At 71.3% G+C, this 55,314-nt stretch carries 51 protein-coding genes (2 of these 51 cut by a window edge); 27 read left to right on the forward strand and 24 right to left on the reverse strand.

From position 1 onward, the window contains the following. Positions 1-30, forward strand: the 3' end of a protein-coding gene (locus A4W93_RS05310) for a LacI family DNA-binding transcriptional regulator (RefSeq protein WP_085749623.1). Its footprint begins 969 nt before the window's first position; 30 of the gene's 999 nt are visible here — the last part of the coding sequence; its start codon lies off the left edge, out of view; it ends in the stop codon at positions 28-30. Positions 31-33: 3 nt separating this feature from the next. On the opposite strand, the gene A4W93_RS05315 is transcribed toward A4W93_RS05310, so the two are convergent. Further along, complete coding sequence (locus A4W93_RS05315; protein WP_085754042.1) at positions 34-540, reverse strand: YgjV family protein; 507 nt, start codon at positions 538-540, stop codon at positions 34-36. A 121-nt stretch (positions 541-661) separates the two neighbouring features. Here A4W93_RS05315 and A4W93_RS05320 point away from each other — a divergent pair, with 121 nt between their 5' ends. Continuing rightward, positions 662-1,048 carry a VOC family protein gene (locus A4W93_RS05320; protein ID WP_085749624.1) on the forward strand — a complete coding sequence of 129 codons (387 nt, stop codon included), beginning with the start codon at positions 662-664 and terminating at the stop codon, positions 1,046-1,048. Continuing rightward, positions 1,045-1,575, forward strand: coding sequence for an HAD family hydrolase (locus A4W93_RS05325; protein WP_085749625.1), 531 nt, complete (start codon positions 1,045-1,047; stop codon positions 1,573-1,575). The genes A4W93_RS05320 and A4W93_RS05325 overlap by 4 nt, the downstream gene beginning before the upstream one ends. Before the next feature lie 2 nt (positions 1,576-1,577). On the opposite strand, the gene A4W93_RS05330 is transcribed toward A4W93_RS05325, so the two are convergent. Next, a complete protein-coding gene (locus tag A4W93_RS05330; protein WP_085749626.1) occupies positions 1,578-2,447 on the reverse strand; it encodes a hypothetical protein in 870 nt (289 codons plus the stop codon). A gap of 266 nt (positions 2,448-2,713) precedes the next feature. Here A4W93_RS05330 and A4W93_RS05335 point away from each other — a divergent pair, with 266 nt between their 5' ends. From A4W93_RS05335 to A4W93_RS05345, 3 genes are all read left to right on the forward strand, one after another. Further along, a complete protein-coding gene (locus A4W93_RS05335) occupies positions 2,714-5,653 on the forward strand; it encodes a YncE family protein (protein WP_218919185.1) in 2,940 nt (979 codons plus the stop codon). 250 nt (positions 5,654-5,903) lie between these two features. Continuing rightward, positions 5,904-6,650: a response regulator gene (locus A4W93_RS05340; protein ID WP_085749628.1), complete on the forward strand. Its 747-nt coding sequence runs from the start codon at positions 5,904-5,906 to the stop codon at positions 6,648-6,650. Between the two features lie 43 nt (positions 6,651-6,693). Next, a complete protein-coding gene (locus tag A4W93_RS05345) occupies positions 6,694-8,442 on the forward strand; it encodes a hybrid sensor histidine kinase/response regulator (RefSeq protein ID WP_085749629.1) in 1,749 nt (582 codons plus the stop codon). Here A4W93_RS05345 and A4W93_RS05350 read toward each other — a convergent pair. After that, positions 8,439-9,377: a GlxA family transcriptional regulator gene (locus A4W93_RS05350; RefSeq protein ID WP_085749630.1), complete on the reverse strand. Its 939-nt coding sequence runs from the start codon at positions 9,375-9,377 to the stop codon at positions 8,439-8,441. The genes A4W93_RS05345 and A4W93_RS05350 overlap by 4 nt on opposite strands. A gap of 121 nt (positions 9,378-9,498) precedes the next feature. Here A4W93_RS05350 and A4W93_RS05355 point away from each other — a divergent pair, with 121 nt between their 5' ends. Further along, complete coding sequence (locus A4W93_RS05355) at positions 9,499-10,299, forward strand: SDR family NAD(P)-dependent oxidoreductase (protein WP_085749631.1); 801 nt, start codon at positions 9,499-9,501, stop codon at positions 10,297-10,299. A 1-nt stretch (position 10,300) separates the two neighbouring features. On the opposite strand, the gene A4W93_RS05360 is transcribed toward A4W93_RS05355, so the two are convergent. The 3 genes from A4W93_RS05360 to A4W93_RS05370 all read right to left on the reverse strand — a co-directional run bounded on the left by A4W93_RS05360 (position 10,301) and on the right by A4W93_RS05370 (position 15,216). Continuing rightward, a complete protein-coding gene (locus A4W93_RS05360) occupies positions 10,301-13,072 on the reverse strand; it encodes a winged helix-turn-helix domain-containing protein (protein ID WP_085749632.1) in 2,772 nt (923 codons plus the stop codon). Positions 13,073-13,348: 276 nt separating this feature from the next. Next, complete coding sequence (locus A4W93_RS05365; protein ID WP_085749633.1) at positions 13,349-14,116, reverse strand: TetR/AcrR family transcriptional regulator; 768 nt, start codon at positions 14,114-14,116, stop codon at positions 13,349-13,351. Next, the gene (locus A4W93_RS05370; RefSeq protein WP_085749634.1) at positions 14,113-15,216 is read right to left on the reverse strand and encodes an ornithine cyclodeaminase; all 1,104 of its coding nucleotides are present in this window, start codon (positions 15,214-15,216) and stop codon (positions 14,113-14,115) included. Before A4W93_RS05370 ends, A4W93_RS05365 begins: the two co-directional genes overlap by 4 nt. A gap of 135 nt (positions 15,217-15,351) precedes the next feature. Here A4W93_RS05370 and A4W93_RS05375 point away from each other — a divergent pair, with 135 nt between their 5' ends. From A4W93_RS05375 to A4W93_RS05385, 3 genes are all read left to right on the forward strand, one after another. Further along, positions 15,352-15,774 (forward strand): Lrp/AsnC family transcriptional regulator, encoded by a 423-nt coding sequence (locus tag A4W93_RS05375; protein WP_085749635.1) that lies wholly within the window; start codon positions 15,352-15,354, stop codon positions 15,772-15,774. Between the two features lie 93 nt (positions 15,775-15,867). Next, complete coding sequence (locus A4W93_RS05380; protein WP_085749636.1) at positions 15,868-18,615, forward strand: ATP-binding protein; 2,748 nt, start codon at positions 15,868-15,870, stop codon at positions 18,613-18,615. 32 nt (positions 18,616-18,647) lie between these two features. Next, positions 18,648-19,130 carry a MarR family winged helix-turn-helix transcriptional regulator gene (locus A4W93_RS05385; RefSeq protein ID WP_085749637.1) on the forward strand — a complete coding sequence of 161 codons (483 nt, stop codon included), beginning with the start codon at positions 18,648-18,650 and terminating at the stop codon, positions 19,128-19,130. A 9-nt stretch (positions 19,131-19,139) separates the two neighbouring features. On the opposite strand, the gene A4W93_RS05390 is transcribed toward A4W93_RS05385, so the two are convergent. Beyond that, the gene (locus tag A4W93_RS05390; RefSeq protein WP_085749638.1) at positions 19,140-19,916 is read right to left on the reverse strand and encodes a response regulator; all 777 of its coding nucleotides are present in this window, start codon (positions 19,914-19,916) and stop codon (positions 19,140-19,142) included. A gap of 159 nt (positions 19,917-20,075) precedes the next feature. Here A4W93_RS05390 and A4W93_RS05395 point away from each other — a divergent pair, with 159 nt between their 5' ends. Then, a complete protein-coding gene (locus tag A4W93_RS05395; protein ID WP_085749639.1) occupies positions 20,076-20,435 on the forward strand; it encodes a response regulator in 360 nt (119 codons plus the stop codon). A 13-nt stretch (positions 20,436-20,448) separates the two neighbouring features. On the opposite strand, the gene A4W93_RS05400 is transcribed toward A4W93_RS05395, so the two are convergent. Further along, positions 20,449-22,470, reverse strand: coding sequence for a PAS domain-containing protein (locus A4W93_RS05400; RefSeq protein WP_085749640.1), 2,022 nt, complete (start codon positions 22,468-22,470; stop codon positions 20,449-20,451). Between the two features lie 281 nt (positions 22,471-22,751). Here A4W93_RS05400 and A4W93_RS05405 point away from each other — a divergent pair, with 281 nt between their 5' ends. From A4W93_RS05405 to A4W93_RS05420, 4 genes are all read left to right on the forward strand, one after another. Further along, the gene (locus A4W93_RS05405) at positions 22,752-25,574 is read left to right on the forward strand and encodes an ATP-binding protein (RefSeq protein WP_085749641.1); all 2,823 of its coding nucleotides are present in this window, start codon (positions 22,752-22,754) and stop codon (positions 25,572-25,574) included. Continuing rightward, entirely contained in the window at positions 25,571-26,995 is a 1,425-nt protein-coding gene (locus A4W93_RS05410) for an ATP-binding protein (protein ID WP_085749642.1), read from the forward strand. Before A4W93_RS05405 ends, A4W93_RS05410 begins: the two co-directional genes overlap by 4 nt. 57 nt (positions 26,996-27,052) lie before the next feature. Continuing rightward, positions 27,053-27,742 (forward strand): LuxR C-terminal-related transcriptional regulator, encoded by a 690-nt coding sequence (locus A4W93_RS30235; RefSeq protein WP_085749643.1) that lies wholly within the window; start codon positions 27,053-27,055, stop codon positions 27,740-27,742. A gap of 73 nt (positions 27,743-27,815) precedes the next feature. After that, on the forward strand, positions 27,816-28,826 hold the full coding sequence (locus A4W93_RS05420) for a TRAP transporter substrate-binding protein (RefSeq protein WP_085749644.1): 1,011 nt from the start codon (positions 27,816-27,818) through the stop codon (positions 28,824-28,826). Here the strand turns inward: A4W93_RS05420 and A4W93_RS05425 are convergent, their stop codons facing one another. Continuing rightward, the gene (locus A4W93_RS05425; RefSeq protein WP_085749645.1) at positions 28,827-29,597 is read right to left on the reverse strand and encodes a Crp/Fnr family transcriptional regulator; all 771 of its coding nucleotides are present in this window, start codon (positions 29,595-29,597) and stop codon (positions 28,827-28,829) included. A gap of 113 nt (positions 29,598-29,710) precedes the next feature. On the opposite strand from A4W93_RS05425, the gene A4W93_RS05430 reads away from it, so the two are divergent. After that, entirely contained in the window at positions 29,711-30,415 is a 705-nt protein-coding gene (locus tag A4W93_RS05430) for a TetR/AcrR family transcriptional regulator (protein WP_085749646.1), read from the forward strand. A 10-nt stretch (positions 30,416-30,425) separates the two neighbouring features. Here the strand turns inward: A4W93_RS05430 and A4W93_RS05435 are convergent, their stop codons facing one another. The 8 genes from A4W93_RS05435 to A4W93_RS05470 all read right to left on the reverse strand — a co-directional run bounded on the left by A4W93_RS05435 (position 30,426) and on the right by A4W93_RS05470 (position 37,224). Continuing rightward, a complete protein-coding gene (locus tag A4W93_RS05435; protein ID WP_085749647.1) occupies positions 30,426-32,009 on the reverse strand; it encodes an MFS transporter in 1,584 nt (527 codons plus the stop codon). Next, on the reverse strand, positions 32,006-32,401 hold the full coding sequence (locus A4W93_RS05440) for a DoxX family protein (RefSeq protein ID WP_085749648.1): 396 nt from the start codon (positions 32,399-32,401) through the stop codon (positions 32,006-32,008). Before A4W93_RS05440 ends, A4W93_RS05435 begins: the two co-directional genes overlap by 4 nt. A gap of 10 nt (positions 32,402-32,411) precedes the next feature. Beyond that, on the reverse strand, positions 32,412-34,292 hold the full coding sequence (locus tag A4W93_RS05445) for an amidohydrolase (protein WP_085749649.1): 1,881 nt from the start codon (positions 34,290-34,292) through the stop codon (positions 32,412-32,414). Beyond that, positions 34,285-34,542, reverse strand: coding sequence for a XapX domain-containing protein (locus A4W93_RS05450; RefSeq protein ID WP_085754043.1), 258 nt, complete (start codon positions 34,540-34,542; stop codon positions 34,285-34,287). Before A4W93_RS05450 ends, A4W93_RS05445 begins: the two co-directional genes overlap by 8 nt. A 58-nt stretch (positions 34,543-34,600) precedes the next feature. Continuing rightward, positions 34,601-35,254 carry a hydrolase gene (locus A4W93_RS05455; protein WP_085749650.1) on the reverse strand — a complete coding sequence of 218 codons (654 nt, stop codon included), beginning with the start codon at positions 35,252-35,254 and terminating at the stop codon, positions 34,601-34,603. A gap of 150 nt (positions 35,255-35,404) precedes the next feature. Further along, positions 35,405-36,250: an alpha/beta fold hydrolase gene (locus tag A4W93_RS05460; protein ID WP_237357698.1), complete on the reverse strand. Its 846-nt coding sequence runs from the start codon at positions 36,248-36,250 to the stop codon at positions 35,405-35,407. Between the two features lie 22 nt (positions 36,251-36,272). Then, positions 36,273-36,899 carry a cysteine hydrolase family protein gene (locus tag A4W93_RS05465; RefSeq protein ID WP_085749652.1) on the reverse strand — a complete coding sequence of 209 codons (627 nt, stop codon included), beginning with the start codon at positions 36,897-36,899 and terminating at the stop codon, positions 36,273-36,275. 106 nt (positions 36,900-37,005) lie between these two features. Then, entirely contained in the window at positions 37,006-37,224 is a 219-nt protein-coding gene (locus A4W93_RS05470) for an oxidoreductase-like domain-containing protein (protein WP_085749653.1), read from the reverse strand. A 95-nt stretch (positions 37,225-37,319) separates the two neighbouring features. Between A4W93_RS05470 and A4W93_RS05475 the strand changes: the two genes are divergently transcribed. Together A4W93_RS05475 and A4W93_RS05480 are read left to right on the forward strand one after the other, a co-directional pair. Beyond that, complete coding sequence (locus A4W93_RS05475) at positions 37,320-38,249, forward strand: hypothetical protein (RefSeq protein ID WP_157131591.1); 930 nt, start codon at positions 37,320-37,322, stop codon at positions 38,247-38,249. Positions 38,250-38,376: 127 nt separating this feature from the next. Next, positions 38,377-40,170, forward strand: coding sequence for an ABC transporter ATP-binding protein (locus A4W93_RS05480; protein WP_085749655.1), 1,794 nt, complete (start codon positions 38,377-38,379; stop codon positions 40,168-40,170). A 13-nt stretch (positions 40,171-40,183) separates the two neighbouring features. On the opposite strand, the gene A4W93_RS05485 is transcribed toward A4W93_RS05480, so the two are convergent. Genes A4W93_RS05485 through A4W93_RS05500 form a run of 4 tightly spaced genes read right to left on the reverse strand, consistent with a single transcriptional unit; the run spans position 40,184 to position 44,093 of the window. Beyond that, a complete protein-coding gene (locus tag A4W93_RS05485; RefSeq protein WP_085749656.1) occupies positions 40,184-40,696 on the reverse strand; it encodes a hypothetical protein in 513 nt (170 codons plus the stop codon). Between the two features lie 14 nt (positions 40,697-40,710). Further along, on the reverse strand, positions 40,711-42,036 hold the full coding sequence (gene hisS / locus A4W93_RS05490; RefSeq protein ID WP_085749657.1) for a histidine--tRNA ligase: 1,326 nt from the start codon (positions 42,034-42,036) through the stop codon (positions 40,711-40,713). 54 nt (positions 42,037-42,090) lie between these two features. Beyond that, positions 42,091-43,284 carry a 4-hydroxybenzoate 3-monooxygenase gene (pobA, locus tag A4W93_RS05495; protein WP_085749658.1) on the reverse strand — a complete coding sequence of 398 codons (1,194 nt, stop codon included), beginning with the start codon at positions 43,282-43,284 and terminating at the stop codon, positions 42,091-42,093. Between the two features lie 2 nt (positions 43,285-43,286). Further along, positions 43,287-44,093, reverse strand: coding sequence for an IclR family transcriptional regulator domain-containing protein (locus A4W93_RS05500; protein WP_085754044.1), 807 nt, complete (start codon positions 44,091-44,093; stop codon positions 43,287-43,289). Between the two features lie 172 nt (positions 44,094-44,265). On the opposite strand from A4W93_RS05500, the gene pcaH reads away from it, so the two are divergent. The 6 genes from pcaH to A4W93_RS05530 are packed head-to-tail and all read left to right on the forward strand — an operon-like array spanning position 44,266 to position 49,444. Further along, complete coding sequence (pcaH, locus tag A4W93_RS05505; RefSeq protein ID WP_085749659.1) at positions 44,266-44,958, forward strand: protocatechuate 3,4-dioxygenase subunit beta; 693 nt, start codon at positions 44,266-44,268, stop codon at positions 44,956-44,958. A gap of 18 nt (positions 44,959-44,976) precedes the next feature. Continuing rightward, positions 44,977-45,483 (forward strand): peptidase associated/transthyretin-like domain-containing protein, encoded by a 507-nt coding sequence (locus tag A4W93_RS05510; protein ID WP_085749660.1) that lies wholly within the window; start codon positions 44,977-44,979, stop codon positions 45,481-45,483. Next, positions 45,483-46,841, forward strand: coding sequence for a lyase family protein (locus A4W93_RS05515; protein ID WP_085749661.1), 1,359 nt, complete (start codon positions 45,483-45,485; stop codon positions 46,839-46,841). The genes A4W93_RS05510 and A4W93_RS05515 overlap by 1 nt, the downstream gene beginning before the upstream one ends. 4 nt (positions 46,842-46,845) lie before the next feature. Next, on the forward strand, positions 46,846-48,096 hold the full coding sequence (gene pcaCD, locus A4W93_RS05520) for a bifunctional 4-carboxymuconolactone decarboxylase/3-oxoadipate enol-lactonase PcaCD (RefSeq protein ID WP_085749662.1): 1,251 nt from the start codon (positions 46,846-46,848) through the stop codon (positions 48,094-48,096). After that, positions 48,093-48,788: a 3-oxoacid CoA-transferase subunit A gene (locus A4W93_RS05525; RefSeq protein WP_085749663.1), complete on the forward strand. Its 696-nt coding sequence runs from the start codon at positions 48,093-48,095 to the stop codon at positions 48,786-48,788. Before pcaCD ends, A4W93_RS05525 begins: the two co-directional genes overlap by 4 nt. A 14-nt stretch (positions 48,789-48,802) precedes the next feature. Beyond that, complete coding sequence (locus A4W93_RS05530) at positions 48,803-49,444, forward strand: 3-oxoacid CoA-transferase subunit B (protein ID WP_085749664.1); 642 nt, start codon at positions 48,803-48,805, stop codon at positions 49,442-49,444. Positions 49,445-49,466: 22 nt separating this feature from the next. Here the strand turns inward: A4W93_RS05530 and A4W93_RS05535 are convergent, their stop codons facing one another. Continuing rightward, positions 49,467-49,979, reverse strand: coding sequence for a hypothetical protein (locus tag A4W93_RS05535; RefSeq protein ID WP_085749665.1), 513 nt, complete (start codon positions 49,977-49,979; stop codon positions 49,467-49,469). Positions 49,980-50,260: 281 nt separating this feature from the next. On the opposite strand from A4W93_RS05535, the gene A4W93_RS05540 reads away from it, so the two are divergent. The 3 genes from A4W93_RS05540 to A4W93_RS05550 all read left to right on the forward strand — a co-directional run bounded on the left by A4W93_RS05540 (position 50,261) and on the right by A4W93_RS05550 (position 52,118). Further along, on the forward strand, positions 50,261-50,500 hold the full coding sequence (locus tag A4W93_RS05540) for a hypothetical protein (protein WP_085749666.1): 240 nt from the start codon (positions 50,261-50,263) through the stop codon (positions 50,498-50,500). A gap of 58 nt (positions 50,501-50,558) precedes the next feature. Then, the gene (locus tag A4W93_RS05545; protein WP_099959862.1) at positions 50,559-51,317 is read left to right on the forward strand and encodes a hypothetical protein; all 759 of its coding nucleotides are present in this window, start codon (positions 50,559-50,561) and stop codon (positions 51,315-51,317) included. A gap of 207 nt (positions 51,318-51,524) precedes the next feature. Continuing rightward, positions 51,525-52,118 carry a L,D-transpeptidase gene (locus tag A4W93_RS05550; protein WP_237357699.1) on the forward strand — a complete coding sequence of 198 codons (594 nt, stop codon included), beginning with the start codon at positions 51,525-51,527 and terminating at the stop codon, positions 52,116-52,118. Here the strand turns inward: A4W93_RS05550 and A4W93_RS05555 are convergent. Together A4W93_RS05555 and A4W93_RS05560 are read right to left on the reverse strand one after the other, a co-directional pair. Next, a complete protein-coding gene (locus tag A4W93_RS05555) occupies positions 52,105-54,426 on the reverse strand; it encodes a putative bifunctional diguanylate cyclase/phosphodiesterase (protein ID WP_237357700.1) in 2,322 nt (773 codons plus the stop codon). The genes A4W93_RS05550 and A4W93_RS05555 overlap by 14 nt on opposite strands. A gap of 132 nt (positions 54,427-54,558) precedes the next feature. Next, on the reverse strand, positions 54,559-55,314 hold the 3' portion of the coding sequence (locus tag A4W93_RS05560; RefSeq protein WP_085749668.1) for an alpha/beta hydrolase family protein. Its footprint extends 240 nt past the window's final position; only the last 756 of its 996 coding nucleotides appear in the window; its start codon lies beyond the right edge, outside the window — the gene reads right to left on this strand; the stop codon is at positions 54,559-54,561.

Genomic DNA, 55,314 nt, shown 5'->3' on the forward strand with positions numbered 1-55,314 from the left:
CGGATCGTCGAGCGGGCCTCGACGGGCTGACGGTCAGGCCGGCTGTGCCCGCCGCCACATCCGCCAGATCGTCACGAGGTTCACCCCCGCCACCACCACCTCCAGCGCCGTCCCGCCGATCGACCCGGCGAGCACGTTGTTGACGATCCAGAGGCCCGTGCCACACAGCATCACGAGCCGCATCGCGATGCCCTGAAGCAGGAACAGCGCGAGCGTGCCGAGGCACGAGGCCATCAGCGGCAGCCAGTCGGCGGGGGCCTTCGCGAGCGCGAGGCCCAGTGCGATGTTCACGGCCACCACCACGGCGGCCACCCACGGTGAGCGGGTGCGCAGTGCCAGCACCGAGCGGGTCAGCGAGACGAGCGAACTCGCGACGGCGGTCGGGTTGCCGAGCAGGTGGAAGTGCAGCACGTAGGCGAGGCATTCGCCGGCCATGAAGAGCTTGAAGCGGCGGTCGTCGGTCTGCAGGAACGAGCTGACGCCGAGGGCGAAGGCGGCGTAGCCGAAGAGCTGCGCCGCGGAGTACCAACTGGGATCCATCGGGAACACGGAGAAACGGGGGACGGGCGCCATTGTCTCCGGCCGGGTCGGGTACTCGCCGCCGTCATCAACCCCTCGGCATGACGGCCTAGACTCGAAGACTTTCCACGGGAGTCTCCAGATGATCGACCACACCGGCGTCGCCGTCAGCGACATGACCCGCAGCAAGGCCTTCTACACGTCGGCCCTCGCGCCCATCGGCTACACGCTGATCGCGGAGTTCCCGGCGGCCGTCACGGGCAGCGCGGACGTGGCCGGCTTCGGCGAGGCGCCGAAGCCGGACTTCTGGATCCACGGGGGCACGCCCAACAACCCGCCGATCCACGTGGCGTTCCGCGCGGCGTCGCGTGCGGCCGTGGATGCGTTCCACCGGGCCGCGCTCGACGCGGGCGGCACCGACAACGGCGCACCGGGATTGCGTGCGCATTACCACCCGAACTACTACGGCGCCTTCGTGCTCGACCCCGACGGGCACAACATCGAGGCCGTGTGCCACGACCCGGCATGAACGCGCCGCTGCAACTCGTCGCCCCGGTGCGGGCCGTGTGTTTCGACTGGGGCGGCACGCTGATGTCGGAGGCCGGCCCCGAGGACACGCCGATGGGCCGCTGGCCGCAGGTTCACGCGGTGCCCGGCGCCGCGGCGTGCCTGGCCGAACTCGCGGGCCTCGTGCCGCTGTGCGTGGCCACGAACGCGAGCGTGTCGGGGCGTGCGTCGATCGAACGGGCGCTCGACCGCGTGGGCTTCCTGGGCCACTTCGCCGACATCTTCTGCTACACCGAGCTGGGCGTGCGCAAGGACGACCCGGCCTTCTGGCGCTCCGTGTCCGAACGGCTCGGCGTGCCGCTGACCGCGCTCGCGATGGTGGGCGACTCGCTGGAGCAGGACTGCCTCGCGCCCCGCCGCTTCGGCGTGCAGGGGGTGTGGTTCGATCCGTCCGGCAAGGGGCTGCCACGCGGGTCCGACGTGCCGCGCGTGCAGCACCTCGTCGATTTCGCCCACGCCGTGACGTCGGTGGTGGCGCGGTCGGGCTGACGTCAGAACCGCCACGTGGCGCCGAACGCGGGACCGCTGAACCGCAGGTTCTGCACGAAGCGGCCGTCGGGCTGGTCGAACTCGAGGTGGCGCCAGCTCGCCTGCAGCTCGCCCCACGGGAAGCGGTAGCCCGCGCCGACCGCGGCCTGCCACGTGGTGACGTGGCTGCCGCCGCCCACGTCGAGGTAGTACGGCACGAACCAGCGGCCTTCGTCGCCGAAGGCCATGCGCCCGCGCACGCCCACGATGGCGGCGGTGAGGGTGGTGTCCTGCGAGACGCGTCCCGAGCGGTCGAACGAGAAGCCTGCGCCGGGAATGCTGGCGTCGAGCGCCCAGTCGAGGCGGGATTCGATGTGGAGCAGCCGCAGCCCGCCCAGCACGTCCACGTGGTGGCGCGCGCCGCGGTTCACGGTGTAGCTGCCGGCGAGCGCCCAGCTCCAGCCCTTCAGGTCGGTGCTGGTGGCGGTGTTGCGTTCGCGCGGGATGGGGATGGCCGCGCCAGGGCCGCCCACCGAGGTCACGCTGCTGCCGGTGTTCCCGAAGTCGAGGTAGACGAGGTCGCTGAACACCGCCCAGTCGCCCCGGCGCGCCTCGCCGTTCAGCATCAGCAGGAACTGCAGGCTCTCGAGGTAGTCGACGGGGCCGATCTCGCTTTCGGCCGAATTGCCCTGGCCGGGCGGGAACTCGTAGCGCAGCTTGCCGTTGACGTTGGGCAGCCACAGGTAGGGGGTCAGCGTGAACTGCCACGGCGCGTCGGCCTCGGGCGGTGCCGAGCGGGCGTCCGGGGCGGCCGCGACGGCGGCACACGCGAGCAGGCCGGCCAGCAGGCGCGACGGGCGAAGGACGGGGGGGACGAGGGGACCGGCGGGCATCCGTGACTCCTGGGGTGGACGCCCGCTAACGTAACAAGATCGGGCGACGCCCGCCATAGCACCAAGGGGCAGTTGCCACCGGGTCGCCGCCCACCCACCCATCCTTTTGGACGTTGCCCGCGCCGAGATCGCCACGCTACTGTGCCGCTCCCTTCCCCGTGTCCGGCGCACCCCCTCGGGAGTGCGAATGGGCACGACCCAACGCACTACCGGAGGCACGACCCATGGCTGGAGAGAGACGGTTCAACACATGGCGGGGGCGGTTGATGGCCCTCGTCGCGGCGCCCGCGATGCTGTTCTGTGCGGCATCGACACACGCCGCGATCACGTTCGACAGCGGGCCGGTCCGGCCCGTCGCGATGTCCCCCGACGGGACGAAGCTGTTCGTCGTGAACACGCCGAACGGCACGCTCGAGATCTTCAACATCACCGCGTCGGGTGTCACGCCCGCCGGCCGCGTGCCGGTCGGGCTGGACCCGGTCGCGGTGGCGGTGCGCAACGACAGCGAGGTCTGGGTGGTCAACCACCTGTCCGACAGCGTGAGCGTGGTCTCGCTCACCGGCGTGCCGCGGGTGACCCGCACGCTGCTGGTGGGCGACGAGCCGCGCGACATCGTGTTCGCCGGCACGTCCGGCCAGCGCGCCTTCATCACCACCGCGCACCGCGGGCAGCAGCTGCTCGACCCGTCGCTGGCCAACGTGCCGGGCGCCGGGGACCCGAAGCTCACGACGGCCAGCGTGGGCCGCGCCGACGTCTGGGTGTTCGACCCGAACGCGCTCGGCTCGTCGGTGGGCGGCACGCCGGTACGGATCATGAACTTCTTCGCCGACACGCCGCGCGCGCTGGCGGTGAGCCCGGACAAGTCGACGGTCTACGTGGCCGCGTTCAAGTCCGGCAACCAGACCACCATCGTCCCGCCGGACTACCTGTGCCCCGACTTCTCGCGCAACCCGTGCGTGCGCAAGGGCATCACCGTGCCGGGCGGCCTGCCCGGCCCGGCCACCAACTACGAAGGCAAGCGCGCGCCCGACGTGGGCCTGATCGTCAAGTACGACAACGTGCAGCGCAAGTGGCTCGACACGCTCGGCCGCGACTGGAGCAAGGCGGTCAACTTCAACCTGCCCGACCTCGACGTCTTCTCGGTCGACGCCAACCAGCTCAGCCAGAAGACCGCCGTGCCGCACGTGGGCACCACGCTCTTCAACATGGTCGTGAACCCCGTCAACGGCAAGCTGTACGTGTCGAACACCGAAGCCATGAACCAGCTGCACTTCGAGGGTTCGGGCGAGTACGGCGGCAGCACCGTGCAGGGCCAGATTGCCAAGACCCGCATCACGGTCGTGTCGGGCACCACCGCCCAGCCGCGCCATCTCAACAAGCACCTGGACTACAGCAAGCTCTCGAGCCACGCCGGCTTCGACGCCACGGCGAAGAACCACAGCCTGTCGACGCCGCTCGAGATGGTGGTGTCGCGTGACGGCAAGACGCTGTACGTGGCCGCGTTCGGCTCCAGCAAGGTCGGTGTGTTCGACACCGCCACGCTCGAGAACGACGCGTTCAACCCGCGCACGCAGAGCGCCCGGTACATCACGGTGGGTGGCGGCGGTCCGAGCGGCCTCGTGCTCGACGAGGCGCGCAACCGCCTGTACGTCACCACCCGCTTCGACAACGCGGTGAAGGTGATCGACCTCGCGACCCGCGGCCAGCTGGCCTCGTCCGCGATGCCCAGCCCCGAACCGGCCGACATCGTGGCCGGCCGCCCGATGCTGTACGACGCGAACCTCACCTCCGCCAACGGCGAGTCGTCCTGCTCGAGCTGCCACACCTTCGGCGACAAGGACGAACTGGCGTGGGACCTCGGCGACCCGAACGGCAAGGTCGAGAAGAGCCCGATCCCTCAGAACCTGATCGGCCCGTTCAACATGAAGCAGTTCGGCATCAGCAACCTCAACGGCACGGGTGCCACGGACGACTTCCACCCGATGAAGGGGCCGATGACGACGCAGACGCTCGCCGGCATGACGAACTCGGGCGCGATGCACTGGCGCGGCGACCGGTCGAACGGGTTCTTCGGTGTCGACGGCTACATCGGCGACGACGACACGATGAAGCGCAAGGCCTACGGCGACAACGAGGCGATGAACTTCAAGAACTTCATCGTCGCGCTGGGCGGCCTGCTGGGCAAGGCGACGCCGCCCACCGGCCCCACGGTGGAGGACGTGGAGATCATGAACAAGTTCGCCGCGTTCCAGCTGCAGGTGCAGCTGCCGCCGAACCCGGTTCGCGCGCTGAACAACTCGCTCAACGCCTCGCAGGAGCGCGGCCGCGTGATCTTCATGGGACCGAAGAACCTCGACGGCAGCATCCGCCCGTTCGACGGCCTGCCGGGCCTGCAGCCGCTGCGTGACCTGCAGGGGGGCGGCAAGACCTCGTTCACGTGCAATGACTGCCACCGCATCGACGCCGCCAACGGCCGCTTCGGCACGCAGGGCGAATCCAACTTCGAGGGCGAGACGCAGATCCTGAAGGTGCCGCAGCTGCGCAACATGTACTCGAAGGTGGGCATGTTCGGCACGAAGGACCTGACCATCGTGCGCATCGCCGGCGCGCCGTTCCAGGGCGACCAGATCCGCGGCTTCGGCTTCATCCACGACGGGGTGATCGACACCCTGTTCCGCTTCCTGAACCTGTTCCAGTTCAACGACCCGCTGGTGCAGTTCGAGAAGATGCACAAGGGCAAGCCGACGGAGCTGGAGGCGCTGTTCTACATGGGCAGCAGCTTCGGTCGCATGGGCTTCCCGTACTTCGAGTGGGCGGCCGCGCCGATGCAGCGCGACGTGGAGCAGTTCCTGCTGGCGGTGGACACCGACCTCGCGCCGATCGTCGGCCAGCAGGTGACCTACGGGCCCACCACGGCGAACGCCGCGGGCGCGCGCGTCGACCTGCTCAAGGCGCGTGCCGGCGCTGTCTTCACGTCGAAGATCCTCGGCGGCGCGACGAAGGAGTGCGACCTGGTGGCGAGGGCCGCCACGCCGACGGGCCTCGTGGGCTACCTGTACTCGCCGACGGCCGGCAACTTCCGGACCGCGGCCGGTGCGACGGTGACCGACGCGCAGCTGCGCACCAGCGCGCTGACGGCCGGGCGTGAGGTGACCTACACCTGCGCGGTGCCGGGCACGGGGGCGCAACTGGCCTTCGGCCTCTGACAGGCCGGGGCACTGGCGCCGGGATGGCGTCGGTGCCCCGTGGTGACCGCGAGGCATCGCGGGAGGCGGCGCAGTGCAACGCTGCGCCGCGCCGCACAGCCTGGCCACATCGGTCGTCTCCGGCCGAGGGCTGAAGCGATAACGATACATTTCGCCACCCTCGCTGGTGGGGGAGGGCTCCTCGCCAGTTCATAATGCGAACGTTTTTCGGCCCGAGTCGGCTGGTCTTGCGTTTCGAACTGATCCTTCCATGAGCGACTGCGGCCAGCTCGCCCCTCTGCCTCACGTGCTTGCCGTCGATGACGACGCGATGGTGCGAGACCTCGTCTCGGCCTACCTCGAGGAACACGACTTCCGGGTCACGGCGGTCGCCAGCGGACGGGACATGCTGAAGGTCGTGGCACGGCAGGCCATCGACGTCGTCCTGCTCGACATCAAGATGCCGGGAGAGGACGGCCTGAGCCTCGCACGGGAGCTTCGGGCCACCTCGAAAGTGCCGATCATCCTGCTCACCGGGCGCAAGGACGAAGCCGACCGGGTGATGGGGCTCGAGCTCGGGGCGGACGACTACGTCACCAAACCCTTTTCGCCGCGGGAACTGCTGGCACGGATCCGCGCGGTGGTCCGCCGGCAGCAGATGAACGGCACCGTGCCGGACGCGATCGCCGGGGTTCGGGCGTATCGGTTCGCCGGTTGGGAATTGAATGTGCCGTTGAGGCGCCTCGCATCGCCGCAGGGCGAGCATGTGCCGTTGCGGAACGGCGAATGCAACCTGCTCCTCGCCTTCCTGGCGTCGCCTCAGCGCGTGCTCGCACGCGATCACCTGATCTCGCTGTCCCGGCTGCATTCGGACGAGGTCTTCGACCGCACCGTCGACGTCCAGGTGGGCCGGCTGCGCAAGAAGATCGAAGCCGACCCGAGGACCCCTCGGCTCATCCTCACCCAGCGAGGGCAGGGCTACGTCTTCGACTGCCCCGTGTCCGCCGTGCTCGCCTGAGTGAGCCGCCCGGCCGCGATCCCTCGACCGCCGTACAGCAGCGATGACCACGTCTCCTTCACTCGACCAGGCCCTGGCCGACGCCCTTCGGCGGAACGAGGCGCTCGCGCACCGGAACGAATCCCTGTCGCGGGAGAACGTCCGGCTGGCCGCGGAACTCGCGCGTCTGGGCGAGAGCGAACGGCACTTCCGCACGATCGTCTCCACGGACATCGCCGACCGGAAGAAGGTCGAAGAGGAGCTTCGCGCCGCGGAGGAGCGTTTCGCGCTGGCGGTCGCGGGTTCGAACGACGGCATCTGGGAATGGGACATCGAGACCAACCGGATGTTCATGTCCGAGCGGGCCCAGGCGCTGTTCGGCGTGGAGATCGGACCCACGATCCGTCCGCGTGCCGAATGGCGCTCGGCCATTCCGCTGCATCCTGACGATGTGGAATCGCAGATCGACATGGTCGATGCCTACCTCCTCGGGGATGGCCAGTCCTATGAAGGCGAGTGGCGCATCCGCCAGCCGGACGGCAGCTACCGCTGGGTGCGGATCCTCGGGCTCTGCGTGCGGAACGCGAGCGGACGGGGCACCCGGCTCGCGGGTTCGGTGAGCGACATCGACGCCCGCAAGCGGGCCGAGGGGGCCCTGCGCCAGTCCCAGCGGATGGAGGCCATCGGCACGCTGGCCGGAGGCATCGCGCACGACTTCAACAACATCCTCGGCGTGATTCTCGGCTTCGGAGAAATGCTCGCCCAGAAGACGAAGCGGAACCCGGGGGCGACCCGGGACCTGAGCTACATCATGGCGGCCGGCGAGCGAGGGCGGTCACTGGTCGAGCGGATCCTCGCGTTCAGCGGTGCGGCGTGTGTCGAGAAATCTCCCGTGAACGTGGAGCGCATCTGCCAGGAGACGATGGCCCTGCTCTCGTCGACCCTGCCGGGCAGCGTGCGGGTCGCGGAGCACTTCGATGCGGGCAGCGCCTCGACGCTCGGTGACGCCACGCAGGTGCACCAGGTCGTCATGAACCTCGTGACCAACGCCATTCACGCGATGCCGGCGGGCGGGGTCCTGACCGTCGGCTGCGACCTGCACCAGCTGCACGGTGAGCACGACGTCGCCACCGGCACGTTGCCCGCGGGGCGGTACATCCAGCTGAAGGTCGGTGACTCCGGGACCGGCATCCCGGCGCACATCGTCTCGCGCATCTTCGATCCGTTCTTCACGACCAAGGAGCAGGGCGTGGGCACGGGCCTCGGCCTGTCCCTGGTGCACGGCATCGTGCGCGAAATGGGCGGCGGGGTGGAGGTCGAGACCACGCACGGCAAGGGCAGCACGTTCACCGTGTGGCTGCCGGACGTGGGTGTCGAGGCGACCCGGCTGCCCGAGGTCCGAACGGCATTGCCGCGCGGGCAGCAGCAACGCATCCTCGTCGTGGACGACGAGCCCGCCCTGGTCCATCTCGCCACCGGCACGCTCGCGACCCTGGGGTACCGGCCGCTCGGTTTTTCATCGAGCCTGGAAGCCGTGGCCCGTTTCGAAGCCACCCCCACCGAGTTCGATGCGGTGCTGACCGACGAGCGGATGCCGCTGATGGCGGGCGCGGACGTCATCGCCGCCGTGCGGGCGCTGCGGCCGGACATTCCCATCGTGCTGGTGACGGGGGATCCGAGCGGACCCGGCGTGCGCCGGGCGATGGACGCCGGAGCGAACGCCATCGTGGGCAAGCCGGTCGCCGCGCGTGACCTGGCCCGGGCGATGGCGGACGCGCTCGCCGCGCAGGCTCGTCCGGACGGGCCTGCCTAGCGCACGGCGCGCCGCACGGCCTGGGGCGGTGTGCCGAACCCGCGCATGAAGGCCTCGCGCAGATGGCGGCGGTCGCGGAAGCCCGTCTCCTTCGCGATCACCTCCATCGGGTGGCGGCTCTGCTCGATCATCAGCCGCGCGGCTTCGAGGCGCAGCGCCTCGATCGCCTTGGCCGGCGACTGCCCGGTCTCGGCCGTGAACACGCGGCTGAACTGGCGGGGGCTCAGGTGGGCGTGGGCCGCCAGGTCCTCGACGCCCAGCGGTCGACCCAGGTTCGCCCGCGCGAACGCCAGGGCGGCCTGGATGCGGTCCGACTTCGGGGCCAGGGCCAGCATCTCCGAATGCTGCGACTGGCCGCCCGAGCGGTGCTGGGGCATCACCAGCTTGCGTGCCACCGACCGCGCCACCTCGTTCCCCAGGTCCTGCTCGACCATGGCCAGCGCCAGGTCGAGACCGGCCGTCATGCCGGCGGAGGTCCAGACGGGCCCGTCGATGACGAAGATGCGGTCGTCCTCCACGCGGATGTCCTCGAAGCGGTCCCGCAGGTCGCGGGCGAAGGCCCAGTGGGTCGTGGCCCGGCGGCCGGACAGCAGGCCGGCCTCGGCGAGCACGAATCCCCCGGTGCAGATGCCGGCCACGCGGCGCGCCTGCAGGCCGCGCCGGCGCAGGAAGTGCAGCACGCCGGGTTCGGCCGGAGACTCGACGGGGTCGTTGACGCCGGCGACGATCCAGGTGTCGGCGCGGCTGCCGCGGCCGAGCGCGCGGGTGTCCACGGCGAGGCCCAGCGACGAGCGCACGTCGCCGCCCGCTTCCGAGAAGTTCTCGAGGGTGTAGAACGCCGGCCCCGCGGCGAGGTTGGCGTACTCGAACACCGTCTGCGTGGCCAGGGCCATCATCTGGAAGCCCTGGCTCAGCACGTAGCCGATCCGGTGCATGGGATTCTCCTGTCGCGGTGGATGACTCGAATCATGACCCTAAACGTCATTTGAGTCATATGACGGTCATCCTACCATTCGTGCCACGGACTTCCCGTCACCCACGAATCGGAGCAGAACCATGACACAAGCACCCCTCGGCACCGCCCTCGTCACCGGGGCTTCTTCCGGCATCGGCGCGATCTACGCGGAGCGCCTGGCCCGCCGCGGGCACGACCTGATCCTCGTCGCGCGCCAGGGCGACCGGCTGCGCGCGCTGGCCGACCGGCTGGCCACGGAGACCGGGCGCCGGGTCGACGTGCTCGTCGCCGACCTCGGCGACCGCGACGCCCTCGCCACGGTCGAGGCGCGGTTGCGCGAGGACAGCAGCATCTCGCTGCTGGTGAACAACGCCGGCGTCGGCACCCATGCGCCGTTGCTGGAGAGCGACGTGGACCGCATGACGGCCATGATCGCGCTGAACGTCACGGCGCCCACGCGGCTCGCCTACGCGGCCGCGCCGGGCTTCGTGGCACGCGGCCGCGGCGCCATCGTCAACATCTCGTCCATCGTCGCCATCGCGCCGGAGATCCTGAACGGCGTGTACGGCGGCAGCAAGGCCTTCGTGCTGGCCTTCAGCCAGTCGCTGCACCACGAGCTCGCGGCCAAGGGCGTGCGCATCCAGGCCGTGCTGCCCGGCGCCACCGCCACCGAGTTCTGGGCCACCGGCGGCATCCCGGTGGAGCAGCTCCCCGCGGACATCGTGATGCGCGCCGAGGACCTGGTGGACGCCGCGCTCGTGGGCTTCGACCGCGGCGAGCTGGTGACCATCCCGTCGCTGCACGCGGCGGAAGCGTGGGGCGCCTACGAGGCCGCGCGCCAGACGATGTCCCCGCAGCTCTCCAGCAACGTGCCGGCGGCGCGCTACCTGAACGCGGCCTGAGTCAGTCGATCAGGTGCAGCTCGCGGGCCCGCGCCACGGCGCCGGTGCGGCTGTGGACATCGAGCTTCGTGAAGGCGTTGCGCAGGTGCCACTTGATCGTGTTCAGCGCGATGCGGGACGTCGCGCTGATCGTCTTGTTGCACAGGCCCTTCGACACGAGGCCGAGGATCTGCAGCTCGCGGTCGGTGAGCGGTTCGGTGGGCGGGGCCGGGGTGGGGGACGACGGGGCGGCCGCCGCCGGCTGCGCCCCCTGCGTGTACGGCTTGAAGTAGCTCGACGGCGGGATGAACCGCAGCCGGCCAGCGCCGATGGCCGCGGCGAGCAGCGTCGACACGGCCGGCGTCTCGTCGAAGGCCGTGCGGGCGAACACGAACTGGCGGGTGGGCACCACGCAGCGGTTCAGCGCGGAGAAGGCCGCCTCGGGCCGGCCCTCGGACCAATGGCACATCGCGATCGTGACCTCGGCCGAGACCTGCCGGCTGACCCGCCCGGCCTTCTCGGCGCTGTCGCGCAGCACCTGCAGCAGCGCGCGGGCTTCGGCGTGGCGCTGCTCGTGCAGCCAGAGCAGCGCGAGTGCCGCACCGCTGCGTGCCCATTCCTCCTCGTACTCGCGCATGCGGGCCCATTCGCCCCGCTGCGCGCGTTCGGGCAGCGAAAACGCCATCGCGGTGGCCAGTGCGCCCGCGCCGTCGCCACACTCGATGTGCAGGCGGATCTTCTCGAAGCAGATCTGGGCCTTGAAGCGCGGGTGGCCGTCACGTTCGATCACGCTGTGGGCGTAGTCGAGCAGCCGGAAGGCCTCGCCGTGGCGCTGCTGCAGGCCCTTGAGCCGCGCGAGCAGCGCGTAGGCCAGCACGAAGTTGCGCAGGATGGACGCGGCCGACACGAAGGGCAGTACCTCGGTCAGCAGCGCCTGCGCGTCGTCGAGCTTGTTCTTCTCGTACAGCGTGCAGGCGTAGCCGAGCGCGGCGTTCACCCACGCGGGGCTGCGGTGGAACCGGCGGTGCGCCTCGTGGTTGCGTTCGCAGATGGTGGCCGCGTCGGCGAGGCGCCCTTGCATGAAGTCGGCGATGCCGATCAGCGTCTCGCAGTGGCTCGTGAGGTACGGGCTGCCGCAGGCGCGGCCGACCGCGCTCGCGCGGATGGCCACGCGGCGCATCGCGTCGAACTCGTTCACGCACAGCAGGTGCGCGGTCTGCGCGGCCATCAGCAGCCCGGCGAAGAAGTCGGCGTCGCCGTCGGGCATCAGTTCGCCCTCGTCGAGGCGCGGCCCGCCCACGGTCTCGGCATGCAGCATCAGGTCGAGCACCTGGAGGCGCGCCGCGAGGGTCGCGCGCGGCGTGCCGGTGGCCAGCAGGCGCACGCGGGCCATGCGCTGCTGCGCCTGCTCGAGCGCCGCCGCCGCGTCGCCGAACCGGCGCGCGAGGATCAGGCTCATGATCCAGGCGCAGGTCAGGTCGCCGTGGGTCAGGATCTCGGCGAGCGAGAGCATGCCGGCCCAGCGCAGGATCTCGGGGGTCTCGCCCTGCTTGAGCCAGTGCAGCGCACAGCGGCCCGCCACGTCGACGCACCAGGCGCGGTCGCCCGACGCGAAGGCGTGGGTGAGGGCCTCGTGCGGCAGGTCGTTCTGCACGTACCAGGCGCTGGCGGCGCGGTGCAGCGACGGGATGCGGTCGGCGTGGTCGCGCTGCAGCACGCCGCGCAGGAATTCCTGGAACAGCAGGTGGTAGCGGTAGTGGCGGCGGTGCGGATCCAGCGAGTGCAGGAACAGCTGCGACCGCTCGAGGTGCTCCAGCACGGCCTGGCCGTTCGACGTGCCGAGCAGCGCGTTGCACAGTCCGGAGCACATCTTGTCGACGACCGAGCTCACGACGAGGAACTCGCGCAGGTCGTCGGGCTGGCCCTGCAGCACCGTTTCGGCGAGGTAGCGGGCCACGGCCTCGTGGGAGCCGTCGAAGCGGCGCACCGCGTCGCCGATGCGGGGGCGGTCGTCCGCCGTCAGCAGCGCCAGCTTGACGCCGGCCACCCAGCCTTCGGTGCAGTGCCGGATCTCCTCGGCATCGTCCGGCGCGAGCGCGCGGTCGTGGAGCCGCTCGCTGAGGTCGGCGATCTGGTCGGCCTGGAAGTTCAGGTCGCGCGTGCCGAGCTGCGTGAGCTGGTCGCGCAGCTTGAACTCGCTCAGCGGCAGTTCGGGCACGCAGCGGCTCGCGACGATCCAGCGCACGTTCGGCGGGGCGTGCCGCAGCAGCGCGTGCAGGGCCCGCACGACCTCGGGGTCGGTGATCCACTGGAAGTCGTCGAGCACCACCACCAGGTCCTGCCCGATGCGGCCGAGGCTTTCCAGAAAGACCGCCGCCATGTGGTGGGTCTGGAAGTCGACGGCATCCTGCAGCGCGCCGGTGACGTAGCCCTCGAAGCCGGGAATGGCCTCGCGCACCGCGGCCACCAGGTACGAGAAGAAGCGGCGTGGGTGGTTGTCGTGTTCGTCGATCGTGAACCAGGCGACCGGGCGCTGCGCGACGTGCCGTCGCCACTGGCTCAGCAGCGTGGTCTTGCCCGAGCCGATCTGGGCCGTGACGACCAGCAGCTGCTTCGCGGTGGCGTCGTCGATGGCCTGCAGCAGCGCGGGGCGGTCGACCAGCGCGGCGGCCGTCTGCGGTGGTTTCAGCTTCGCGCCGACGAGGTGGCCGCGCGGCAGCAGCAAGGCCGGGTTCGAAGTCGGCGAGGTGGGCCGGAGCTGCAGCGGCAGCGGCTTCTTCAGTGGCGCGTTCATGTCGATCGTCCTGTCCCGGACCGCGCGTTGGAGCCCCGCGCGGTCGTGTGACCCTCCCCGGTCCGCCCGTTGTCCTGGCCCCGCCTGGCGCGGGGACGGCTCCACGTCGAGGTGGAGGAGGGCGGCGCGTTCGCCATCGACGCCCGACCGAGGGATGGCAGGTGACCCATCACCGGAAGGCGCGCCGGCGGAACCCTGTGGATGCACCGCCGGCCCGCGAAATGTACGCCGGGGTTTATTTCGGAACCTCAGTAGGTTCCCTGAGACAGAACCGTGTCAGGCGAGGGGCGTGCCGAAGCCGCCTTCGGCCCGGGCGACGTGCGCGGCCCAGCCGTGCAGGCCCAGCGCGTCGAACACGAAGCGGGTCATCGCCGCGGACATCGGCGAGAGCGGCCGCCCGTGCCGGATGCACGAGACGACGTGGCCGGAGACGGCCTCCTGCACGAGCGTGAAGTCGAGGTCGTGCCGCGCGGGCACCGTGGGGTACTGCGCGCGCACCTCGGCGAACCAGGCCTCGAGCCAGCGGGTCAGGGTCTCGCGGGCCCGCTCCGATCCTGCCTGCGAGGCGGGTGTGGCGACCTGCGCCTCGACGATGAAGGTGCGGGCGAACCAGGGGTTGGTGTCGGCGATGTTCAGGTGCGTGGCGAGCAGGTCCCACAGCCGCTGCGGCAGCGTGGTCGCCTCCTCGGCCGCCTGCAGCATGGCGGCGAGGTGGGCACGCGAGCACTGGTCGAAGCAGTACAGGAAGCAGTCTTCCTTGTCCTTGTGCATCTGGTAGAACGTGGTGCGCGAGATGCCGGCGTGCGAGGTGAGGTCGGACACCGACGTGGCGGCGTACCCCTTCTCGGCGACCACGTATGCCACCGCGTTCATCAGGCGCGCACGCTGCGAGGCCTCGGCCACGTCGGGCGGCAGGCGCCCGTTGCCGCGGGGCAGGCGGGTGGGCACGGCGGTGGTGCCGAAGTCGGGGCGCAGCAGCGCGTGAACGGCGCTCGGCTGGCGTTCCGGAACGATGTCGTCGGACTCCCCCCGCCGTCTGCTCATGTGTTCAAGGCCCCGATGCGTGTGCGTCCGCGGAGCTTAACAGCGGCACGGTCCTGAGCATCGGGAAGATCGACCGCGGCACCGAAGAGGTCCTTCGGATCGTCGAGGTCGGGCACGAGGTCGATGCGGCTGGCATAGCTGGGCCGCTCGCGCACCAGGCGGTGCAGCACGCGCAGCGCGGCGTAGTCCTCCAGCGCGAAGCCGACCGAGTCGAAGATGGTGACGTCGCGGTCGCCGCGGCGCCCCGGCACGAGGCCGCGTGCGATCTGCTCGAACTCGGTGACGGCGAAGTCCGCGGGCATCTGCTGCAGTTCACCCTCGATGCGCGACTGCGCCTCGAGTTCCACCACCACGTGCGCATCGGCGCGGCGCAGGATGTCGGGGTGCAGCTCGGTCTTGCCGGGGCAGTCGCCGCCCACGGCGTTCAGGTGCATGCCCGGTTCGATCATCGAAGGCAGCAGGATCAGCGCGTTGCGCTTGTCGGCGGTGATCGTGGTGACGATGTCGGCTCCCCCGACGGCCTCGGCCACGTTCGCCATGCGGCGCACCACGAGCCCGGCCGTGGCCGGGTGGCGGCGCAGGTTGCGTTCGAGCTTGTCGGTGGCGCGCGGGTCGACGTCGAACAGGCGGATCTCCCGCAGCGGGAAGCGGTCGGCGAACGCGATGGCCTGGAACTCGCTCTGCGCGCCGTTGCCGATGAGCGCGAGGGTGTGCGACCCGGGCCGGGCCATGCGCAGGGCCGCCAGCACCGACATCGCCGCGGTGCGCAGCGCGGTCACGATGGTGAGTTCGGACAGCAGCACCGGGTAGCCGGTGGCCACGTCGGCGAGCACGCCGAACGCGGTGACGGTGAGGAGCCCGGCGGCGGTGTTCGCGGGGTGCCCGTTCACGTACTTGAACGCATAGTGCTTCCCGTCGGAGATGGGCATCAGCTCGATCACGCCCACCGCGGAGTGGCTGGCGATGCGGGCGTCCTTCTCGAACGCGTGCCACCGGCGGTAGTCGTCCTCGATCTGGTCGGTGATGGCGGCGATCAGGGGTGCGACGCCCCGGTCGCGAAGGATGTTGCGGATGTCGGAAACGCCGATGTAGTCGACCACGTGAAGCTCCTGCGGTTGACCTCATTCTGTACAGGGGTGCTGTCACTTTCCAGCCCGCAAGCTGTACGAATGGCTAGACTTCCTGAACACATCGACCTGACCCATCGAACGTTCTGCTCAAGCGAGGGGGTGACCATGGACGACATCGACCGCGAACTCGTCGCGCTGCTGCGAGGCAACGCCCGCATGCCGCTGGTGGAGATCGCGCGCCGGCTGAAGGTGGCGCGGGGCACGGCGCTCAACCGCATCGCGAAGCTGGAACGCAACGGCACCATCGTGGGCTACACGGTGCGCTTGAGGCCGCAGACCGAAGAGCACCGCATGCGCGCGCTGATGACCATCGCGGTGGAGGGCAACGTGGCCGACGAGGTGATCCGGGCGCTGCGGGGCGATCCGTCGGTGGAGGCGCTGCACACCACCAACGGGCGTTGGGACATCATCGCGGAACTGCGGGCCGATTCGCTGGAGGAGTTCGACCGCATCCTGAGCCGGCTGCGGCGGGTCGATGGCATCTCCAGCACCGAGACGAGCCTGCTGCTCTCCACGCACAAGCTGTGACTCGTCGGCCATTGCGCCACCGCAAGGCGGCGGACCCGGGAACCCGTCACAATGCCCCGCGTGCGCCCGCGGGCGCGGAAAGGAACGGACCGCTTGCCTGCACGGGAAGACGCTGCTGACACCACGGCCCCGGCGAACGACCGGGCGGCCGCGCGTGCGCGCTGCCTCGCGTTCGGGCCCTTCCGGCTGTTCCCCGCGCAGCGGCTGCTGCTCGATGGCGACGTGCCGGTGCGGCTCGGCCGCCGCACCTTCGACCTGCTCGTGCTGTTCGCCGAGTCGCCCGACACCCTGTTCACCGAAGCGGACCTGATCGCGCGCCTGTGGCCCGGCGTGCCGCCCGCGCAGGCCCACCTCGCCGACCACGTGGAGGTGCTCAACCGCATTTTCCGCCGTGCGCGTCCGCTGTTCGAGCCGGCCGGGGCGGGCTACCGCTTCGTGATGGAACCGGCCGTGCCTGACATGAAGCGGGTGGCGCGCCTGATCGGCCGCGAGGCGCTGGTGGGCGATGCCTGTGCCCGCCTCGCCGAACGGCGTTTCGTCACGCTCCTGGGGCCGGGTGGCATCGGCAAGACCTCCGTCGCGCTGGCGGTGGCCGACCGCGTGGGGCCGGGCTTCGCCGGCGGCGTGTGTGTGGTCGACCTCGCCCCTGTCGCCGAGGAGCGCCTCGTGCCCGGCGCCCTTGCCGCGGCGCTCGGCGTGCCCACGCCGTCGGGCGACCCGGTGCGCGGCCTCGTCGCACTGCTGGAGGGGCGCGACCTGCTGGTCGTGCTCGACAACTGCGAACACGTGATCGACGCCGCGGCGGCGCTCGCCGAGGCGCTGCTGACCGGGCTCTCCCGCGTGCGGGTGCTGGCGACGAGCCGCGAGCCGCTGCATGCGCAGGGCGAATGGCAGCTGCGGGTCATGCCGATGGACCTGCCGTCCGCCACCGGTGGGCTGACGGCCCGCGAGGCGCTCCAGTCTCCCGCGGTGCAGCTGTTCGTCGAACGGGCGGGCGGGGCCCTCGGCGGGCGCGGGCTCACCGACGACGATGCGCCGCGGGTCGCCGACCTGTGCCGCCGGCTCGACGGCATCCCGCTCGCGATCGAGCTGGCCGCCGCGCACGTGGAACACCTGGGCGTGGCCGAACTGTCGCGGCAGCTCGCCGAACGCCAGCTCACCGTGGCGCGCGACGGCGCGGGTCCCGGGCACCGCCACCGCACGCTGCAGGCGGCCATCGACTGGAGCTTCACGCGGCTCTCCCCCGGGGAGCAGGTGGCCTTCCAGCGCCTCGCGGTGTTCCGCGGCGAGTTCTCGCACGAGGACGGCGCCGCGGTGGTGGCGTGCGAGCCCGTGTCGTTCCCGGCCGCGCTGGAGCACGTGGCGGACCTCGCGGCCAAGTCGCTGCTGTCGATCGAACCGCGCGGCGACACCGTGCACTACCGCCTCTTCGAGACCACACGCGCGTTCGCCTCGGAGAAGCTCGCCGCCTCGGGCGATGCGCCGGAGGCGTTCCGCCGCCATGCCGAGCACTGCCTGCGCCGGCTGCGCGAAGGCGAACGCGACTGGACGGTGATGCCGCGCGATGCCTGGCGCGCCGTGCATGGCCGCCTGATCGACGACGTGCGGGCCGCGATCGACGGGTCGTTCCAGCCGGACGGTGATGCCCGGCTCGGCCTCGAGCTCACCGCCGACGCGATGGGGCTCGCCGACCAGCTGGGCCTGCTCGCGGAGTTCCGGGACCGGGCCGAACTCGCGCTGCGGGCGATGCCGGGCCTCCATCCCGTCGAGCCGGCGCTGGAGCTGCGCCTGCAGTCGACCTTCGCCGACTTCACCCAGCAGACGAACGGCGCCCACGACCGCGTGGCCGCGGCCTTCACGCGGGCCCTGCAGGTCGCCGACGAGATGGGCAGCCTGGAGCACCGCCGCAGCCCGCTGATGGGCCGGTGGCTCGGCGCCTTCGGCCGCGGCGAATACCCCGATGCGCTCCGCTTCGCGCGGGAACTGATGGACAACAGCACCGCGGCCGGCGACGACCTCGGCGCGTTCATCGCTGACCGCATGCTGGCCCAGGCCCACCACTTCCTGGGCGACCACGCGGCCGCGCGGCACCATGCCGAACGGGTGCTGATGCAGGCCGACCGCACCTACCCGCTCGCGCTGTCGCCCGCGCCGGTCGACGTGCGCAGTTCGATGCGCGTGGTGCTCGCGCGCATCCGGTGGCTCGAAGGCGATGCCGAGGGCGCCGCCAGGCTCGCGGACGAGGCGCTGGCCTTCGCCGAATCGGACCGCGCCTACGCGCTGTGCCAGGTGCTGGGCCTGGCGGTGGTGCCCATCGCGATCTGGCAAGGTCACGACGAGGCTGCGCGGCGGCACGTGGCGCGCATGGCGGCCCATGCCCGGCGCCATCAGTTGCGGTACTGGGGGGAGTGGGCCGGCGTGTTCGAGTCCGTGCTGGCCGAGCGGGACGGGGGCCCTGCCGCGCCGTCGCCCACGGGGCGCAAGCTGGTCGACCTGTTCGCCACGCTGGTCGGACGGGTGGCCGATCCCGAGGTGCTGGTGCGGGCCGAGGTCGGTGTGTCCGGCTGGGCCGCGCCCGAGGTGTTCCGGGCCCAGGGGGAGGCCGTGTGGCGGGCCGGCGGTGACCAGGCCGCGGCCGGTGCGGAAACCTGGCTCCGGCGCGCCCATGCGCGCGCGCTGGCGCAGTCGGCGCCGGCCTGGGCGTTGCGCGCCGCCACCAGCCTCGGCCGGGTGCTGCAGGCGACCGGGCGCGGCGGCGAGGCCCGCCCGTTGCTGGACGCGGCGCTGGCCGTGGCGGCCGATGGCCCCGACGCGGCGGCCGCCCGGGCCCTGCAACGCTGAGTCCTCCGTGCGCCCGTAGTAGATTCGGGCGGATGAGCGAGTCCGAATCCCCGCCGCCCGCGCCGTTCTACGAGGGTGCCACCTACACGCCAGAGAACAGCGTGGGCCACCTGCTGCGCCGGGTGATGCAGGGCATGATCGACGAGATCGGCGAACGCCTCGACCCCATCGGGCTCACGTACGCGCAGTGGACGCCGCTGATGCTGCTCTACACCGGGCGCGCGTCCACCGTCGCCGAACTCGCCCGCGAACACCTGACCGACCCGGGCGCCACCACGCGGCTGCTCGACCGGCTGGAGGCCAAGGGCCTGTGCCGCCGCGTGCGCTCCGAGGTGGACCGGCGGGTGGTGAACGTCGAACTCACGCCCGAGGGCCGCGAGGTGGCGTCGCACATCCCGGAGGTGCTGAGCGAGGTGATGAACGCGCGGCTCGCGGGCTTCAGCCGGGAGGAGTGGACCGAGTTGAAGGGGCTGCTGAAGCGGATGATCCTGAACGGCGAGGCGATGCGCTCCTGAGCGACGCCTTCAACCGTGCACCACCTCGACGGTGCTGTCGAACAGATACCCCACCCCCCGCTCCGTGAGGATGAACCGCGGCGCCCGCGGATCCACCTCGATCTTCTTGCGCAGCCGGCCCACCTGCACGTCGATCGTGCGGTCGTAGACCTCGTCGGTGTGCAGGCGCGAGAGTCCGATCAGCTGGTCGCGGCCCAGCACGCGCTGGGGCGCGGCGAGGAACGCCAGCAGCAGGTTGCATTCGCCGTTGCGCAGCGGCACCTCCTCGCCGCCCGGGGCGGTGAGGCGGCGCAGGCGCACGTTCAGCTCCCAGCCGGCGAAGCGGTAGGCGCGCACGCCGGCCATGGTGTCGGCCACCGTCTCGTGCATGCGCTGGCGGCGCAGCACGGCGCGGATGCGGGCCAGCAGCTCGCGGGGCGAGAAGGGCTTCGTCACGTAGTCGTCGGCGCCCAGCTCGAGGCCCATGACCCGGTCGGCCTCGTCCTTCCGGCCGGTCAGGATGATGATGGGCACCTTCGAGCGCTCGCGCAGCGCGCGGGCCAGCTGCAGGCCGTCCTCGCCGGGCAGGCGCAGGTCGAGCAGCACCACGTCGACGGGGCCGTGCTCGATCACCTGCAGCATTTCCCGGCCGCTTGCGACCGCGGTCACACGGAGGTCGAAGTCGCTGAGGTACACGGAGATCAGCTGGCGGATCGACACGTCGTCGTCCACCGCCAGCACATGCGGCAGCCCGGCGGGCGAGCCGCCGTCCGGGTGTGGAGAAAATCCTTCTGAATTCGTTTTCATGCCGGGGTACGGGACTGTACCGTTTACGTCCAAGGCCTGCTTTGTAACCGATGTCACATGAGTATGTCCTGGTGACATCAATCGTGGGCCCTCGCAGCGGTTCAATGAGCGACGTGTGGAGGCCCCCCGGGCGGGTCTTGCCGAGACTTCGATACCGCCGTGCCCGTTGCTCTGACCACCATTGCCGTCGCCGAACGCGACGACCTCATCCGGGCGCTCCTCGAGCGCTGGCTGGCCGAGGCCGGCCACCGGGTGGTGTGCCTTTCCCCTGCCGATCCCCTGCCGGACGGCCCGTTCGACCTCGTGATCGCGAGCGTGGACAACCCGCGCACCGCCACGGCGGAGGTGCGGACGCTCCAGGCGGGCCATGCGGCGCCGCTGCTGCTGACCTCGGCGCGCTTCTTCCCGGATCCGGCCGATGCCACCAGCCTCGCGCAACGCTTCGGCGTGCGCGCGGTGCTGGCCAAGCCCTACGACCGGGCGGCGCTTCTCGCGGCGGTGGCCGAGTGCCTCGGCTGAGCGGCTGACCCGGTCAGGCCGCGGGGGTGTCCCGCCCGAGCGAACGCGCCAGCGCCGTGGCGAGGTCGCGCGCCGACAGCGGCTTGCCGAGCACGGCGGCCGCCCCACCGGCCTGGGCGCGCCGCGTGACCGTGCCGGCGGGGTAGCCGGTGACCAGCAGCACGGGCACGTCGGCCCGGCGGGCGCGCACCGAGGCCATCAGCGAGGTGCCGGTCACGTGGGGCATGCGCTCGTCGGTGATGACCGCGTCGAAGCGCTCCGGGTCGGCTTCGAAGGCCGAGAGCGCGTCGGCGCTCGACGTGAAGCCCACCGGCTGGTAGCCGAGGCCGGCGAGGGTGTCGGTGGTGAGTTGCACGAGGGCCTCCTCGTCGTCGACCACGAGGATGCGCTCGCGCCGGCCGCGGGGCAGGGCCGCCCCCGGGTTCGCCGCCGCGCCGGCGGTGTCGGCCGACCGCGGGAGCCACACGGTGAACGTGCTGCCGGTCTGCACCGACGTGGCGACGTCGATGGCGCCGCCCATCTCGGTGACGATGCCGTGCACCAGCGAGAGGCCGAGGCCGGTGCCGGCGCCCGGTTCCTTCGTCGTGAAGAACGGGTCGAAGATGCGCGCGACCATGCTGGACGGGATGCCGATGCCGGTGTCCGTGACGGTGAGCACCACGTAGTCGCCGGCCGCGAGCGGGCCGGTGGTGACGAGGCGCTGCACGGGCAGCGACACCGCCTCGAGCGCCACCTGCACCGTGCCGCCCGCGGGCATCGCCTGGACGGCATTGGTGACGAGGTTCACCACCACCTGGTGCACCTGGGTGGAATCGCCCACCGCCGCCGCGTCGCCCGCCTCCAGCCGCGGCACCACCTTCATGCCCTCGGGCAGCGTGGCCGACAGCAGGTTCAGCACCTCGCGCACGACGCTCTCGATGCCCACCGGCACCCGCTCGGCCGCGCCGGTGCGGCTGAACGCGAGGATGCGCTCGACCAGCGCGCGGCCGCGTTCGCCCGCGGCCAGCACGAAGCCGAGGTCGCGTCGCATGCGGCTCTCGGGCCGGGTGTTGCGCATCATCATCTCGCCGAAGCCGAGGATGGCGCCGAGGATGTTGTTGAAATCGTGCGCGATGCCGCCGGCGAGCGTGCCCAGCGCCTCGAGGCGCTGGCTCTGCTGCAGCGCTTCTTCCGCACGCTTGCGGGCGTCGACGTCGCTCACGGAACCGGCCAGCCGCGTGGCTCGGCCGGCCATGTCGCGCACGCAGGTGCCGCGGATGCGCACCCAGCGGTGCGAGCCGTCGGGGTGGCGCATGCGCCATTCGCCGTCGTACGCGGGGGCCTTCCCGAGCACGTAGTTCTCGATCATCCCGAGCTGCGACTCCACGTCGTCGGGGTGGATCTTGATCATCGCCCGCCACTCGGCGCGCGGGCGCGTGGTGATGCCCGGCATCGCGAGGCCGAAGATGCGCTGGGCGCGTTCGGACATGAACATCTGGCCCGTGGCGATGTCCCAGTCCCAGATGCCGTCGTTGCTGCCGGCCACGGCCAGCGCGAAGCGTTCCTCGGACGCGCGCAGCGCCAGTTCGGCCAGGCGCCGCTCGGTGATGTCGGTGGACACGCCGCTCACCCGGGCCGGCTCGCCGCCCTGGGCCGGGATCATGAAGCCGCGCTCGTGGATCCAGCGCACCGTGCCGTCCGGCTGGACGATGCGGAACTCGGCCTCCCAGCGGTCGTCGGCCCGGGCGCCGGCGAGCCACCGGCCGAACTCGCTGCCGATGCGGGGCCGGTCCTCGGGGTGGATGCAGGCGACCCACAGGTGGGCGTCCTCGTACAGGTCCGCGACGGGGCGGCCCCAGATCTGCTCGAAGCTCGGGCTCGCGTAGATCACGCGCTCGGGCTGCACCTCGGTCATCCACACGACATCGGGCGTGGCGTCCGCCATGTGGCGGAAGCGGGTCTCGCTCCTGCGCAGGCGGTCGTTCTCGCGCGTCAGCGCTTCGCAGCGCGCGAGGGCTTCCGCGAGGGCGGCGTCGGGGTGGGCGGTGGGGGGCATGTGCGAATCCCGGACTCGGTCTAGGGGCGATTGGACAGGGGCACGGTATCCTCTGCGTGAACCAGGCCGGTGCGAGTGTGACAGGTGTCGTGACCCGTTCGTCGCACGTTCGTTCGTTTGCAACCGTTGTCATGGCGGAACCGATTCCGTTCATGGACGGGACACGCGCTCCCGGCACAGTGCCTCGTCGTCCCGGGACGGGTGCCTCGCCCTGGCCCGGGACATGCAACGAGATCCCACCGAGGATCGGGTCCGCGCCTCCCGCGCCCACCGGGGAATGAATGAACCAGCCGCTCGCATCGCCGTTTGCCGAACGCCCCATCACCTTCGGTCCCTTCACGCTGCTGCCCGCCAGCGGCGTGCTGCTGGAAGGTGGGCGCCCGGTGCGGCTGGGCGGGCGGGCCCTCGGGCTGCTGGCCGGCCTGCTGCAGCGCGCCGGCGAGGTGGTCTCGAAGGCCGAGCTGATCTCGCTCGTGTGGCCCGGGGACGGCGCCGAGGAAACCACGCTGCGCGTGCACATCGGCGCGTTGCGCAAGGTGCTGGGCGATGGGCAGGGCGGGGTGCGGTACATCGCCAACGTGGCGGGCCGGGGCTACACCTTCGTCGGCCTGGTCGACCGCGGCGACGACTCCGCGGCGCCCCCGGCTTCGGCGCCGGCACCGGCCGTGGCACGCCGCCCGCTGCCTGCGCGGCTCGCGCGCCTCGTGGGGCGGGGCGACGTCGTGGCCTCGCTCGTGCACCACCTGCCGAACAAGCGCCTGATCACGCTCTGCGGCGCGGGCGGCATGGGCAAGACCACCGTCGCGCTGGCCGCGGCCGAGCAGCTGCAGGCGAGCTACCCCGACGGCGTGCACTTCGTGGACCTCTGCACCGTCACCGACCCCGGCCTGGTGCCGGACGCCGTTGCCGCGGCGGTCGACTTCGCCCCGCCCGTGGCCGACGACCCCGGGGCACTCGTGGCGCACCTGGCGACCCGGCGCCTGCTGCTGGTGCTGGACGGCTGCGAGCACCTGCTCGAGGCGGCCGCGTCGATGGCGGTCGCCCTGCTGCACACCGCGCCCGGCGTCGACGTGATCGCCACCAGCCGCGAGCCGCTGCAGTGCGACGGCGAATGGGTCCAGCGGCTGCCCCCGCTCGCGTGTCCGCCCGCCGGGGCGGCCCTCAGCGCGGCCGACGCGATGCGCTACCCGGCCGTGCAGCTGTTCGTCGAGCGGGCCATCGCCAGCCTCGACAGCTTCCAGCTCGGCGACGCCGACGCACCCGGCGTGGCCGAGCTGTGCACGAGCCTCGACGGCATGCCGTTCGCGCTCGAACTCGCGGCCGCGCAGGTGGACGCCTTCGGCATCCGCGGGCTGCTGCGCCTGCTCGACGACCGCTTCCGCGTGCTGTCGAACGGCATGCGCAACCAGTTGCCGCGGCACCGCACGCTGCGGGCGCTGCTCGACTGGAGCCACGATTCGCTGTCGGACGCCGAGCAACGCACGCTGTCGCGGCTCGCCGTGTTCCGCGGCGAGTTCACCGTCGAATGGGCCTCGGCCGTCGCGGGCCACGACACCACGCCCGGCTTCGCGCTGGTGGATGCCATCGGGTCGCTCGCGGCCAAGTCGCTGCTGACGGTGGACACCGCCAGCGACACCGTGCGCTACCGGCTGCTCGACACCACCCGGGTCTACGCGCTCGAGAAGCTGGTGCAGGGCGGCGAGGCGCACGACGTGCGCCGGCGCCACGCCGAGCACTGGATGACGATGTTCGGCGCCGCGAGCCAGGAGATCGTGGGACCGTCGCGCGCGGCCTGGGCCGACGCCAACGGCCGGGCCATCCACGACGTGCGCGCCGCCCTCGACTGGGCGCTGTCGCCCGGGGGCGATCCGAAGCTCGCGGCGTCGCTGATCCTCGCGAGCCACCCGCTCGCCCACTACCTCGGGCTTGCCGACGAATGGCGGCGGCACATGGAGCGCTGCCTGCAGCACGCCCACCTGCTCGACGCGCGCGTCCAGCAGCGCCTGCACTGCTGGCGGGGCGCGCTGCTCGGCCAGACGCAGGGCTGCCCGCCCGCGCTCGCCGAGGCCTTCGAGCGGGCCGAGGCCATCGGGGCCGCGTCCACCGAACCCGACCTCATCGTCGAGGGGCACAAGTCGCGCTGGCTGCGGGCCTTCTCGTCGGCCGACTACCGCGTCGCGCGCGATGCCGCGCGCCAGGTGCACGCCGCCGCCGAACACGATCCCTTCGCGCGCATCTGGGCCGAACGGGCGCAGGCGCAGGCGAGCCACTTCCTCGGCGAGGACGGACCCGTGCACGAGGTCGCGCTGCGCGTGCTGGCCGAGGTTTCCCCGATGGAACACCGGCGCAAGCACATCACCATCATGGTCGACCGGCGGGTGTCGATCGGTTCGCTGCACGCCCGCGCGCTGTGGCTCGAAGGCCTGGCCGACGAGGCCGAGCAGTCGCTGCTGCTGCCGCTCGCGTGCGCGCAGCACGACCTGCCCCATGCGCTGTGCCACGCCTACGCGTTCAGTGCCGCGCCCATCGCGCTGTGGCGCGGCGACCTCGATGCGGCGGCCAGCCGCATCGACCGGCTCGTCGAGCAGGCCGAGCGGCATGCGCTCGGCTACTGGGCCGGGTGGGGCCGCCACCTGCGGCAGGTGCTGGCGTGGCGGCGGGGCGAGGCCGTCGACTTCGGGGCCTGGTCGCAACGCCTCGCGGCCCAGACCGACAAGCAGGCCGACCTGATGGCCGCGCTCGCGGCGCCGCTGGTCACCGACCGTGGCGTGGCGCGCGTGCGCGAGGGCTGCGTCGGCTGGTGCGCGCCGGAGATCCTGCGCGCGAGCGCGATGCAGTCGCTGCGCCGCGGCGCGGACCCGGCCGCCGTGCGCGAGGCCGTCAGCGAGGCGCTCGCGCTGGCCCGCAGCAAGGGCATGCTCGCCTGGGAGCTGCGCGCGGCCACGAGCCTCGCGCGGCTGTGGGCGGAGGCGGGTGAGCCCGCGCGGGGCCGCGACCTGCTCGCCGCCGTCTGCGAGCAGTTCACGGAAGGGTTCGGCACGGCCGACTGGCGCGCGGCGCAGCGGCTGCTGTCGGCCTCCGGTGCGGAGGTGGCGGTGCCATGACCCCGTCGAGCCCCGACACCGCCGACACCGTCTGGCAGTTCGGCAGCTTCCGCCTGTCTCCGGGACGCCGCGAGCTGCTCGCCGACGGCGAGGTGGTGCCCATCGGCGGACGGGCCTTCGACATCCTCTCGGCCCTGGTCGAGCGCGCCGGCAACGTCGTGGCGCGCGACGAACTCACCGCGCGGGTCTGGCCCCGCACCATCGTCGAGGAGAGCAGCCTGCGCGTGCAGGTCGGCCTGCTCCGGCGTGCGCTCGGACCCGCGGCCTCGTTCGTCGTGACCGTGCCGGGGCGCGGGTATTCGTTCGTGGGTGCCGTGAGCGAACTGAACGACACGCCCGTGCCCGACGCGGCCGTGGCGGTGGCGCCCGAGGCCGGCCGGCCCGTGCTGCCGCTGCCCGTGCGCCTGTCCCCCACGCTGGGCCGCGAGGCCGCGGCGGCCGCGCTGCGGGCGAAGGTGCTGGCGCATCCGCTGGTGACCGTGCTGGGGCTCGGGGGCGTCGGCAAGTCGGCGCTCGCGCTGTCGGTGGCCGAGGGCCTCGCCGAGGAATTCCCCGACGGGTTGCGGTACCTCGACTTCCAGGTCGAACCCGATCCCGAGGTCCTGCGCGCGCTGCTCGCCGACGCCGCGGGACGGCGCATGCTGGTGCTGCTCGACGGCTGCGACGGCCGCATCGAGGCCGCGGCCGGCCTTGCCGCGGCGCTGGCCGAGGCGTCGCCGGACCTGGCCGTGCTGGCCACGGGGCGCGAGCGGTTGCGCGTCACCGGTGAGCAGGTCGTGCGCCTGCCGCCGCTCGACGTGCCGCCGGACGGCACGGCCACGGCCGAAGCCGCGCTCGGCTGGGGTGCGGTGCAGCTGTTCGTCGAACGCGCACGGGCCAGCCGCGACGCGTGGACGCTGACCGACCGCGACGCGCCGTGGGTCGCCGACCTGTGCCGCCGGCTCGACGGCGTGCCGCTCGCCATCGAGATGGCCGCGGCCGCGGTGGACGTCCTCGGCGTGCGAGGGGTGCTGGGTCAGCTCGACGGCCCCATGCCGCTGCTCGACCGGCGCCGGCGCACGCGCCAGGTCCGGCAGCAGTCGCTGCGGGCCAGCCTCGACTGGAGCCACGATCGGCTGGGCGCGCGCGAGCAGGCGGTGCTGCGCCGCGTCGCGGTGTTCGCGTCCGTGTTCTCGCTCGACGACGCGATCGCGGTGGCGGCCTTCGACGGCGTCGACGAAGTAGACGTCACGCAGGCGATGGCCGCGCTCGTCGGGGTTTCGCTCCTGAGCACGGTGCCGGGCGCGGGCGACACGGCCTACCGGCTGCTCGCGGTGACCCGCGCGTACGCGGCCGCGAAGCTCGATGCCAGCGGCGAACGCGCCGCCATGGTGGACCGCCTCGCGCGACGGCCTTCGCAACAATTCACACCTCGCTCATAGCCACGTCGGCGGGTGCGCGGCACAGTCACGTCGATCCCACGTGACACAGGAAACGCCATGAACCGACTCGCCCCCGCCCGCATCCAGGTCCACATCGCCCACGCCTACCCGCTGGTGGCGCGCGGCATCGAACGGGTGCTCGGTGACCTGTCCGACGTGGACGCCACGCTCGACGAGGGCGAGGGCGCCGGGGCCGACATCGTGATCGCGGACTACCACGACGGCCTGGAGCGCACCGCCCGCGCGCGGCGCGAGTCGGTGGGCCGGCGCACGCGCACGCCGCGCGTCGTGATCCTCACCGAATGGTGCCGCGAGCAGAACGTGCGCCTCGCGATGGAGGCCGGTGTCGCCGGCTACCTGCAGCAGGGCTGCACCACGCAGCAGTTCGTCGACTGCATCCGCCACGTCGCGGCCGGGTCCCGCTACATCGAGAGCGAACTCGCGATCCGCATGGCCGACAGCCTGTCCCACGAGGCCCTCACGGGCCGCGAGTGCGACGTGCTGCGGGTGCTGGTCGCCGGCCGCTGCAACAAGTCCATCGCCATCGACCTGGGCATCTCGGTGGGCACGGTGAAGGCCCACGTGAAGGCGATCATGGCCAAGCTGCGGGCGGTGTCCCGCACCGAGGCCGCCAGCATCGCGCTGCAGCGGGGCCTGCTGGCCGAACACCCGGCCGCGGCACCGAACCCCGCCGGACGGGGCGCATCTGCGGCAAACGCACGAATGCCAGCCTTGATCGCCGGTTGAAGACCACTACACTGCGCAGCACCCACCACCGAGAGAGGGCCGGGCGGCACCGTCCCGGACACCACGGAAGTCCATGCCAGCGCGTCGCCAGTTCCTGTTGCAGGCCGGAGGCCTCGGCCTGAGCGCCACTGCGCCGTCGCTCGCCCGGGCCCGTGCCACCGACATCCGGCTCACCGCGGGCAACATCCTCTCCGCCAACCACCCGCTCAACGTGCGGCTGGCCGAGGCGGTCTCGGCCATCCAGTCGGAGAGCCGCGGCCGCGTGTCGATCCAGGTGTTCCCGGGCGGGCAGCTGGGGTCCGACGTCGACATGCTCGCGCAGCTGCGCAGCGGTGAAATCCAGTTCATGACCCTGTCGGGGCCCATCCTGTCGACGCTCGTGCCGGCGGCCGCGGTCAACGGCATCGGCTTCGCGTTCAAGGACTACGACCGCGTCTGGCAGGCGATGGACGGCGCGCTCGGCGCCCACGTGCGGGCCGAGATCGCCCGCCACAACCTCGTCGCGTTCGACCACATCTGGGACAACGGCTTCCGCCAGATCACCACGTCCACGCGTCCGATCGAGACACCGGCCGACCTCAAGGGCCTTCGCCTGCGCGTGCCGGTGGGGCCGCTGTGGACCTCGATGTTCCGCGCCTTCGACGCCGATCCCACCTCGCTCAACTTCGGCGAGGTGTACGCCGCGCTGCGCGCGAACGTGGTGGAAGGGCAGGAGAACCCGCTGGCCGTGGTGCAGATGGCCCGGCTGCACGAGGTGCAGCGCCATTGCGCGATGACCCACCACATGTGGGACGGCTTCTGGTTCCTGGCCAACGGCCGCACCTGGGCGGCGCTGCCGCACGAGGTGCGCCAGCTGGTGCTGTCGCACGTGAACGCGGCGGCGCTGAAGCAGCGCGGCGACGTGCGGCGCCTGAACGCCCGCCTGGAGACCCAGCTGATCGAGGCCGGGATGGTCTTCAACCGTCCCGACACCACGCCGTTCCGCGCGGCGCTCAGCCGCGTGGGGTTCTATGCCGACTGGAAGCAGCGGCTCGGGTCCGAGACCTGGACGCTGCTGGAGCAGGCGGGCGGGACGCTCGCCTGATCAGGCGAGGGCGGCCTCGGCCTTCAGGCCCTCGGGCGAGAGGATCACCACGCCGGACGGTTCGATGCGCAGCAGGTGCTGGCGCTCGAGCTTCTTCAGCAGCGCGTTGATGCGCTGGCGGCTCGCACCGAGCAGGTTCGCGAGGTCCTGCTGGGACATCTGCAGCGCGATGCGGATGCCGTCCCCACGCGGCACGCCGAAGCGGCGCGACAGCGTCAGCAGGTGGCCGATCAGGCGCTGCTCGTGCGACAGCGACACCGCGTCGGTGAACATGGCCATCATCTCCTGCGCGCGCTGGCAGTTGATGCGCGCGAGCGCGATGCCCAGCAGCGGCTGGCGCCGCAGCAGCGACAGCAGGTCGGGCTTGCTGACGACGAGCAGCGTGGTGGTCATGCAGGTCTGCGCGTCGTGGGTGAGGCTTTCGCCGTCCATCACGGCCACGTCGCCGAACCAGTCGCCCGGGCCCGCCAGCGTGAAGATCACCTGGCGGCCGGCGCGGGTGCCCGAACACAGCTTGACCGCACCGCGTGCCACGCCGAACCATTCGTCGGCCTTGCCGAGGGCGTGGGTCATGGTCTGGCCGGCCGGCACGCGCCGCACGCCGGCGATGGACACCAGGGCCTGCCCGAGCTCGGCCGGCAGGCCGCGGAACCACGGCGCATCGACCATCGCCCGGGTTTCCTCGGCGGTGAGCCGGGTGCGCCAGTCGGAGGCCGCCGTGGGGAACGGGATGATGGAAGGCTCGGGCGCCAGGCACGCAGCGACGGTCATGAAAAGCCTCGTGATCGACAACTCATGGGAGCGAAAATAAACCGAGCGCTCGCTCGGTTTTCGCCGAGTCTACAATCTGCGGCCTTCACGGTCAAACCGGTCGACCCCCACCCATGCAGCTCCAGCTTCCCCCGCGGTTCGGCTTCTCAGAGTTCAAGCGCGCGACCCCGATCGACGCGGCCACGGTGTGGCAGGTGCTGATCGAGCGCAACGCCGAGCGGGTGCCCGTCAAGCGCCCGGAGGTGGCGCGCGAGAACCTGCGCCGCATCATCGAGTCGACCTTCCGCCTCGCGAACAAGGCCGGCTTCGGGGCGATGACGCTGCGCGAGCTGAGCCAGGAGGCCGGGCTGTCGATGGGCGGGCTCTACGGCTACATCACGAGCAAGGACGACCTCGCGTCGATGATGGAGGACATGATCCGGTACGTCGCCGGCGAGATCCCGGTGTGGTTCGCCGGCCACGGCGAGACGCCGCTGGACCGGCTCGACGCGATCATGCGGGCGCTCGTGTACCAGGCCGAACTGCTGCAGCCGTGGTTCTACTTCGTGTTCATGGAGTCGCGCACGCTGTCGTCGGCGCAGAAGCTGATCGCGAAGAACTCCGAGCTCGACATGCACCGTGCGCTGGTGCAGCTGATCGAGGAGGGCGGCGAGGCCGACCCGTTGCGCGCCCAGATGGCGGCGGCCCACATCCACGTGATGATCCAGGACTGGCACATCAAGCGCTGGAAGTACAAGCAGATGAAGGCGACCGTGGACCAGTTCGCCGACAGCGTGAGCCGCTTCGTGCGGGGCGGGCTGGCCCGCCCCGCGGACTGACGGGATCCCGTCAGCGCTTGACCGCCAGCAGGTGCCGCACCACCGGCTTCTGCCCGCCGGTGTGCCAGCGGGCGGCCTCGGCCTGCAGGTCGGCATCCGCGTGCGACACGCGGTGGTGCTGCCGCAGGTGTTCCGCCCACGACTCGACGAGGAACCATTCGATGATGAACCCCGGCCGCTCGGTGTCGTCCATCAACCCCCAGGCGTAGGCGCCGTCGCGGCGGCGGATGGCCGCGAGGGCGTCCATGCTGGCGGTGAAGGCGGCGCGGTCGGTCTCCTTCACCTGGTACTCGACCTGGATCATCACCGGCCCGCGGTCGCCGGCCTCGGCCATCGTCGTGAGCGGTTCGGGCCAGTGGTTCGACGGCTGCAGGTTCGCGTCGCCCGACGGCAGCGCGATGCGCCGCGCCACGAGGGCGCTGACGACCAGGCCGGCGGCGCTGGCCACCAGCGTCATCGGCACGCCGATGGCCTGCGCGACCCCGCCCCAGGCGAGGCTGCCGGCGGTCATCGCGCCGTTGAACACCGTGAGGTACACCGCGAGGCCGCGCCCGCGCACCCAGTTCGGCAGGATGCCCTGCGCCACGCCGTTGAGCGTGGTCAGCGCCGTGATCCAGCCCGCGCCGAGCACCAGCATCAACACCAGGGCCAGCCACTGCGGCGGCGCGGACGACAGCGCGAGCAGCACGGCACCCACGAGCACGGCCGCGGCGAGCATCAGCCCGTCGGGACCGAGCCGGTCGCGGGCCTTCGGCAGCAGCACCGCACCACCGATCGCGCCGAGGCCCACGGCCCCGAGCATCAGCCCGTAGAAGCCCGCCGTGCCCCCGAGCAGCTGGCGCGCGACGAGCGGCAGCAGCGCCCACACCGCGCTCGAGAACGCGAAGAACACGGCCACGCGAAGCATCACGCGGTGCAGCTCGCGGCTCGACCGCGTGAAGCGCATGCCCGCGCGCAGCGCGCCGGTGAAGTTCTCGGAGAGCGCGTCGGACGCGGCCGCCGGCCGGCGCCACCACAGCAGCGCACCGATCACGAACACGTACGTGAGCACGTCCGCGCCGTAGGTGTACGACGCGCCCAGCAGCCCGAGCAGCAGCCCGCCCGCGGCCGGCCCGATCGCACGGGCGATGTTGATGCCCAGCGAGTTCAGCGCCACGGCGCTGCGCAGCGATGACCGGTCCACGAGTTCGGGCACGATGGATTGCCACGTGGGCCCCATCAGCGCGGCGCCCACGCCGCCGAGCAGCGTGAGCAGCGTCAGCGACAGCAGCGTCTGCGCGCCGGTGTGCGAGAGCACCATCAGCGTGCCGCTCACCGCGGCCAGCAGCACCTGGATGCCGATCAGGAAGCGGCGGCGGTCGAGGATGTCCGACAGCACGCCGGCGGGGATCGCGAGCAGGAAGATCGGCAGCGTGGCGGCCGCCTGGATCATCGCGACCGCGGCGGGGCTCGCGGACAGGTCGGTGACGACCCACGCGCTCGCCACGTCCCGCATGAAACTGCCGATGTTGCCGACGACGGTGGCCACCCACAGGACCGCGAAGGTCTTGTGGCGCAGCGGGGCGAGGCTGCCGCCTTGTGCGGTGTCCGTCATCGCGTGGACGCCCGTTCGCGCAGGTCCATCCAGGCCACCAGCACGAAGCCGCCGGCCAGGCCCAGGTGTTCGTAGAACGCGTTCATCAGCATGAAACGGTCGTGGCCCGAGGCCTCCCAGTAGCGGTTGGCGACGAGCGTGGCGCCGACCGTGAAGACGGCGAGCGCGACGGCACCGAGCCAGCGCAGCCGGCCCGACAGGATCAGCGCCGCGGCGCCCAGTTCGAGCACGATCACCGCGAGCGCGAGCGGCACGGCGGGCTGCAGTCCGAAGTGGTTCATCTCGGCGACGGCACCGCCGAAGTCGAAGGCCTTGACGAGGCCGCCCTGGAGGTAGGCGGCGCACAGCGCGAGCAGCGCGAACCAGCGGATCGCGGGGGAAGAAAGTGTCATGGGAAAGTCCTCACACGGCCCAGCACGCGCAGCCCAGCGCGCCCCAGAAGTCCTTGAAATCGGCGGCCGGCACCTCCTTGCGCCAGGCCTGCCCGTGCTGGTGGCCGTGCACGCCGCACGCCTTCGCGCAGCCGCATGCGGCGTTGCGTTGCATCGCGGCCTGCAGCGGCGCGCCGTCGCGTTCGCCCCAGGCGCCGTAGCCGCCGTAGCGGCGCACCGGCGACCAGTCCGGCATGGCCGGCGGCGGGACCTCGTCGAGCCCGGCGAAGTCGCCCGCGCCGTACACCACCTTGCCACCCACCACGGTCAGCAGCGATGTGGTGTCGGCGATCTCGGATTCGGCACACGCGAAGAAGTCGCGGTCGGGCACCATCAGGTCGGCGAGCTGGCCCGCCTCGATGCGGCCCTTCTTGCCTTCCTCGTTGGAGAACCAGGTGACGTTCTCGGTCCACATGCGCAGCGCGGCCTCGCGGTCCAGGCAGTTGCGCTGCGGGTACAGGCGCAGGCCGCCCACGGTGGTGCCGGTGACGAGCCACGAGAGAGACACCCACGGGTTGTACGACGCGACGCGCGTGGCATCGGTGCCCGCGGACACCTTCACGCCCTTCTCGAGCAGCTTCGAGACCGGCGGCGTGGCCGCGGCGGCGTCGAGGCCATAGCGTTCGACGAAGTACTCGCCCTGGTAGGCCATGCGGTGCTGCACCGCCACGCCGCCGCCGAGCGCGGCCACGCGGTCCATCGATTTCTCGGAGATGGTCTCGGCGTGGTCGAAGAACCAGTTCAGGCCCGACAGCGGGATGTCGCGGTTCACCTTCTCGAACACGTCGAGCGCGCGCGTGATGGTCTCGTCGTAGGTCGCGTGCATGCGCCACGGCCAGCGGTTCTGCGCGAGGATGCGCACCACCTCCTCGAGGTCGCCCTCCATCTCCGGGCCCATGTCCGGGCGCGGTTGGCGGAAGTCCTCGAAGTCGGCCGCAGAGAACACGAGCATCTCGCCCGCGCCGTTGTGGCGGAAGTAGTCGTCGCCCTGCTTGTACGTGGAGCCGGCGGTCCAGCGGAGGAAGTCGTCCTTCTCCTGCTTCGGCTTCTGCGTGAAGAGGTTGTAGGCGATGCGGATGGTCAGCTGGTCGGCCTTGGCCAGCTGGTCGATGACCTGGTAGTCCTCGGGGTAGTTCTGGAAGCCACCGCCGGCGTCGAGCGCGCCGGTGACGCCGAGGCGGTTCAGCTCGCGCATGAAGTGGCGCGTGGAGTTGACCTGGTACTCGAGGGGCAGCTTCGGGCCCTTCGCGAGCGTGGCGTACAGGATGGACGCGTTGGGCTTCGCGAGCAGCAGGCCCGTCGGGTTGCCTGCGGCGTCGCGCAGGATCTGGCCGCCGGGCGGCTCGGGCGTGTCGCGGCCATAGCCCACCACACGCAGCGCGGCGGCATTGAGCAGCGCGCGGTCGTACAGGTGCAGGATGAACACGGGCGTGTCGGGTGCCACGGCGTTCAGTTCCTCGAGCGTGGGCAGGCGCTTCTCGATGAACTGGTGTTCGGTGAATCCGCCCACCACGCGCACCCATTGCGGCGCGGGGGTGATGGCGACCTGCTGGCGCAGCATCTCCATCGCGTCGGCGAGCGAACGCACGCCGTCCCAGCGCAGCTCCATGTTGTAGTTCAGGCCGCCGCGGATGACGTGGATGTGGTTGTCGATCAGGCCGGGCAGCACGGGGCGGCCGCGAAGGTCGATCACCTTCGTGTCCGGGCCGGCGAGGGCCATCACCTCGGCGTCGTGGCCGACGTGGACGAAACGGCCGCCGCGGATCGCGACCGCGCTCGCGGTGGGCTGGGCGCGGTTCAGCGTGGTGAAGCGGCCGTGGTGGAGGATGAGGTCGGGAACGAGGTCAGGCATGGTCTTTCCTGTCGGCGCAGCGGGGCAGTTCCCCGAACATGTGCGGCTTGACCTGGTGGTGCAGCCAGGACACCTCCGCAGTGTCGCGCTGCCAGAGCTTCTTCACCAGGGGCGGCAGCTGCTCGCCGGCCAGGATGCCGAGCAGGCCCACGAGGGCGATGACCGGCGGCGCGGGCGAGCGCACGTTGAACAGGGCGTAGATGACACCCACGAGCAGGCCCACGGCCAGCGAGACGAGATAGGTTTTCACGAGCACCTCCAGGGGCGGGAGCGGCGGCCGCGGACAGCCGGCCGCCGCGGGTCGGTCATCAGCCTTCCTGCGCGCCGAACATCGTCTTCGCGTAGATGATGCCGAGGCCGTAGGCGCCGCCGAACTTCTTCGCGATGCCGGTGGTCAGGTCGTAGGTCTCGCCGCGGGCCCAGTCGCGCTGCAGCTCGAGCATGTACTGCAGCGACGTGATCGGGCGCACGCCGGCCTGCACCATGCGGTCCATCGCGCGGTTGTGCGCCTCGGCCGAGACGTCGCCGCACGCGTCGGCGATCACGTACACCTCGAAGCCCTGGTCCAGCGCCGACAGCGCCGGGCCCACGATGCACACGGAGGTCCACAGGCCCGACAGCACGAGGCGCTTCTTGCCGATCGCGTTGACGACCTTGATGACGTTGGCGTCTTCCCACGTGTTCATCGACGTGCGGTCGAGCAGTTCCTGGCCGGGGAAGGCGTCGGTGATCTCGGTGAACATCGGGCCGGAGAAGCTCTTCTCCGCGACCGTGGTGAGGATGGTGGAGACCTTGAAGCCCGCCGCGGCGTGGGCCACGAGGCCGGCGTTCATGCGCAGGTTCACGGCGTCGATCGAGTGCGTGGCGAAGGCCATCTGCGACTGGAAGTCGATCATGACCAGCGTGTGGTCGGTCGGGGACAGCAGCTGCGAACCGGGGGTGGGGGTGGCGTTGAGGGGCATGGCGGGTCCTTGGCGGAAGATGGGAGGAGAACCGGCGTGGTGTGCCGGATCCGGACCCTCAGTCTGCCGCGGACCTCACCATCGCGTATCCCTCGGGTGGACAGGTACGGCGTAGGACGAGTGCGGAGGGCGCACGCCCGTCGGGAACTTTCAGGCGAGGTGGGGCTCGCGCACGAACGAGACGATGGCGTCGGCCGCGGCCTGCGGGTGCTGGTGGTGCGGCCCGTGCCCCGCGCTCGGGAAGGTCAGCAGCCGCACGGTGGGCAGCAACTGGTTCAGCGCGTACCAGTTCTCCACGGGGAAGATGATGTCGTGGTCGCCGCCGATGTGCAGGATGGGCAGTGTCGTGCGCTTGAGCAGCTCCAGCACGGCCACGGCCGGGAAGACGTCCCCCTTTGGCCCCGTGCCGAGGTGATTCGCGGCGAAGTCCACCGGCACCGGCACGCTGCGATCCTGGCGTTGCGCGATGCGGTCCACCGACCGTCGCGCGGCGGCGCGGCTGAGCGCCGACTTCGGTTCGAAGAACAGGATCTCCTCGGCTTCGATGCCGTACTCGGCCAGGCGCGCGGTGTCGTAGAACAGTTGTTCGGGCGGCTTGACCATCGGCCCCGGTGGCGTCGTGCCGATCAGCACCGCGTGGCTGAGCCGCTGCGGGTACAGCGCGATCACGAGCTGCGCCGCGATGCCCCCGAGCGACCAGCCGCCGATGATCACGTTCTTCAGCTCGAGCGCCTCGATGAGGTCATGGGCATCCTTCGCGAGCGACGCGGCGTCGTAGGTGCGGGTGCCGGTCGAGAGGCCGAGGCCGCTGTAGTCGAACGTGATGACCCGCAGGCCACCGGCCGCGAGGGCGTCGAGGAAGGCCGGGTCCCACACGTCGAGGTTGCCGCGGAAGCGGGTGCACAGCACGATGGGCTGTCCTTCCCCGATCGAACGGTACGCGAGGCGGCGGCCGTTCGATTCGGCGAAGCGGGTGGGGGTGGTGAGGGCGGTCATCGGCATCTCCGGTCGAGGAAGGTCAGCGGTGGGCGAGCGCGGCGATCACCGCCTCGCTCGTGAGGATCTCGTGGGCGTAGGTGGGGCCGTTGATCTCGTGGGCCGCGCGCATCGCGTCCGGCGAGAAGGCCGCGGTGGCGTCGCGCACAAGCGTCACGTGGTAGCCGAGTTCGGCACCGAACTTCGCGGTGGTCTCGACGCAGGTGTTCGCGAGCAGCCCGATCAGGATCAGCCGCTCGATGCCGCGGGACTTCAGCTGCAGGTCGAGGTCGGTGTTCGCGAAGCCGCTCGACGCCCAGTGCTCGCGCACGACGATGTCCTCGGGCCGCGGGACGAAGTCGGGGTGCCACTCGCCGCCCCAGCTGCCGAGTGCGAAGGGCTGCGCCCGGTGGCTCGCGAGCAGGTAGGGCGACGGATGCCGCCAGCCGCTGAAGTCGCTGGGCAGGGCGCGGTGGTGCGGCACGACGAACACCGGGTGACCGGCCGCGCGCACCGCGTCCACCACGGCCTTCATGTGGGCGACGGTGCCCGTGGCGTCGGCCACCACCTTGGCGAACTTGTGGAGCTTGCCGCCTTCGCTCAGGAAATCGTTGTACGGGTCGATCAGCAACAGGGCGCTGGAGCCCTGCGGATAGAGAGGCGTGGCCATCGCGGTTCCCCGGTGACGTCGAAGCGCTCAGGATGCGCGCCGGCCCGCCGGGCGGCAAGCGCCGGAGGTTTCCTCGCGGGCTATCCCCTTGGACCGGGGCGCCCGTTCAATCGGAGAGGTGCAGCAGCGCCTCGTTGCGCCAGTACGCCGCGGCGGCGTAGAAGCCTTCCCACACGCAGCCGTTGCAGCCGCGCCCGCAGCAGGTGTCGGGTTCGGGGGGCGGGGCGCGCATGGCGATGCCGTTGGCATCCAGGCGCTGCCTTAGCACGGCGAACACGTGGCGCGTGGTGTCGAGGTCGCAAAGGGGGCCGGTGAGGTCGGGCATGGTGCGGCCCGCACTGTACCAAGCGGGCGCTGATAGAGTCGCGAGTTTCGGCCGGCGTGCGACGCGCGGTCGTCAACGAACAGGGAACAGGGCGAATGATCAGGCGAGCGATGGTGGTGTGTCTGGCCGCGGTGCTGGCGGCGTGTGGCGGTGGCGATGACGCGGGCGACGGTGGTGACACGGGCAACGGTGGGACCGGTTCCCGAGTTCACCGCTACGTGGAACTCGCGACGGCATCCACCGCGGCCAATTTCCAGGCGCAGCTGAACGTGCAGGGTGCGCTCGGCTACCGCTACGTGGGCCTGCCGGGCTACGGCGGCGCGTCGCGTTCGCTGTTCGTCAACGACGCGTCCGTCGCCTACACGTACGAGGTGCTGGTCTCGCCGACCACGGCCACGGCGTTCGTGGCCCAGGTGACGGCCCAGGGCGTGCGCGGGTTCCGCCTCGCGAGCTACGACGACCGCGGTGTCGTCTACCGCAAGGTCACCAATTCGACCGAAACCTTCACCTACGAGGCCGTCGACAGCGTGCCCCACGGGGGCCTGCCCAGCGGCACGTACGTCGCGACGGTCAACGCCCGCGGCGCAGCCGGCTGGCGCCTGCATTCGGAACTGGTCATGGGCGGCGTCTACTTCGACCTCTACGAGAAGTCGAGCACCCCGGCCACCTACGCGGTGCGTGTGGAGGAGGTCGCCGCCACCGAGTCGTCCCAGATGGCCCGGTTCGACGTCAACGGCCAGGCCGGCTACCGCATGCGGGGCATCCACGTGTTCGCGGACGGCAACCTGTGGGTGTTCGAGGCGAGCACCACCGCGGCGAATGCGAAGGCCACCTTCCGCTACTTCGCCTACCCGCTCGTGACCAGCGCGGCCGAACTCGTGACGCAGGCGAACACGCAAGGTGCCTCCGGCCGGGGCCTGGAAGGACAGCTGAACCTGCCCGGTGGCGTGGCGCGCGACCTGTACTTCCTCGCGACGGACTGCAGCGGCGTGCTGTGCGACGTGCGGGGGCCTTCGGGCCAGTGAGCGTGGTGAAACGTGGGGGAGATGTCACGCCCCGGCCCGGGGCGGATCCCCTTGGATTCATCGGATTAAGGGTTATCCCTTACATTGCCGCCCGCGGGTCAGGTGATCGACCCGCCTGAAAGACCCGATGTCCGACCTGGTTCCCTCCGCCGCCGCGGCGCCCGCGCGGCTCACCGACCTCTACCGCGAGGTCTGGTCCCATGCCCGGGGCGCGCGGGCCCAGTTCGTGGCCGCGCTCGGCCTGCTCGGCAGCGCCCACGGCCTGAAGCTCGCCTTCCCGTGGATGGCCGCACAGGCCATCAACAGCATCCAGACCGGCGGCGCCGATGGCCTGCCCTCGGCGGCGACCTGGATCGCGGCCATCGTGGGGCTGCAGGTCGTCACCTGGATGCTGCACGGCCCGGCCCGGCTGATGGAGCGCAACGTGGGCCTGCGCGTGCGCCGCAGCCTCGCCGATTCCCTGTACGCCCGGCTGTCGCGCGCACCGCTCGCGTGGCACGAGCGCCATCACTCCGGCGACCTGCAGCACCGCGTGCACCAGGCGGGCACCGCGCTCGGCAGCTTCTCGCAAAGCCAGTTCATCTACCTGCAGAACCTGATCAACCTCGCCGGCCCGGTCATCGCGCTGATGCTGCTGTCGCGGCTCACCGGCATGCTCGCCATCGTGGGTTTCGTGGCCACCGCGGTCGTGATCCTGCGGTTCGACGCGGCCCTGATGCAACTGGCCGCCCGCGAGAACCAGGCCGAGCGGCGCTATGCCGCGCGCCTGCTCGACTTCGTCGGCAACATCTCGGCCGTCGCGAGCCTGCGGCTGCAGGACGCCACGCGCAAGCTGCTCGACACGCGCCTGCTCGCGGTGTTCGAACCGCTGCGCCGCACCATCGTGCTCAACGAGTTGAAGTGGTGCTCGGTCGACCTGCTGACCGTGGTGCTGACCTGGGGCCTCGTGGTGGTCTACGCGCTCACCCGCCCGTCGGTGGCCGCCGGCGGCACCGTGCTGATCGGCAGCCTCTTCATGATCTACCAGTACGCGCAGCAGGCCTCCGGCGTGCTCGGGGCGATGGCCTCGAACTACCAGAACCTCGCCCGCATGCAGACCGACTTCGCGAGCGCCGACGTGATCCGCGAGGCGCCCGAGCCGGCGGAGCGTGGTGTGGCGCTCGATGCTGGCTGGTCGCGCATCGATGTCCACGGCCTCGGCTTCACGCACGCCGCATCGGGCCGTGGCGGCCTCGACGACGTGAACCTCGTGCTGCGCCGCGGTGAACGCATCGCGCTCGTGGGTCCGAGCGGCTCGGGCAAGAGCACGCTGCTGCGCGTGCTCGCCGGCCTGTACGACGCGGACCGTGGCCACGTGGCCGTCGACGGGGTCGCGCACCTGGGCCGCCGCCACGTCGCCGACGTGGCGACACTGATCCCGCAGGAGGCCGAGGTGTTCGAGGCCAGCATCCGCGAGAACATCACGCTCGACCAGCCGGTGCCGGAGGCCGACGTGGCCCGCGCCGTCCATGTCAGCGCGCTCGATGCGGTGCTGGCCGACCTGCCGCTCGGCCTCGAGACCCCGATGGCCGAACGCGGCTTCAACCTGTCCGGCGGACAACGCCAGCGCCTCGCGCTCGCGCGTGGCGTGCTGGCCGCGCGGGACAGTTCGCTGCTGCTGCTCGACGAACCCACCAGCGCGCTCGACGCACTCACCGAGCAGGTGGTGCACGAACGCCTGGGCGCGGCGAACCCCGACGCGTGCATCGTTTCCGCGCTGCACCGCATGAGCCTGCTGCCCCACTTCGACCGGGTCGTTTTCATGGTCGACGGGGCGGTGATGGACACCGGCACCGCCGACGAGGTGGCCGCGCGCCAGCCGCTGTTCGCGGCGATGCGGGCGGGGGCCGCGGCCGAGGACGACGGGCCGCTGGCGGCCTGACAACGGGTGGCACTCAGCTCGCGCGAAGCGGGCCCACGACCAGCGGCGCCAGCAGGGCCACCACCATCAGGGCGTGCCACACGCGGCGATGCCGTGCGGGCATCATGACCTTGTCGACGATCGCGAACAGAAAGCCGAGGGGCAGCAAGGCCAGCAGCGGATGCAATCCGAGGGAGGCGGGGTGGCCCAGCACGAAGCGGCCGTTGGCCTCGAACACCGTCAACCGGTCGCCTTCGCTCGCCATCGGGTAGAGCAGCGGCGCGAGTGTGGTGAAACGGCTGGGGCCTCGGGGACCCTCGACTTCGGTCACCACCTCCAGGCGGGTGGACGCGCGCCGGTTCGACGAGTTCGTGGAAACGGACTGGCTGGATTCCAGCGCGACGATGGTGCCAGGCCAGCGCGGCGCGTGCAGCAGGAGGTCGAGGCGCTGGTGAAGCAGCCAGCCGAACAGCCCCGTCACCGCGAGCGTCGCCGCGGCCATCGGCACCACGAGCCAGAGCGGGGCCGGAGGATGCGGCGACGCCATGGGGATGCGGCGTCTCAGCCCGGCAGCCAGTCCGCCGTCACCTCGACCTGTTCGCCGGTGGCCAGGTTCTTGACCTGGTGCGGCGCGCCGTCGGCGCCGGGGAACAGCACGTACGGGATGCCCTTGCGGACGGCGTACTGCAGCTGCTTCGGCGTCTTCTTGTCCTCGTGGTACATCTCGACCTTCACGCCCTTGGCGCGGTAGTGCGCGGCGATGCGGCGCACCGCATCGCGGTCGGCGCCCTGCGGGTACACCACGAGCAGCTGCGTGCCCGACTTCGCCGCCACCGGCAGCTTCCCGTCCTTCAGCAGCTTCGCGAAGATGCGGGTCAGGCCGATCGACAGGCCCACGCCCGGCAGCTTCTTGCGCAGGTACGCGCCCACGAGGTTTTCGTAGCGGCCGCCCGAGCACACGCTGGGGTAGCCCGGGTAGTCGAGCAGCTTGCACTCGTACACGGTGCCCGTGTAGTAGTCGAGGCCGCGGGCGATGGACAGGTCGGCCCAGATGTGGCCGGCCGGGATGTCCTTCATGTGGTCGATCACGAACTGCAGTTCGGTGAGGCCCGTCTCGAGCAGCTCCGACTGCACGCCGAGGGCGCGCACGCGCTCGACGAAGCTGCTGTCGCCGGTGCGGATCTGCGCGAGCGCCACGCACTTGGCGGCCACGTCGGCCGGGATGTTCAGCTGCTCGACGAGGGACTTCAGCACGCCGTCGGCGCCGATCTTGTCGAACTTGTCGGCGATGCGGATGGCCTCGGTCACCTGCTCGATGCCCAGGCCCTGGTAGAAGCCCTGCAGGATCTTGCGGTTGTTGACGTTGATCGAGAACGGGCCGACGCCGAGGCCCTGGAAGATCTCGTAGACGATGATGGGCAGCTCCGCGTCGAAGCTCATCGACACGTCTTCGTTGTCGATCACGTCGATGTCGCACTGCAGGAACTCGCGGTAGCGGCCTTCCTGCGGACGCTCGCCGCGCCACACCTTCTGCATCTGGTAGCGCTTGAAGGGGAAGACGAGGTCGTTGTAGTGCTGCGCGACGTAGCGGGCCATGGGCACCGTCAGGTCGTAGTGCAGCGCCACGCGCGGCTCGGCGTCGTTCGGCGATTCGTACAGCCGGCGCAGCGCGTAGATCTCCTTCTCGGTGTCGCCGCCCTTGGCGGACAGCACCTCGATCTCTTCCACGGCCGGCGTCTCGATGTTGCAGAAGCCGTAGCTCTCGAACACCGAGCGGATGTGGTCCAGCCACCGAAGCTCGACGAGGCGGACCTCGGGCAGCCACTCGGTGTAGCCGGTGATGGGCTCGGGCTTGTACGGGGCGGGGGTGGACGGCTTGGTGGACATGGAGCGGGGGCTTTCTGCGAGGCCCGGAATGATACCGGGTCCCCTGGGCGCGGCTCAGACCAGCGGCAACCCCACGTAGTTCTCCGCCATCACCGTGGAGGCGGCCCGCGAGCCCACGAGGTACCCGAGTTCGGCTTCCTGCAGCTTGCGCTCGATGTCGCCGCCATCCGGGAACCGGTGCATCAGCGACGTGAACCACCACGAGAAGCGCGAGGCACGCCACACGCGGCGCAGGCAGGTGTCGGAGTAGTGGTCGATGCCGGCGTCGCTCTTTTCGGTGAAGTGCTCGATGAGCGCACGCGACAGGTAGGACACGTCGCTCGCCGCGAGGTTCAGGCCCTTCGCGCCCGTGGGCGGCACGATGTGGGCGGCGTCGCCGGCGAGGAACAGGCGGCCGAAGCGCATCGGCTCGGCGACGAAGCTGCGCAGCGGGGCGATGCTCTTCTCGAGCGACGGGCCGGTGACGAGGGCTTCCGCGGCGGACGGGTCGAGGCGGCGGCGCAACTCGTCCCAGAACGCGTCGTCCGTCCACTGCTCGGCCTTGTGGTCCAGCGGGCACTGGATGTAGTAGCGGCTGCGGGTGTTCGACCGCATGCTGGCGAGCGCGAAGCCGCGCTCGTGGTTCGCGTAGATCAGTTCGTGGGCCACCGGCGGCACGTCGGCCAGCACGCCCAGCCAGCCGAACGGGTACACCTTCTCGTAGGTGGTCACGGCCGAGGCCGGCACGCTCGCGCGGGAGACGCCGTGGTAGCCGTCGCAGCCCGCGATGAAGTCGCAGTGCAGTTCCACCGAGCGGCCTTCGTGCGTGAAGCGCACCGACGGCGTGGTGCCGTCGAAGCCGTGCAGCGTGGTGTCGGGCGTCTCGTACAGCGTGAGCAGACCGGCCTTCGCGCGGGCTTCCATCAGGTCGCGCGTGACCTCGGTCTGGCCGTACACCATCACCCGCTTGCCGCCGGTGAGTTCGGCGAGGTCGATGCGGTGGCGTTCGCCGCCGAAGCACAGCTCGTAGCCGTCGTGGGGCAGGCCCTCGTGGTGCATGCGTTCCCCCACCCCGGCCGCGTCGAGCAGGTCGACGGTGGTCTGCTCGAGGATGCCCGCGCGGATGCGCGAGGCCACGTAGTCGGCGCTCTGGCGCTCGATGATCACGTTGTCGATGCCGGCGCGGTACAGCAGCTGGCCGAGCAGCAGGCCCGAGGGGCCCGCGCCGATGATCACGACTTGCGTGCGTTGGGGGAGGGGGGTCGACATGGTCAGATCAAGGTTCGAAGTTGTTCCTGGGCGTGCAGAAGCGCCGGCAGGCACTGGTCCACGAGCTGGTCCATCCGCATGCGGCTCGCGTGCACGCTGATGTTCATCGCGGCGACGGTCTCGCCGCGGAAGTTGCGGAGCGGCACGGCGATCGTGCGCAGGCCGAGCTCCATTTCCTGGTCCACGGCGGCGTAGCCGTTGGCCCGCGTGCGCAGCATCTCGAGGCGCAGGCGTTCGGGGTTCGTCACGGTGCTGGGCGTGAGCGGCTCCAGGCGCTGGCGCTGCAGCCACTGGTCCATCAACTCGTCGGGCAGCGACGAGACGAGCACGCGGCCGTTGCTGGTGCAGTAGGCCGGCACGCGTGTGCCCGGCTGCAGCGTGGCCGAGACGACCCGGCCCGCGCTGGCGGCGGCCACCGCGATCACGTCGTCGTGCTCCAGCACACCGGCGGAGCTGGCTTCCTGCAGCGCGTACGCGAGCTTCTGCAGCTGCGGCTGGATCACCCGCGGCAGGCGCGCCGAGTGCATGTAGCTCTGGCCGAGGCGCAGCACCTTCGGCGTGAGCCCGAACAGCTTGCGGTCCTGGGCGACGTAGCCCAGGTGGCTCAGCGTCAGCAGGTAGCGGCGTGCGGCCGCGCGGGTGAGGCCGGTGCGCTGCGCCACCTCGGTGATCGACAGGCGGGGGCGCTCCTGGTCGAAGGCCTCGATCACGGCCAGTCCCTTTTCCAGCCCGGCGATCAGGTCGCGCTTGAGCGGGCCGTCGGGCGTTTCATTCGGGTTACCCCCAACTTCGGGGTCGATCGGGTCCATCATCGTTCTGTCCTTGTTCGCTAATCGCACGAGTTGGGCGATTCGCGGTGCAAGCGAGGGTTCGTCGCTTGCTGAGCCGCAATAGTTGTCGATAAGCTAGGGGCCTTCAAGCACCCGTTCAGCCGTTTTGTACGGTAGTCGCACAACGGGTTCCATTCTGACGGAGATCGCGATGCGTTTCGACCCCATTCCCGAGGGCACCTGGCCCGACCTGCTTCACGCCCCGTACAAGTCGACCGCGAAGCGGGGTCCGACGAAGGCGCCGCTGCGTGTCGCGTCCCCGGTCGCCACGAACCAGTCCCTCGGTTTCCAACCCTCGCTGATCGTTCCCGGCGACACCGACCTGACCACCCGCGGCCAGTCGGCCCCGCTCGGCGAGAAGATCGTGGTGACCGGCCGCGTGACCGACGAGGACGGCAAGCCCGTGCGCAACTCGCTCGTCGAGGTGTGGCAGTGCAACGCCGCCGGCCGCTACTGGCACAAGAAGGACCAGCACAACGCGCCGCTCGACCCGAACTTCTTCGGCTTCGGCAAGTTCCTCACCGACAACGAAGGCCGCTACCGCTTCGTCACCATCAAGCCCGGCGCGTACCCGTGGGGCAACCACAGCAAGGCGTGGCGTCCGGCGCACATTCACTTCTCGCTGTTCGGCAACGTGCTGGCCCAGCGCCTCGTGACGCAGATGTATTTCCCGAACGACCCGCTGTTCGACTTCGACCCCATCTTCCAGAGCGTGCCCGACGTGGCCGCCCGCCAGCGCCTGGTCTCCCGCTTCAGCATGGACGAGACGGTTGGTGATGAAATGCTGGGCTACGTGTTCGACATCGTGCTGCGCGGCCGCGACGCCACGCCGTTCGGCCTCTGATTCGAAGGACTCCCGACCATGAGCCAACCGACCCCCGCCCTGCCGATCACCTCGTCCCAGACCATCGGCCCGTTCCCCCATGAAGGCTGGCGCTGGGCCTTCGACGCCGGCAACCAGGACCTGCCCGTCCAGATCACCGGCCGTGTCTTCGACGGCGACGGCAACCCCGTGAGCGATGCCGTGCTCGAAGCCTGGCTGCCCGGCACGAACGCCGGCGCCGCGCTGGAGGGCCTGCCAGGCCTGTACCGCATCCACAGCCAGGACGACGGCAGCTTCCGCTTCTCGCTGCCCGCCCACGGCGTGGCGAACGAGCCGGCCGCCTACATCGTCGTGTTCGCCCGCGGCCTGCTGAAGCACCAGTTCAGCGCCGTGTACCTGGGCGACAACGCCGACGCCCCGCTGCTGAAGCAGGTGCCGGCCGAACGCCGCGCCACGCTGATCGCGAAACCCGGCGCGGCCGGAACGCACGAGTGGGACCTGCACCTGCAGGGCCCGGCCGAAACCGTCTTCTTCGACTTCACCTGATGAGCCTCCCGCTCTTCGACCGCTTCCTCGCGCCGGCGGACGCCGCGGCGCCCTTCGACGACGTCGCGCTGATCCAGGCGATGTTCGATTTCGAGGCGGCGCTCTCGCGGGCGCAGGCCGCCGCCGGCATGATCCCGGCGGCGTCGGCGGCCGCCATCGCCAGCGTCTGCAAGGCCGAGCTGTACGACCTGAACGCGCTGGCCGAGGCCAGCTCGCGCGCGGGCAGCCTCGCCATCCCGCTCGTCAAGGAGCTGACGCAGACCGTGTCGCTCTACAGCGGCGAGGCGGCCTCCGTCGTGCACAAGGGCAGCACGAGCCAGGACGTGCAGGACACCGCGATGGCGCTCTGCACGCGCCGCGCGGTCGATGCGATCGACACCGTACTGGGCCGCCTGATCGGCTCGCTGCTCGACCTGGCCGAGCGCCACGCCGACACGCCGGTGCTCGCGCGCACGCTGATGCAGCCGGCGCAGGTCACGTCGTTCGGCCTCAAGGTGCTCAACTGGACCGCCCCGCTCGTGCGCTCCCGCGCCCGCCTGCGCGAAGCCGCCGCGCGCGGCCTCGCGCTGCAGCTGGGCGGTGCCATCGGCACGCAGTCGGGCCTGGGCACGCACGCCCCCGCGGTCGTCGCCCACATGGCCGAGGCCCTGGGCCTCGCCGTGGCGCCGTCGCCGTGGCACACCCAGCGCGACGAGTGGCTGCGGGTCGCGATGGAAGCGGCGGTGCTGGCCGGCTGCCTCGGGAAGATCGGCACCGACCTCGCGCTGATGGCGCAGGCCGAGGTGGGTGAGCTCAACGAACCGGCCGCGCCGGGCCGGGGCGGCTCGTCGGCCATGCCGCACAAGCGCAACCCGGTGGGTGCGCTCGCCGCCGTGGCCACCGCGCAGCGCACGCCGCACCGCGCCGCGGCACTGCTCGCGGCCATGGGCCAGCAGCACGAACGCGGCCTCGGCACGTGGCAGGCGGAACTGGCCGAATGGCCGGGCCTCTTCATCGGCGTGCATGCGTCGGCGCTGGCGCTGGCCGACGTGTTCATCGCCCCCGACGTGCACCCCGAGCGCATGCGCGCCAACATCGATGCGCTGAACGGGCTCGTGTTCGCCGAACAGGCCTCCGCGCTGCTCGCGCCCGTCATCGGCAAGGCCCGCGCGCATTCGCTGCTCGAACAGCTGAGCGGCGACGTGGTGAGCCAGAACAAGCCCCTGGAAGCACTGATGCTCGCCGCGGTGCAGTCGGACCCGGCGCTGAAGAAGGTCGACGTCGCCGCCGTGAAGCGCGTGTTCGACCCGCAGGTGGCACTGGCCGCCGCGCGCCGCCAGTTCGACGACCGCCTTCCCGCCCTGCGCCAACCGGATTGATCCCATGGACAACTTCGATTCCGACGCCGAACGCGGCACCCGCAACCGACGCGCGATCCTGGGCGATGCCTGGGTCGACAAGTCGCAGGCGAATGCCACCTCGTTCTCGGCCGACTTCCAGGACTTCATCACGCGCTACGCGTGGCATGGCATCTGGGGCCGCCCGGGCCTCGACGAACGCACCCGCCGCATCATCGTGCTGTCCATCACCTGCGCGATGGGCCGCTGGGAGGAGTTCGAGCTGCACGTGCGCGCGGCCATCGCCGACGGCACGCCGGGCCAGCTCTCGCCCGACGACCTGAAGGAAGTGCTGCTGCAGTCGGCCGTGTACGCCGGCGTGCCGGCGGCCAACACCGGCCTCGCGCTCGCCACGAAGATCCTGCGCGAAGCGGGCGTGCCGCTGCCGAAGGTCGACGTGCGCGAGGTGTCGCACCCGGGCGCCGGCCGTGCGGGCCGCACCGCGGTGTCGCCGTCCATCGCCTACGCCGTGCGCGAGCCGCGCCATGGCGGCGCACCACGCCACACCGTCGTGCTGAGCCACGCGCTCGGCTGCGACCGCTCGATGTGGGACGGCCTCGCCGCCACGCTCGCCGAAGACTGCCGCGTGATCGTGTACGACCAGCGCGGGCATGGCGCGTCCGATGCGCCCGCCGGCCCGTACACCGTGGCCGAGCTCGCCGACGACGCCGCCGCGCTGATCCGCGAGGTGGCGAACGGCCCGGTCGTGTTCATCGGTCTGTCGATGGGCGGCATGGTGGCGCAGGAGCTCGCGCTGCGTCACCCGTCGCTCGTGAAGGGCCTCGTGCTCGCGAACACCACCGCCGTCTACGACGCCGCCGCCCGCGAGGGCTGGAAGGCCCGCATCGAGCTCGTGCGCTCGAAGGGCATGGCCGCCGTGGCCGAGATGGCGATGCCGCGCTGGTTCGGCGACGACTTCCGCCAGTCGAACGCGTCGACCGTCGACCGCTGGCGCCGACGCGTGGCCTCGTGCCATCCGGGCGGCTACATCGCCACGTGCGAGGCGCTCCAGGGCATGGACACGCTGGACCGCCTGCCCGGCATCCAGGCGCCCACGCTCGTGATCGCCGGCGAGATCGATCCGGGCACCCCCGTCGCGATGAACGAGACCATCGCGCGCGGCATCCCCGGCGCCGAATTCACCGTGCTCCCCGGCGCTTCGCACCTGAGCGTGCTGGAGCGCCCCGCGGCCTTCGCCGGCCGCGTGCTCGACTTCCTCAAGAAGGTTCCGACATGATCAACAAGCTGATGGACACCCTGGCCGCCGCGGTGGCCGACGTGAAGGACGGTTCGACCGTGATGGTGGGGGGCTTCGGCACCGCCGGCCTCCCGAACGAACTCACGGACGCGCTGATCGCGCAGGGCGCGCGCGACCTCACGATCGTCAACAACAACGCCGGCAACGGCGACACGGGCCTGGCCGCGCTGCTCGCCGCCGGCCGTGTGCGAAAGATCATCTGCAGCTTCCCGCGGCAGGCCGACTCGCACCACTTCGACCGCCTGTACCGTGCCGGCCAGCTCGAGCTGGAACTGGTGCCGCAGGGCAACCTCGCCGAACGCATCCGCGCCGCGGGCGCCGGCATCGGCGGGTTCTTCACGCCCACCGGCTACGGCACCGAGCTCGCCAAGGGCAAGGAGACCCGCACCATCGACGGCAAGAACTACGTGCTCGAGTACCCGATCCACGCCGACGTCGCGCTGATCAAGGCCGAGGTGGGCGACCGCCTGGGCAACCTCACGTACCGCATGACCGCGCGCAACTTCGGCCCGATCATGGCCGCGGCCGCGAAGCTCACCATCGCCACCGTGCACAAGGTCGTCGAGCCGGGCGAGATCGACCCCGAGACCGTGGTCACGCCGGGTCTCTACGTGAAGCGTGTCGTGAAGATCGACCGCGCCGTCACCGCCGCCGGCGGCTTCAAGTCTTGAGAGGGGCAGCTGACATGACCACGACGAAATGGACCCGCGACCAGATGGCCGCCCGCGTGGCGAACGAGATCGCCGACGGCATGGTCGTCAACCTCGGCATCGGCCTGCCCACGCTGGTGGCCAACCACCTGCCGGCCGACCGCGAGGTGCTGCTGCACAGCGAGAACGGCGTGCTGGGCATGGGCCCCGCGCCCAAGGCCGGCGAGGAAGACTACGACCTCATCAACGCCGGCAAGCAGCCGGTGACGCTGAAGGCCGGCGGCTGCTTCTTCCACCATGCCGACAGCTTCGCGATGATGCGCGGCGGCCACCTCGACCTGTGCGTGCTGGGCGCGTTCCAGGTGGCGGCCAACGGCGACCTCGCGAACTGGCACACCGGCGCACCCGACGCGATCCCCGCGGTGGGCGGCGCGATGGACCTCGCCATCGGCGCGAAGAACACGTGGGTGATGATGGAACACGTGACCAAGGGCGGCGACAGCAAGCTCGTGCCGGCGCTGACCTACCCGGTCACCGGCCTCGCGTGCGTGAGCCGCGTGATCACCGACCTCGCCGTCATCGACCTGAAGGACGGCAAGGCCACGGTGGTCGACATGGTCGACGGCCTCAGCTTCGAGCAGCTGCAGGCCCGGACGGGCATTCCGCTGAGCCGCTGACCCGCGGCCCGCGGGACGCCGCTCACTGCGCCTTCGGTTCCGCCTCGGCGGCATCGGAGGCCGCGGCCTTCGGGTTGGCCACCCAGCCCACGACGTCCTTGCCGAGGGCCTTCGCGCTGCGTTCGAGGATGGTGCAGGTGCCCTTGAAACCGCCGAAGGCGCCGCCCGTGGTGGAGCGCGTCAGCTTCGTGGTGCGCGTGACCTTGCCGTTCTCGACGAGGCTCGCCTCGATGGACATCGACTTCGGGCCGCTCCAGGCCCCGCCGCCCACCCCCAGCACATGGGTGATCTGCACCCGCACGCGCGAGGCCTTCGGGTCGGCGTCGGCGGCGATGGTGGCCTCGCCGCCGTTGGCCTTCGAGAAGAAGGGGCTGGCTTCGCGCACGAACATGTCCTCGATCTTGCATTCCTCCTTCACCTTGTCGACCACACCCGCGTTGGGCGCGTAGGTGACGGGCGTCTCCAGGTAGACGGGGGCGGCGTGCGACGCAGTGGCGCAGGCGGCCAGCAGGGCGACGGGGATCAGGTGCTTCATGGGGTTCGGTCCTCGGAAAAGCGAATGTCGAAGCTCGCATCCTGCCAGCGCCCGCGCGCCACGGGATTCCCCCTGAGAGGGGACAGCGCCGCCAAAAACCTGCCTGTCGCAGGGGCCGAATCTCCCCGGGAACGGCATCGGCTTGTCCTACAGCCATCGGTGCCCCGCGCCGACGCACGGGCCGCGAGGGGCCTCCTAAAGTGAATGCAGCCGGTTCTTTCGACCGGTCATCTGTCCCACCCCCTCCGTGCCCGGACGGGCACCGAACCAGGAGAAACGACATGAATGCATCCAAGACCCTCACCGCCCTCGCCGCCGCTGCCGCCCTCGTGGGCACCATCGGCTACGCCTCCGCCCAGCAATCGGGCAGCGACACGATGCCGCCGAACGCCGGCTCCCCGGCCGACACCGCGCAGCCCGCGGTGACCACGCCGGCCCCGATGGACAGCAACGCCACGCTGCCGTCGGACGCCGCCGCCACGATGGACAGCGAACGCGCCCCGCAGGCCGACCGGAACTGATCCGGACCGTGCCGGCCTCCGGCCCCCGGGTCGGAGGTGAGCCGAACGACCGACCACCATGCGTGATTCGAACCGTTCCCTCCACCCCGTGCTCGACGGCCTGAAGCAGGGCGTCGTGTTCGGGGCCGCGGCGCTCGCCGTGCTGCTGCCGCCCGTCGGCGGAGCGCGCACGACGGTGCCCCGCCTGAACCTTCCCGCCGTCGCCGAGGCCGCGCCCCGTGCGCCCCGCTTCGCGGACTTCGGCGCGGAGACACCCCACGACGACGTGCGCCACGTCGCCGACTGGGTCGCCGACTCCGGCGACAACCGGCAGATGGATTTCGTGATCGTCGACAAGCGCGACGCCCGCATCTGGGTGTTCGGCGCCGACGGTGTGCTCAAGGCCCAGAGCCCCGTGCTGCTGGGCGCCGCCGCGGGCGACGACTCGGTCGCCGGCATCGGCCAGCGGCCCATCGCCGAAGTGCGCCCCGAGGAGCGCACCACACCGGCCGGCCGGTTCGTCGCCGAGCCGGGCCGCAATTCCCATGGCGAAAACGTCGTCTGGGTCGACTACGACGCGGCGGTGTCGATGCACCGCCTGCGCGCCCTCGAGCCCAAGGAGCGGCGACACGAGCGCCTGGCCACGCCCACGCCGGACGACAACCGCATCTCCTACGGCTGCATCAACGTGCCGCCGGCCTTCTTCGAGGCGGTGCTGGAACCCGTCTTCGACCAGCGCCGCGGCGTGGTGTACGTGCTGCCGGAGACGAAGTCGCTCCATGAGGCCTTCGCCACCTCGTACGACGTGGCCGCGAAACATGGCATCCCGCGCCTCTGATCCCCCGAACTGAGCGGACTTTTCCGCTCAGTCTTTGTCGCTGATCGGCGACACCCTTGCTACCATCGTGCCCTCAGAACCGGGCGTCCGCCCGGTTTTTGGTGTCCGGCAGTCGACGGTACAGGGGTGTGTGGCATGTGGGGTGGGAAACGTTGGGGTGTGGCGGTGCTGGGTGCGACCGCCTGGGCCGGGGTTCTGGCGGCCGACGTGCCGACGCCCGACCCGCTGGAGGTCCCCCTGGCCCCGGTGGCGCCCGCCGCGGTCCACGTGCCCGGGCTCAGCGCCGATGCGCGCGACACCCTCGCCTGGATCCAGTCCACCGGTGACCACGGCCACCTGCCGTTCGCCATCGTCGACAAGCGCCAGGCCCGCGTCCACGTGTTCCATGCCGATGGCCGCCTGGCGGGCGAGTCGCCCGCGCTGCTGGGCCTCACGCCCGGTGACGAGGGGGTGCCCGGTGCCGGCCAGCGTGTGGCCGACCTGAGTCCTTCCGAGCGCACCACGCCCGCCGGGCGCTTCGCGTCCGAACCGGGTCACAACCTCAAGGGCGAGGACATCGTCTGGGTCGACTACGACGCCGCCATCGCGATCCACCGCGTGCGGCCGGGCCCGTCGCGCGAGCGCCGCGAGCAGCGGCTCGCCTCCGGGACCCCCGCGGACAACCGCGTCTCGCTCGGCTGCATCGTGGTCCCGGTCGCGTTCTACGAACAGGTCGTGAGCCCCGTGCTGGGCCGCAGCCGTGGCGTGGTCTACGTGCTGCCCGAGCGCCAGCCGGCGCTCGCGATGCTCACCCGGCGCTGACGCCGGCGGCGTTCAGGCGCCAGGTCTCGAACGCTTCGGCCGGCATGGGCCGCGCGAACAGGTAGCCCTGGCCGTAGTCGCAGCCGGCGGCCGTGAGCAGCTGGCGCTGCGCCTCGGTCTCGACGCCTTCCGCCACCACCTTCATGCCGAGTGCGTGGGCCATCGCGATGATGGCCTTGCACAGCGCCATGTCCTTCGACGTGGCCGACAGCCCGCGCACGAACGACTGGTCGATCTTCAGCACGTCGATGTCGAACTTCTGCAGGTAGGAGAGCGACGAGTAGCCGATGCCGAAGTCGTCCAGCGAGATCGCGACGCCCGCGCGGCGCAGCGCGTCGAGCTGCCCGGCCACGCCGTGGCCGGCGTCGAGCAGCAGGCCTTCCGTGATCTCCACCGCGATGCAGTCGCCCGGCAGGCCGAGGGCCTTCATGCGGTCGTGCCACGCGGTGCGGTCGTGGCCGGCTTCGCGGAACTGCACCGGCGACTTGTTGACGCTGATCTGGAAGTCCGGGTGCAGCTGCTCCCGCCAGCGGCGGACCTGTTCCACCGCCTGCAGGAAGACCCATTCGCCGATCTCGCCGATCTGGCCGGTCGACTCGGCGATCGGGATGAACGTGGCCGGGCTCACGTTCCCGCGCGCCGGGTGGGTCCAGCGCAGCAGCGCCTCGGCCTTGCGCACCTGGCCGGTCGCAAGGTGCACGATGGGCTGGTACAGCACGTGGAGCTGGCCGTTTGCCAGCGCGCCACGCAGGTCGTTGGCCAGGCGAAGCCGCAGCAGCGCCGCTTCCTGCAGCGCCGGGGTGTATCGGCTGTAGCGGTTGCGGCCCGCGTCCTTCGCGACGTAGAGCGCCTGGTCGGCGTGCTTGAGCAGGTCCTCGATCTGCGTCGCGTCCTCCGGGTACATCGTGATGCCGATGCTCGCGGAGACGAAAGCCCGTTCGTCGCCGAGCGGGAAGGCCTCGGCCACGGCGGCGAGGATGTCGCGCGCGACCTGTTCGACCCGCCCCTCGTGCTCCAGGCCCGCGAGCACCACGGTGAACTCGTCGCCGCCCATGCGCGCGACCGTGTCGGCGCCTCGCACGCAGGCGCGGATCCGGCGGGCGGCCTCGACCAGCAGCCGGTCGCCCTGGTCGTGGCCCAGCGTGTCGTTGACTTCCTTGAAGTGGTCGAGGTCGATGAACAGCAGCGCGAGCGGGTTGCCGTCGCGCTGGCTCATCAGGATGTCCTGCTCCAGCCGGTCGCGCAGCATGCGGCGGTTCGGCAGGCCGGTGAGGGCGTCGAAGTTCGCCTGCTGCCACACGAGCGCCTCGTTGCGCTTGCGTTCGGTGATGTCGGTGTGGGTGCCGATCATCCGCGCCGGCTGTCCGGCCGCGTCGCGCTCGATCACCATGCCGCGCGTCAGCACCCACTTCCACGAGCCGTCCTTGCAGCGCATGCGGTGTTCGTTGCTGTACGTGGCGGTGCGCTGCTCGAGGTGTTCGCGCCGCGCGTGCAGGACCTGACTGAGGTCGTCCGGGTGCACGAGGTGGTCGACCTGCTCGATGCGGGTCGCGAGTTCGTCCATGCGGTAGCCGTACATCTCGGCGAACCGGGCCGACAGCAGCGTGGCGCCGGTGGACACCGACCAGTCCCACACGCCGTCGCCGGCGCTTTCCAGCGCGTGTTTCCAGCGGGCCTCGTTGGTGCCGAGTGCGGCGAACGAGTTTTCCAGGCCGCGCAGCAGCACCGAACACGAGACGGTGAGCATCAGCGCCACGAAGGCCACGTTGCCGGTGACGATGGCCCACCAGCGCGTCGTCGGGGAATCGAAGCCCGGCAGCGGCTGGCCGCTCAGGGCGCCGATGCCGAACAAGGTCGCGGCGCAGGCGGCCAGGCACAGCACACCCGGGCGCAGCCCGAGCAGCAGCGCGGCCAGCACCGGCAGGGCCATCAGGTAGGCCATGCCCACGGGGCCCACCATCATCAGGAACCAGGTGCCCACGCCGTACATCAGCAGCAGCACGCTCCAGGTGCGCAGCTGGTAGGGCAGGGACGGGTGGCGCCAGATGAAGGTGATCCAGCCGAGGGCCACCGCGTCGATGATCGGCACCGGCCAGAGACCGTCGATGACCGCGAAGACGGCACTCGGCAAGGCGATCACGATGCCGAGCACCAGCACGGCGAGCAGGATGGACGAGAGCACGCGCTCACGCCATTGCGTCAGGTCCGGCACGTGGGCGGACGGCAGCATCGGGCCGACGGGCGGCGCCGCACCCGGCCGGGCGGCCGTGGCGGAGGGGGGCAGGGGAGAGCGGAGATCGGTCGGCATGGCGGAACGCCCTCTGGAGGCGTCTGGCCAGGGGGAAGCACCCCAGAGGTATCGGCTGGCGGGCGGCCGTTGTTGAGTCCAGGCCCGTTCCCCGTGCCAAACCTTGCACGGAACGAGCCCGTACCGGCGCGCTCAGGGCGCGAGCGTGCGTCCGAAGAAGGCCACGACGGCCGCGTTGAACTCGCGGTGGAACGCCGCACGGTCGAAGCCGGCCTGGCTGCTGCACAGCGGCGGCGCCATCAGGCTGAAGCGCAGCGTGCAGGGGGCGAGGAAGTCGAAGTGGCCGGCGTCCGGCACCGGGTGGTATTCGGGCGGGGTGCCCAGGCCGTCCCGCACGGGTTCGGCGTACCAGGGCGAGGGCAGCACCGTGTCGGCGTCGGCCCGCCACAGTTGCACCGGCAGGGTGATGCCGGCGAGCGACTCGCGGCTGAACGTGAACCCGAGCGCCGGCGCGGCCACCACGGCGGCCCGCACGCGCGGGTCGCGGCCGGAGAGCGGTCCGCCAGTGCCCGCGGCGATGGCACCCGCCGGGTCCTTCGCGATCACGAGGCAGGCGTAGTCGCGAGGGTGCGCCTGGCAGTGGGGGCCGACCCGGGCCAGGTCGGCCACGCCACCGGCCACCGCCACCGCGGTGAACCCGCCGGACGAGAAGCCGAACACCCCCACGCGGGCCGGATCCACCTGAGGCTTCGCCCGCCACTGCGTCAGCACGAAGTCGATGGCCCGGCTGACGTGACGGGGCCGGTCGGCCATCGAGACCTCGCGGCTGCGGTCGGCATGGTTGTCGCCGGTGTGAGTGACCGCTGCCACGACGTAGCCGGCCTGGGCGAGCGCCACCGCCGTGTCGTGGTGGCTCAGCGCACTGCCGCCGTTGCCGTGCGACATCAC

It is taken from the genome of Piscinibacter gummiphilus (assembly GCF_002116905.1).
Lineage (GTDB): Bacteria > Pseudomonadota > Gammaproteobacteria > Burkholderiales > Burkholderiaceae_C > Rhizobacter > Rhizobacter gummiphilus.

Excerpts from the sequence above, each read along its gene's own strand:
- A4W93_RS05315 (WP_085754042.1), bottom strand. The coding sequence starts at position 540 with ATGGATCCCAGTTGGTACTCCGCGGCGCAGCTCTTCGGCTACGCCGCC.
- A4W93_RS05320 (WP_085749624.1), top strand. The coding sequence starts at position 662 with ATGATCGACCACACCGGCGTCGCCGTCAGCGACATGACCCGCAGCAAG.
- A4W93_RS05325 (WP_085749625.1), top strand. The coding sequence starts at position 1,045 with ATGAACGCGCCGCTGCAACTCGTCGCCCCGGTGCGGGCCGTGTGTTTC.
- A4W93_RS05330 (WP_085749626.1), bottom strand. The coding sequence starts at position 2,447 with ATGCCCGCCGGTCCCCTCGTCCCCCCCGTCCTTCGCCCGTCGCGCCTG.
- A4W93_RS05335 (WP_218919185.1), top strand. The coding sequence starts at position 2,714 with ATGGCCCTCGTCGCGGCGCCCGCGATGCTGTTCTGTGCGGCATCGACA.
- A4W93_RS05340 (WP_085749628.1), top strand. The coding sequence starts at position 5,904 with ATGAGCGACTGCGGCCAGCTCGCCCCTCTGCCTCACGTGCTTGCCGTC.
- A4W93_RS05345 (WP_085749629.1), top strand. The coding sequence starts at position 6,694 with ATGACCACGTCTCCTTCACTCGACCAGGCCCTGGCCGACGCCCTTCGG.
- A4W93_RS05350 (WP_085749630.1), bottom strand. The coding sequence starts at position 9,377 with ATGCACCGGATCGGCTACGTGCTGAGCCAGGGCTTCCAGATGATGGCC.
- A4W93_RS05355 (WP_085749631.1), top strand. The coding sequence starts at position 9,499 with ATGACACAAGCACCCCTCGGCACCGCCCTCGTCACCGGGGCTTCTTCC.
- A4W93_RS05360 (WP_085749632.1), bottom strand. The coding sequence starts at position 13,072 with ATGAACGCGCCACTGAAGAAGCCGCTGCCGCTGCAGCTCCGGCCCACC.
- A4W93_RS05365 (WP_085749633.1), bottom strand. The coding sequence starts at position 14,116 with ATGAGCAGACGGCGGGGGGAGTCCGACGACATCGTTCCGGAACGCCAG.
- A4W93_RS05375 (WP_085749635.1), top strand. The coding sequence starts at position 15,352 with ATGGACGACATCGACCGCGAACTCGTCGCGCTGCTGCGAGGCAACGCC.
- A4W93_RS05385 (WP_085749637.1), top strand. The coding sequence starts at position 18,648 with ATGAGCGAGTCCGAATCCCCGCCGCCCGCGCCGTTCTACGAGGGTGCC.
- A4W93_RS05390 (WP_085749638.1), bottom strand. The coding sequence starts at position 19,916 with ATGAAAACGAATTCAGAAGGATTTTCTCCACACCCGGACGGCGGCTCG.
- A4W93_RS05400 (WP_085749640.1), bottom strand. The coding sequence starts at position 22,470 with ATGCCCCCCACCGCCCACCCCGACGCCGCCCTCGCGGAAGCCCTCGCG.
- A4W93_RS05405 (WP_085749641.1), top strand. The coding sequence starts at position 22,752 with ATGAACCAGCCGCTCGCATCGCCGTTTGCCGAACGCCCCATCACCTTC.
- A4W93_RS05410 (WP_085749642.1), top strand. The coding sequence starts at position 25,571 with ATGACCCCGTCGAGCCCCGACACCGCCGACACCGTCTGGCAGTTCGGC.
- A4W93_RS30235 (WP_085749643.1), top strand. The coding sequence starts at position 27,053 with ATGAACCGACTCGCCCCCGCCCGCATCCAGGTCCACATCGCCCACGCC.
- A4W93_RS05420 (WP_085749644.1), top strand. The coding sequence starts at position 27,816 with ATGCCAGCGCGTCGCCAGTTCCTGTTGCAGGCCGGAGGCCTCGGCCTG.
- A4W93_RS05425 (WP_085749645.1), bottom strand. The coding sequence starts at position 29,597 with ATGACCGTCGCTGCGTGCCTGGCGCCCGAGCCTTCCATCATCCCGTTC.
- A4W93_RS05430 (WP_085749646.1), top strand. The coding sequence starts at position 29,711 with ATGCAGCTCCAGCTTCCCCCGCGGTTCGGCTTCTCAGAGTTCAAGCGC.
- A4W93_RS05435 (WP_085749647.1), bottom strand. The coding sequence starts at position 32,009 with ATGACGGACACCGCACAAGGCGGCAGCCTCGCCCCGCTGCGCCACAAG.
- A4W93_RS05440 (WP_085749648.1), bottom strand. The coding sequence starts at position 32,401 with ATGACACTTTCTTCCCCCGCGATCCGCTGGTTCGCGCTGCTCGCGCTG.
- A4W93_RS05445 (WP_085749649.1), bottom strand. The coding sequence starts at position 34,292 with ATGCCTGACCTCGTTCCCGACCTCATCCTCCACCACGGCCGCTTCACC.
- A4W93_RS05455 (WP_085749650.1), bottom strand. The coding sequence starts at position 35,254 with ATGCCCCTCAACGCCACCCCCACCCCCGGTTCGCAGCTGCTGTCCCCG.
- A4W93_RS05460 (WP_237357698.1), bottom strand. The coding sequence starts at position 36,250 with ATGACCGCCCTCACCACCCCCACCCGCTTCGCCGAATCGAACGGCCGC.
- A4W93_RS05465 (WP_085749652.1), bottom strand. The coding sequence starts at position 36,899 with ATGGCCACGCCTCTCTATCCGCAGGGCTCCAGCGCCCTGTTGCTGATC.
- A4W93_RS05470 (WP_085749653.1), bottom strand. The coding sequence starts at position 37,224 with ATGCCCGACCTCACCGGCCCCCTTTGCGACCTCGACACCACGCGCCAC.
- A4W93_RS05475 (WP_157131591.1), top strand. The coding sequence starts at position 37,320 with ATGATCAGGCGAGCGATGGTGGTGTGTCTGGCCGCGGTGCTGGCGGCG.
- A4W93_RS05480 (WP_085749655.1), top strand. The coding sequence starts at position 38,377 with ATGTCCGACCTGGTTCCCTCCGCCGCCGCGGCGCCCGCGCGGCTCACC.
- A4W93_RS05485 (WP_085749656.1), bottom strand. The coding sequence starts at position 40,696 with ATGGCGTCGCCGCATCCTCCGGCCCCGCTCTGGCTCGTGGTGCCGATG.
- hisS (WP_085749657.1), bottom strand. The coding sequence starts at position 42,036 with ATGTCCACCAAGCCGTCCACCCCCGCCCCGTACAAGCCCGAGCCCATC.
- pobA (WP_085749658.1), bottom strand. The coding sequence starts at position 43,284 with ATGTCGACCCCCCTCCCCCAACGCACGCAAGTCGTGATCATCGGCGCG.
- A4W93_RS05500 (WP_085754044.1), bottom strand. The coding sequence starts at position 44,093 with ATGGACCCGATCGACCCCGAAGTTGGGGGTAACCCGAATGAAACGCCC.
- pcaH (WP_085749659.1), top strand. The coding sequence starts at position 44,266 with ATGCGTTTCGACCCCATTCCCGAGGGCACCTGGCCCGACCTGCTTCAC.
- A4W93_RS05510 (WP_085749660.1), top strand. The coding sequence starts at position 44,977 with ATGAGCCAACCGACCCCCGCCCTGCCGATCACCTCGTCCCAGACCATC.
- A4W93_RS05515 (WP_085749661.1), top strand. The coding sequence starts at position 45,483 with ATGAGCCTCCCGCTCTTCGACCGCTTCCTCGCGCCGGCGGACGCCGCG.
- pcaCD (WP_085749662.1), top strand. The coding sequence starts at position 46,846 with ATGGACAACTTCGATTCCGACGCCGAACGCGGCACCCGCAACCGACGC.
- A4W93_RS05525 (WP_085749663.1), top strand. The coding sequence starts at position 48,093 with ATGATCAACAAGCTGATGGACACCCTGGCCGCCGCGGTGGCCGACGTG.
- A4W93_RS05530 (WP_085749664.1), top strand. The coding sequence starts at position 48,803 with ATGACCACGACGAAATGGACCCGCGACCAGATGGCCGCCCGCGTGGCG.
- A4W93_RS05535 (WP_085749665.1), bottom strand. The coding sequence starts at position 49,979 with ATGAAGCACCTGATCCCCGTCGCCCTGCTGGCCGCCTGCGCCACTGCG.
- A4W93_RS05540 (WP_085749666.1), top strand. The coding sequence starts at position 50,261 with ATGAATGCATCCAAGACCCTCACCGCCCTCGCCGCCGCTGCCGCCCTC.
- A4W93_RS05545 (WP_099959862.1), top strand. The coding sequence starts at position 50,559 with ATGCGTGATTCGAACCGTTCCCTCCACCCCGTGCTCGACGGCCTGAAG.
- A4W93_RS05555 (WP_237357700.1), bottom strand. The coding sequence starts at position 54,426 with ATGCCGACCGATCTCCGCTCTCCCCTGCCCCCCTCCGCCACGGCCGCC.